Genomic DNA, 56542 nt, shown 5'->3' with positions numbered 1-56542 from the left:
TGCCGCGCGGATCGAATTTCGCGCGCAGCCCAGCGGTCAAAGCGGCGATGGCGGCGGGTTCGGGCGGGAACACTGGCACCCGCTCCATCCCCGGCAGCGCCCGTACCAAGCTGGCCTGACCCGTGGCCCCTACCGCGGCGCGCACATCGGATTGGCCTGACGGATCAAGCAGCCAGATCAAACCGCCGCCCCAGTCGCAGATCGCCTCTAGCCCCAGACGGTCAATCAGCCCGGCGGCTTCGGTTGGTTTGATGGAAAGCTTCCACACCGCACCGGGCTTGTCCGCAAAGGCTGTCACATCGCGGATCGCCGCCCAATCTGCCGCGCCAGCTTCAAACCCCAGCAAATCTTGCAGGCGTTCGGCGCGATAGGCGACTGAGCCTGCCATGCCCTCCAGCCGGATCATCACACGGCCCGCCATCCAAGCTGCACCTGATATGTCATAGGGCGAGCCCAAAGCCGCCCGCAAATCCGCCAACCCCTGCGGCAAGTCGCGCGCGGCGGTTAGAGTCACGCAGGCTTCTGGCACCGCTTGCACTTTGAAAGATACTTCGCTTAACACCCCCAAGGTGCCCTGCGATCCGGCCAGCAGCTTGACCAGATCGTAGCCGGTGACGTTCTTCATCACCCGGCCGCCGTTCTTGATCACATCGCCGCGGCCATCGACAAACCGCACCCCAAGGAGCGCATCGCGGCAGGCCCCCAGCTGCACCCGGCGCGGGCCCGAGGCATTTGCCGCCACCACGCCGCCGATGGTTGAAGCGCCCTTGCGGCCTAAAAGCCCGCGCATATCTGGCACCTCAAACGCCAAACGCTGCCGTTCCGTGGCCAGCAAGGCCTCAATCTCGGCCAGCGACGTGCCCGCAAGCGCCACCAAAGTCAGAGCGCCGGGCTCGTAAAGCTGAACACCGCTTAGCCCTGATGTATCCAAGATCTCGCCTACCGCATGCCCAATCCTGCGCGTGCCACCGCCTTGGACACGCAAAGCCTGAGCGCCCTTTATCATTTCGCTCAACTCGGCTTCCGTTCTGGGCCGCATGGTCATCCTTTCTGCTCACATATCCTTGGGCGCGTCGAAGTTTGCCAAGAAATAGCGAAGATACTTCGTAGCGGGGGGTGAGGCCCCAGCAGATCAGCCCGCACGCCGCCCCGCAGTCACATCCAGTGGAAATACTTTCGCCGGGTTCAACAGCCAGCCCGGATCAAACACATCCTTGACGCGCAGTTGCGCTTCAAGATCCACCGGATTGAATTGCACCGACATCAGATCGCGCTTTTCGATGCCCACACCATGTTCGCCGGTGAGGCAGCCGCCAACCTCGACACAGAGCTTAAGAATGTCAGCGCCGAAAGCTTCGCAGAGTTCAAGATCACCGGGTTTGTTGGCATCAAACAGGATCAGCGGGTGCATGTTGCCGTCGCCCGCGTGAAAGACATTGCCAACATCAAGGCCGTATGCCGTGCTCATCTCGCCAATCCGGCGCAGCACATAGGGCAGCGATGACACCGGGATTGTGCCATCCAGACACATGTAATCATTGATCTGGCCCATCGCGCCAAAGGCAGATTTGCGGCCAAGCCAGATCCGCTTGGCTTGGTCCTCATCTGCCGCTTCGCGGAATTCGACCGGGTTGTGGGTCATCGCAATGGCTTTGATGCGGGCGAGTTGTTCGGCGATTTCAGACTCTGCGCCTTCGACCTCGATGATCAGCAAAGCCTCGCAATCAGGGTAGCCAGCTTTGGCGAAAGCTTCGGTGGCACGGATGCAGGGGCGGTCCATGAATTCGATGGCGACGGGCAGGATGCCTGCCTTGATGATGTCGGACACGCAGGTTCCGGCGACTTCGTTGCTGTCAAAGCCAACCAGCACGGGCCGCGCGCCCTCGGGTTTTGGCAGGATGCGCAGGGTGGCTTCGGTGACAACGCCAAGCTGGCCCTCGGCACCACAAATGACGCCCAAAAGGTCGATGCCGGCCGCATCCAGCCACGGGCCGCCGATCTCGACCACGGTGCCGTCCATCTGCACCAAGGTCACGCCGAGCAGATTGTTGGTGGTGACGCCATATTTCAGGCAATGCGCGCCGCCGGAATTCATGGCAATATTGCCCGCGATGGCGCAGGCGAGCTGGCTGGACGGGTCGGGCGCATAGAACCAGCCATCGGATTCAATCGCCCCCGTCACCGACAGGTTGGTGCGGCCCGATTGTACCCGGATAAAGCGATTGTCATAATCGGTTTCCAGCACGGCATTCATTCGCGCCACGCCAATGATCACACAATCGGCGGTGGGCAAAGCGCCGCCCGCAAGGCTGGTGCCAGAGCCGCGTGGCACCACAGGCACTTGTTCTTCATGGCAAATCTTCAGCACAGCGGCGACTTCAGCGGTGGTGCGTGGCAGCACGGCGACAAGGGGCGCGCAGCGGTAAGCGGTCAGAGCATCACATTCATAAGCGCGGGTTTCCGCCGGATCAGAGATCACCGCATCGGCGGGCAAGACGCTGCGCAGGCGGCTGACGAGCTTTGATTTGCGCGCGATCACCGCGGCATTGGGAACGGGCATATCCATGGGTGCCTCCTGGTGTGGTTAGAAAATATAACCAATTTTCCGAAATGGCAAGCTGCTGTTGGGCCTTTCCAGAATTGGGCCAAGCGCCTAAGTTCAAAGCATGGAAACTATGATCAACATTGGCCCGCTTGGCACCATTGATGCGCTGTGCGTGGCACTGACCTTGTTTGCTTGGGCTGGGATCGGTTGGTTGATCGAGCATCCTCCGGCAGGGCGGCCATCTGTCAGTATTCTGATGAAAGAATATCGGCGCGAGTGGATGCGGCAGTTTCTGACAAGACAGCCAAGGATTTTTGACGCGTCGATCATCGACAGTCTGCGGCAGGGCACGGCGTTTTTCGCCAGCGCATCGCTGATTGCGATTGGCGGTGGTATTGCCCTGATCGGCAATCCGACGGCGGTGGTCGGCTTGGCCAAAGACCTGACCTTGCCCGCGGATGCCACTGGATTGCAACTGCGTGTGCTGCTGGTGATCATGTTTCTGGCCAATGCGGTGCTGAAATTCATCTGGTCGAACCGCTTGTTTGGCTATTGCGCGGTGATGATGGCGGCGGTGCCGAATGACCCCGCCGACCCGATGGCCCCGCATCGTGCAGCACAGGCCGGAGAGTTGAACATCACGGCAGCGAAAAGCTTTAACCGGGGGCTGCACTCGATTTACTTCGCTTTGGGCAGTCTGGGCTGGCTGCTGGGGCCTTATGTGTTGGTCGCGACCACGCTATTGACCTCGGCCGTGCTGCTCCGGCGCGAGTTTGCATCGGAATCGCGCAAGGTCATGCTGCACGGCGTTTGAAGCGGCCTTCGATCAGCCAAGCCGCCACCGCCAGACCTGCCGCCACCAACAGCATCAGCCAACCTGGAACCAGCGGGGTGATGCGCAAATCTTCGGTCACAAACGCACCGCGCGGCGTCACGCCGATCCAACCGCGCCCTGCGGCGGGGCGGCCTTCACGCACCACGCGGATGCTGGGCAAGCCCGCTTCAATCGGCACAATGCCCCCCTGCAGGGTGGCAACGATAGGTGCCAAGCCATCACCCGAAGCAAGGGTTTCGACAAACTCTTTCGGGGCCGAGGGGCCAACTGCCACCACGCGCACCAGATCCCCTTGCTGCAGGCGATAAAGCCCAAGGCTAGGGGCCTTCCAATCGGCGCTGTATTTGCCCGGACCAGCCGCCGGAAGTGCCAGCGTCTGCACGGCCCCATCCGGCCCGGTGATGGTCAGGTCGCCGGGCGGGGTTTCCGACACTGTGCGGCGGGTGATCGTCAGGACATCGGCCTTGTTGGTGGCCGTCAGAGTTTCTTCCTCAAGCTCGGGTTCTTTCAGCATCCAATGCGCAAGGCGGCGCAGCAGTTCCAACTGTGGACCGCCGCCTTCATAGCCACGCCCCCACAGCCATGCCTGATCCGAGGCCAGCACCGCGATGCGGCCATCGCCGACCCGGTCCAGCACCAGCAGGGGCTTGTCTTGCGGGCCAGACATCAGCACCTGCCCGCGCAACAGGTTCACGTCGATCAGACGGAACCAGCGGCCCCAGCCTTTCGGGAACAGTGCTTCTAGGCCTTCGGTCACCGGATGGCGGCGGCCAAGGTCGGTCAGTTTGGGTTTATAGCCTTCTTCGATGACTTGTGAGGTCGGCTCTACTGGCAGGATTTCCGCCAAGGGCGAGCGCCACAGGCTATCGACCGCGCCAAATTCCGGGCCAGCGGCGACCAGCACCGTGCCACCATTTTTGACATATTGCACAACGTTATCAATATATTCCATCGGCAGGATGCCCCGCATCCGGTAGCGATCAAAGATGATCAGGTCGAAATCCTTGATTTTTTCCACAAACAATTCGCGGGTGGGGAAGGCGATCAGCGACAGTTCTTCCACTGGCACGCCGTCTTGCTTCTCCGGCGGGCGCAGGATGGTGAAATGCACCAGATCCACCGATGGATCGGATTTCAGAAGGTTGCGCCAGACCCGTTCTCCGGTGTGTGGCTCTCCGGACACCAGGAGCACCCGCAGACGGTCCCGCACGCCGTTGACTTGTACCACAGCGGCGTTGTTGCGGTCGGTCAGTTCGCCATCCACCGGGGCGACCGAGAATTGCAGCACGTTCATGCCTGCATGTGGCAGGCGGACGGGCAGTTCCATATCCTCGTTTACCGGGATTTCAAACGTAAGTGGCGCGTCGGAGTCAACGCCGATGGTCAAAGCCACGGTCAGCCCAGCCGAGGATGGCACCGCCCCTTTGTCGTCAATGCGCAGCGTCAGCTTGAATTCTTCGCCCAAGATCGCAAAAGCGGGGGCGTCTTTGATAATCAGGCGGCGGTCCCAATCCTGCTGTTTTCCGGTCAGCAGCACATGCAGCGGCGCGGGCAAGGCGGGGGCAAGGCCAAGATCGTGGACCTGACCATCGCTTACCAAAATGGCTCCGGCAATGCGGGCGCGGGGTTCTTCGGCCATGGCCTGCGCAAGCGCCGTCATCGCCAAGGTTCCGGCATCTTCGGGGCCATCGCCAAAGCGGATCAGGCGCAGTTCGGTGTTGGGCAGGGCCGCGACTTCGGCTGATACTTTGGCAATCGCGGCTTCGGATTGGGCTTTGCGGTCTGACAGGGATTGGCTGGAGCTTTCGTCGATCAGCAATAAGATGATGTCAGACAAGGGCTTGCGGTTTTCTTCCTGCAAGGACGGGTTGGCCAAGGCCACGCCCAAGGCGATGAACGCCAAGCCGCGCAGCAGCCAGCCGCGCAGGCCTTTCCATAAGGCGAAGGCCACCAGCAGCGCGGCAAGGATCGCCAGCGCCCAGATCACCGGGGCCGCGATAAGCGGGTCGAACACCACAGTCCGGCTCATTCGCCCAACCTTTCCAGCAGGGCAGGTACATGGACCTGATCCGATTTATAATTTCCGGTCAGCACATGCATGATGACGTTGATGCCGAAACGATAGGAAATCTCGCGCTGATCTTCGCCCGCGTAGCCGCGCCCCACCGGGAACATCGGCACGCCATCAGGGTCAATCGCCCAAGCCGAGGCCCAATCGGCGCTGCCGATAATCACCGGGGTGACGCCATCGTTCAGGTTACGAAACGGCATGCCTTCGGTCTGTTCGGCGGCGGGGTCTGATGCCTCGACCCAGACAGCGCCGCCCGCGTAACGGCCGGGGAAATCCTGCAACAGATAAAAGCTGCGGGTCAGCACATGGTCTTGCGGCATCGGTTCCAGCGGTGGGATGTCGAGACCCGAGGCGAGCAGTTGCAGCATCTGGCCTTCGGGTGTGGAATCACCAGAAAAGCCAGCAATATCGCCGTCACGGGTGTCAAACATGATCATGCCACCCGTGCGCAAAAAGCGGTTCAGCTTGGCATAGGCCGCGGTTGACGGGATCGGTTGGTTCGGGGTGATCGGCCAGTACAGAAAGGCGTAAAACGCCAGATCGTCCTGTTCGAGGTCAATGCCCATCGGGGCTTCGGGCTCGACCGAGGTGCGCAGCCACAACTGATCGCTAAGCCCGCGCATCCCGGCTTCAGAGACCGCGTCAACCCCCGCATCGCCGGTTTGTACGTAGCCCAGCACCACGCCGCGCGTCGCCTCGATGGCTTTGACATCGTCGGGGATTTGGGCGCGGGCGTCATAGGGGGCCATCAGGGCAAGCAGCACGGCAGCGCTGCGGGCAAGGCCACCGATGCGGCCCGAAACCCACAGCGCCGCCAGCACATCCAGCGCCAGCATAAGCATCGCAGCGGTCAGCAGGATGCCCTTCAGCGCCTGTGCTTTCACGGTTTCTATACCCTCGATCACAGTGCCCGCAGGCCAGGTTGCGGCTGTGATCTGAGTTTTGGCCGAGATCACATTCAGCGCCACTTTGCGATCCGTGCTGGCGTAAAGCCCAGCGGGCAAGGTGGGATTGGGGCCAGCAGAGATCGCCTTCCCCAAATCTTCGCCCGCAACCCCGGCGATTTCGCCCGCGTCACGTTCAACCCCGTAGCCATCCATGATCTTTTGCGGCACCCACGTCAGCCCCGCCAGATCCTGTGCATCGGGTTGCGCGGGCTTGGTTGAGACTGCCAAACGCTCCAACATCTGCACGAACAGGCCCGACAAGGGCAGGCTCGACCATTCGGCATTGGCGGTGACATGCACCAGCACCACTTGGCCAGCGCCGATGACTTTGCGCGTCACCAAAGGCGTGCCATCGGTCAGGGCTGCGATGGTGCGCTCGGCCAGATCGGGGTCGGGTTGGGCAAGGACTTGCTCGGTCACGGTCACATCGTCAGGGACGGTCAGCCCGTGAAAGGGCGAATTCTCGGGGAAGGGGGCGAGGGTTTTCGGCTCGCCCCAACTCATCGCGCCGCCAACCGACCGCCCCCCTTCGCGCAGGCGCACCGGCATCAGCGGGTCTTCGTCGACGCGGGAAACTTCGGATGCAGCAAGGCGGGGGCCAGCAAAGCGCAACAGCAGCCCGCCCTTGTTGACCCATTCCAGCAGGCTATCGCTTTCCTGTGGGGTCAGCTTGGCGATATCGGCAAGGATGATCACATCAGGGTTGGCGGGGATCACATCCGACAGACCACCTTCCAGCAGATCGGCAACCGGGGTCAGGGCTTGGCGCAGGTAGTAGGTCGGTTGCAGCAAGGGTAGACCTTCGCGGTCGGGCGTGCCACCGATCACCGCGATCTTGCGGCGCTTGAGGCTGTCATCGGTCAGACTGACCGCGCCCGCGCTGCGTTGGCCCAGAATTTCAAAACGGTTGACTCGGTTGCGGAGTTCTGGCGGCAAATCCAGCGTGACTTTCGCATCGGGCGCATTGGCGTCGAAGTGCAGCGGGCTGCGGGCAAGTTCGCGGTCGATGCCCGAAGGATCAGGCCCACGCGCAATCACGTCAAGATCGGCGGCATCGCCGGGCAGGCGTGCTGCGGTGAGGCTGATCTTGCCATCTTCAAACACGGCGGGGCGCAGCGCGAACACCGGGCGCGGCGACAGCAAAGCGGTCAGGTTCCCTTTGGCTTGCAGAGCGGTCAGCAGCGCATCGCGGCCCGAATGATCCAGCCCATCCGACAGCCAATAGCTGTCGAACCTATCCGAGGGCAGGATTTTTACCCAATTTTCATACCCTTGCGGCGAGAAAGGCTGCGGCTCCATCGCGGCAAGGCGGCCTGCCCAAGCTTCGGCATCTTGAAAGCTGACGGCTTGCGGCAGGTCGGTCAAACGGATCACCGCCACGGTGCGGCCTGCACGGCCAGCTTCGGCCAGCAGGGTATTCGCCTTGTCCAACCGCCCCGGCCAATCGCGAGCATCGGCCCAGCCGCCGTCCAGCACGATCAGCAATGGTCCTGTGCCTGCGGCGCGGTTCTCTGGGTTCAGGATCGGTCCCGCAAAACCGATGATCGCTGCGGCCACCGCCAAGGCGCGCAGCAACAACAGCCACCACGGGGTTTTGTCGGCTTGGCGGTCTTCATCGGTCAGGCCCAGCAGCAGGGCCACGGCGGGAAAGCGGCGGCGGATCGGTGCGGGCGGGATGGCGCGCAAAAGCAGCCACAAGATCGGGATGGCGATCAGGCCCCAAAGCAGCCACGGCGTCGTGAAGGCAAGCATGCTCATCGCCCCCCCTCCAGCGCATTATAGGCCCAGAGCAGCGCCGTTTGCGCCGATTGCCCGGTGTGGTGGCAGTGATAATGCCAGCCCATCGCGCGGGCGAGAGTGGTCAGCCGGGCCTTGCGCTCGGCCAGACGATCCAGATAGCGGCTGCGCAAGTCGCCTGCGGATTGAGTTTCGTGTTTGAGGCTGCCTTGCATGGATTCAAAAATGGTGCGGCCTTGAAATGGAAAGGTTTCCTCTGACGTATCAAGCACTTGCAGCAGAACACCCCGCACACCACGATCTGCGGCAAGGGTCAGGGCGGTCTCCAAAGGTTCAAGCTGCCCGAGGAAATCTGACAGGAACACTGCGCGGCCGTGGCTGACCATGCCGGAAATTTCGGGCGTGCCGTAATCGTCTGCCCTGTCCGAGGCCAGACCTTCAAGCATACTCATGATCTGCGCGCGACCCGGCTTTGGCGTGGTGCCAGACAGACCAACCCGCTCGCCCCCGCGCAGCAACAAGACTGATAGGGCCAGCGCCAGCAGACGGGCGCGGTCCAGTTTCGACGCGCGGTCCTTGTCACCCGAAAACGCCATAGACCGCGCCGCATCGACCCAAAGCGTCACCGATTGCGCCGCCTGCCATTCGCGTTCGCGGATGAAATGCGCGTCGGATCGTGCCGATCTGCGCCAGTCAATCGAACGCGCTGCATCGCCCTGATGGGCGGGGCGGTATTGCCAGAACTCATCACCTTGTCCCGCGCGGCGGCGACCATGTTCGCCCAGCATCAGGGTTGCTGCCAGATGCTCAGCCTCGGCCAGCAGGGCTGGCAGCGATTGGCCCAGCGTTTCGGCGCGGCCCCGAAGATCGGCGGATAGGCTCACGCAGCGGCCTCAAGTTTCAGGCTGCGGGAGATGGTGCGATCAATCAGGCCCGACAAGGTTTCCCCGCGCGCACGGGCGGCGAAAGACAAGGCCATGCGGTGTTCCAGCACAGGTTTTGCCATTGCGGCGACATCGGCAATCGTTGGCACAAGGCGGCCATCCAGCAGTGCGCGGGCGCGCACGGTCAGCATCAGGGCTTGGGCGGCACGCGGACCGGGGCCCCAAGACAGGCTGCCGGCCAGATCGCGGCCCTCTGCCTCGCCGGGGCGGCAGGCGCGGACCAGATCAAGAATAGCCTCGACCACCTGATCGCCCACCGGCATCCGGCGCAGCACGGTTTGCGCAGCCAGCAATTCTTCGGCGCTGAACACCTGATGTGCTGCGGTTTCGGTGGCGCCGGTGGTGGCCAGCAGAATGTCACGCTCGTGCGCGCGGGTGGGGTATTCGACGTTCACTTGCAAAAGGAAACGATCCAACTGAGCCTCGGGCAGCGGATAGGTGCCTTCCTGTTCAATCGGGTTTTGCGTGGCCAGCACATGGAACGGGCGACCCAAAGCGCGATGTTGGCCCGCGATGGTGACCTCTTTTTCCTGCATGGCCTGCAGCAGGGCTGACTGAGTGCGCGGGCTGGCACGGTTGATTTCATCCGCCATCAGCAACTGGCAGAACACCGGGCCTTCGATAAAGCGAAACGCGCGGCTGCCATCGGCGGCGGTTTCCAACACCTCGGACCCCAGAATATCGGCTGGCATCAGATCGGGGGTGAACTGGATGCGGTTGCCTTTCAGCCCCATCACGGTGGACAGCGTATCGACCAGCAGCGTCTTGCCCAAGCCCGGCAGACCGACCAGCAAAGCGTGGCCGCCACACAGCATCGCGGCCAAAACCTGATCGACTACCTTGTCCTGCCCGATAAAGCGCTGATTGATGGAGGCCTTCGCCTGCGCCAACCGCGCGCCTAAGCTTTCAATCTCGGCGACAAGCTGGGTGGGATCGGCCATGACAATTCTCCGGAACAGGTTATATGCTGCCATATGATCCAATCTAGGTGCCGGGTACAAATGGCAAAAAGCGAAGACGCACAAATGATCGTGAAACCGCTGGCTGAAGGGCTGGCTGCGGTGCAGGCTGCCGCGAAAAAGGGCCCTCCGCCGGTGCATCTTTGGCATCCGCCGTTTTGCGGCGACATTGATATGCGGATCGCAAAGGATGGAAACTGGTTCCACGAAGGCTCTCCGATCGGGCGAATGGGGCTGGTGAAGTTGTTTTCCTCGATTCTGCGGCGCGAGGGGGATGAGTATTTTCTGGTCACTCCGGTGGAAAAGGTGCGGATCAAAGTCGATGACGCGCCGATGCTGGCGGTTGATTTTGAGGCCGAGGGTACGGGGGAACAGCAGGTTTTGCGCTTTTTCACCAAGACCGAGGATGAGGTCGTGGCCAGCACCGCCGATCCGATCCGGGTGGTGATCGGGGCGGACGGCGAGCCCGCGCCCTATGTCCACATCCGCGCCGGGCTTGAGGCGTTGATTGACCGGAAATCGTTCTACCGCTTGATTGATCTTGGCGTGCATCACGATCATCGCGGGGAAAGCTGGTTCGGGCTTTGGTCAGATGGGTGTTTCTTTCCGGTCATTCCTTCGCTAGACCTGCGCTGATGCCGAATTTTGCCGCCAACCTGACCATGCTCTTCACCGAGGTTTCCGCCCTCGACCGCCCCGGCTTGGCCGCGCAGGCGGGGTTTGATGGTGCGGAAATCCTGTTCCCCTACGATTACTCGGCCAAAGAATGGGAGACGGCCTTGGCTGGCCTGCCCTTGGTGATGATCAACACGCCGCCCGGGGATTGGGCGGCAGGGGACCGTGGCTTTGCGGCGGTGCCGGGAGAAGAGCAGCGGTTTCGCGATGGCTTCCTGCGCGCGGCAGAATTGGCGGCGCGGCTGGCGGTGCCTCGTGTTCATGTGATGGCCGGCGTGGCGAAGGGGCCGCAAGCTGAGCAGGTGTATGTCGAAAATTTGGCTTGGGCCGCGGCGCAGTCCCCCGATCTGGGCATCGCTTTAGAGCCATTGAACCCGGATGACATGCCGGGTTACTTCCTGAACGACTTCGATCAGGCGGGCCGGATCGTGGATGATCTGGGGTTGGCGCAGGTCGGGATTCAGTTCGATCTCTGGCATGCCGCCCGGATTCATGGCGATGCGGCGGGCGTTTGGGCCAAGCATGGGCCTCGGGTCAATCATGTTCAGATCGCGGGCTTTCCCAGCCGGAATGAGCCCGGGGGTGGTGGCTTTGATCTTGCGGGGCTTTGTGCCAGTCTGGACGAAACCGGCTATCAGGGCTGGGTGTCGGCGGAATATCGGCCCTCAAGGGCAACCGTGCATGGGCTGGCCTGGCTGGCGGCTTTGAAGGCGCGGTCGCGGTTGATTGGGGCCTGAGGCCGCAACCTGTCCACGCGTGGACAGAGCGACCACTCTATAAATATCAATAGGTTATGCAGGGTCTGTTAACGGCTTGTTAAGGCTTGGCCTTGCGTGGCGGGATCGAACCCTAATCTTACGCCTTGTATTTCACCTGTTCTTAAATATCCCCGCCGGAGGCATCCGACATCAACTGCGGGAGCCTCCGGCGGGGATATCTTAGCCAGTAGGAAACCATTTCTGGCGGCCAAGACCCGCAGGGGCGAGGCCGCTGGGGCGGGACGCAAATTTTTATCTTGTTTGAATAAATGCTCGGCTGAGAGCGTGGGTGCTGCACTGAGAAAAAAACTGGGCAAAACAAAACGCGCGCAGGTTCCTGCGCGCGTTTTGTTTTGGTGTAAAGCTGCGGCCTAGTGTTCTGGCAGCAGGATCTCGCGCTTGCCGACGTGGTTGGCGGCGGTGATGACGGAGTGTTCTTCCATCTGTTCCACCAGTTTCGCGGCCTTGTTATAGCCGATGCCGAGTTTGCGCTGGATATAAGAGGTCGAGCATTTGCGGTCTTTGGCGACGATGGCGACGGCTTGATCATAAAGGCTATCGTCAAGACCGTCGGAACCGAGGCCGAGAAGGCTGTCGATCTCGGCGGCGTTTTCATCCTCGGGGCCTTCGATCACGCCCGACATATAGACCGGCGGGCCGTAGGATTTGAGGTGGTTGACGATTTCTTCGACTTCCTCATCACTCACGAACGGGCCGTGGATACGGCTGACGCGGCCACCGCCTGCCATGTAGAGCATGTCGCCCATGCCCAAGAGTTGTTCGGCACCTTGTTCGCCAAGGATGGTGCGTGAGTCGATTTTGGAAGTGACTTGGAAGGAAATCCGCGTCGGGAAGTTGGCTTTGATGGTGCCGGTGATCACGTCCACGCTTGGGCGCTGGGTGGCCATGATCAGGTGGATACCAGAGGCGCGGGCCATCTGGGCAAGGCGTTGGATGCAGGCTTCGATTTCCTTGCCAGCGACCATCATCAGATCGGCCATCTCATCGACCACCACCACGATATAGGGGATGGTGACAGGCTGGAATTCATCGGTTTCAAACATCGGCTCGCCGGTATCTTCATCAAATCCGGTCTGGATGGTGCGCTTGAACATCTCGTTCTTCGACAGCGCTTCACGCACGCGGCCATTGTAGCCTTCAATGTTGCGCACGCCCATCTTCGACATTTTGCGGTAGCGCTCCTCCATTTCCGACACCACCCATTTCAGGGCGACGACTGCCTTTTTGGGGTCGGTGACGACGGGGGAAAGCAGGTGCGGGATGCCGTCATAAACGGAAAGTTCCAGCATCTTGGGGTCGATCATGATCAGGCGACATTCTTCCGGGCTGAGTTTATACAGCAGGGACAGGATCATGGTGTTGATGGCCACGGATTTACCGGACCCGGTGGTGCCTGCGATCAAAAGGTGGGGCATTTTGGCGAGGTTGGCGACGATAGGATCACCGCCGATGTCTTTGCCAAGCGCCAGCGGCAGGCGCATGTTGCTGTCGCCAAAGTCGCGGGCGGCGATGATTTCGCGCAAGACCACTTTTTCGCGGGTGGCGTTGGGCAGCTCAATCCCGATCACGGTGCGGCCCGGAACGGTCGAGACGCGGGCCGACAGGGCCGACATAGACCGCGCGATGTCGTCGGCAAGGCCGATCACCCGGCTGGCCTTCAGACCCGGCGCGGGTTCAAGTTCGTACATGGTGACGACCGGGCCGGGGCGGACCGAGACGATTTCGCCTTTGACGCCGTAATCATCAAGCACCGATTCCAACATGCGGGCGTTTTCTTCCAAGGCTTCATCGGAAAGCGCGTGGCGTTGCACCGAGGATGCCGGGGTCAGCAGCGACATTGGCGGAAGTTCATAGGCCGGGGTGGCGTCGTCAAAGCGCAGGCGGGGCTGGGCTTCGGCGCTTGCGCGGGCCGAAGGGGCGATGGGCTTTTTCACAACATGCTGGACGACCGGGCGACGCTCGGGGGCTGCCAGCGGCGGTATGGCGCGCGGGGCTGCGACGGGTGTGTGTGCGGCGGGGGTATATTCTGCGGGGGTGTAGTCGGGTTCGTAGGTGTCAGTGATATAGTCTTCGTCGGCATAGTCTCGGTCAGCGTAGGCTTGATCATCGCTTAGGGTGAAATGGTTATCTTCTGCGATACCAAAGGCTTCGTCATCCTCGGCGTCAACAAAGGCGTTCTGCACTGCAGGAGTTTGGGCGTGCAGCGGGGCCACCACGGGCGGCTCGATCCGCGGCATCGGGCGGGTGTCAGCGATCAAAGGGGCCGGGCCGCGCGGGCGTTGCACGGGCGGTTCGCGGCGCTGGATGGCGGCGGCGAGCGGGGAAAGCTGCGCCTCGGGTGGCCGGGTGCGCGAGCGGATCGCGTCGGAAATCCGCGATTTGATGCGATCATCCGACGGCATGTCGAGCTGGTCGGCGGCATCCGAGAGGATCGGCTCGATCAATTCGGGCTCGGGATCGACGGCGCGGCGCATCAGGGCGGGCATCCGGGCCAGCAGGCCCATTTTCTCACGCGGGGGGGCGTATTGCGCGGCCTCGGCCAAGGGTTCGGGGTAGCGCGGATTGGCGCGCGGGGGTTCCGCATAGCGGGCATCGGCGCGCAGGGTATTGGGGCGACCGAAGGCGGTGGCCTCAACCGCCGGTTCGGCGCGGTGGATCGGGGTTTGCGCACGGTCTTCGCGCCAATCCGCAGGGGCGCGCAGGGTGGCGTCGGCGGCTGCGGCAGCCTCGGCTGCGGCACGTTTGCGGCGGGCCTGGATCGCGGCGGCGGCGCGGGTGGTGCCTTCGGCGCCTTTGCCGGCGGCCCCCAGCAGGATGGCATAGGTCGTGATCAGGCTGGTGATCAGAAAGCGGAAGGCGGCTTGAATCTCGGGCAGGTTAAAGCCGGTGACGAACAGCATCAGCGCGATCATCCCTGCCCCAGAGGCCAGCGAGATCAGTTTCAACCCGATCGCCGAGGTGCCGGGGATGATGTTCATCAACGCGCCGACCACGGTATCGCCGAACAAACCGCCCATGCCAAAGCTGTGCACCCACATCGCTGAGGGCAGCAGGGTGGCGGCATAAACCGAAGCAGTGGCGATGGCGATGACGGCGAACACCATGCGCGAGACTGCGCGTTCAGCACCACGGTGCAGCACAAAGCGCAGGCCCCAAGCGCCAAGGATCAGCGGGATCGTCCACGCGCCTTTGCCGCCAATGATCATCAGGGTTGAGGCGAGTGCTGCGCCAAAGCGGCCCAGCGTGTTGGCGGCGGGTTCATCCGTGGCGACCATCCAACCGGGGTCTTCGGGCGAATAGCTGCCCAGCATCAGGATGAAGGCGAAAGCGCCCAGGATCAGCGCGATGCCCAGCAGTTCACGCCCCCGGCGCTCCAACATCGCTGTGGTGCCTTGGTCGAGAAGCGGATCGCGTTGCCGTGCTTGATAAGATGCCATGATACCCTGTCCTCAACCGTAGAGGCAGTCACGAAGCTGGATCAGCCCGCGCTGCATTTCTTCTTTGGGGGCCACGAGGGCAACCCGGATGTAATTTTTGCCGGGGTTTTCCCCGTTGGCATCGCGCGACAGATAGGCACCGGGCAGAACCCGGACGCCCGTTTCGCGCCATGCTTTCAGCGCCGCTTGCTCGCCATCCTCGACCGGCAGCCATAGGAAAAAGCCGCCTTCCGGGGTTTTGATGCCTTGGTGGCCCGCGAAAACCGCGTCGGCTGCGTCGAATTTCGCGTGATACAGCGCGAGCGAGGCGGCGACGTGGGTGTCATCCTCCCAAGCGGCTTGCGAGACTTTCTGGATCGGCAGCGGCAACGGCGCGCCTGCGAAGGACCGCAGTTTGCGGATCTGCGCGATGCCATTTGCACCGCCCGCTACGAAGCCAGAGCGCAGGCCGGGGAGGTTGGAGCGTTTGGACAGCGAATGGAAGCTGAACACACGTTCGGGATCGGCCCCGGTGGCGTGTGCGACGTCTAGGATGCCGGTAGGGGCGGTGTTGCGCCAGATTTCGGAATAACACTCATCGGCGAAAATGGTGAAATCGTGCTTTTCGGCCAATGCCAGCAGGATTTTCCAGTAGCCGGCGCTTGCCACGGCCCCCTGCGGATTGGCGGGCGAGCAAATATAGGCGATGGTGACGCGGTCAAGCACCTCGGGCGGAAGGCTCGCGTAATCCGGCAGAAACCCTGTGGCTGCGGTGGCCGGAACGTAGAGTGGTTCGGCCCCGACCGTAACGGCAGCGACGGCATAGACTTGGTAAAACGGGTTTGGCATCAGCACGATGGGCTGTTTGCCGTGCTTTGTTTCGGGGCACAGGGCGATGCAGGCGTTGTAGAGCCCCTCGCGGGTGCCGTTCAGCACCATCAATTGATCTTGCGCCAGCGTCACGCCGAAGCGGCGGTTGATCCAACCCGAGATCGCGCCCAGCAGTTCGGGCGTGCCGTCATTGGCCGGATAGATCGCGAAATCCTGAATACTGGCGGCCATGATCGGGGCGACAAAATCGGGGATCGGATGCCGAGGCTCTCCGATGGTCATGGAAATGGTCTCACCGCCGGGCGGATATGCGTCCAGAAGTTTCCGCAAACGCGGAAACGCATAATCCGGCAGGTTCGAAAACCGCTTGGGAAACGCCATTACTGCCTCATCTCAGGGTCATATCGCCCCGTTCATGGACAGGATAACCAGATCGTGAGGGCGCGTCCAGAAAAACCCATATGGGATATGGGCTTGGTGGGCGGGTTTGTGGCTTTTAGGGCGTGTTGCGTTAAATTGCGTTCACCCCGCAACCCGAACGCGTTTGCAAGAGCAACCGCTGCCTCGGTTCGCGAAGTGAACATCCGAGGCGGATTGAACGCAACGCCCTCTAGGCCAGCGCCCGCTCGGCTGCGGTGCCAAGGCGCAGCAAGCGTTCCTCTTGGCCGGGGCCAGCCATGAAAGAGACGCCGCAAGAGGGCTGCGCCGTGGGCAGCGTCAGTGCGCAAAGCCCCATCAGATTGCCGATGCGGGTGTTGCGCAGGGCCAGCAGGTTTTCGGCCACATAATAGGCGTCGTCGGTCATCAAGCGGTGGGCATTGGGAGGCAAAATCGGCGAGGTCGGCAGCAGCACGGCGTCATAGCCCGCGGTTTTCTCGGCCCAGATTTTGCGAATCTCGTGCAGGCGACGCCAAGCGGCAACGTAATCGCCCGCCTTGATCGCGGCCCCGGTGCGGAAACGGTCAAGGATGCGCGGGAACATCTTTTCAGGTGCGGCCTCGATGGTTTTGCCCCAGATGCCATAGGCTTCTGCGGTGAACAGGGTGCCCGCCAGCGCCATCGCCTCGGCCACTTCGGGGATGTCGATTTGATGGATCTGCGCGCCTGCCCGCGAAAGCCGGGTCAGCGCATCTTCAAAGCCAAGCGCGGGCCGGGGGCGCAGATCGTCCAGCGCCACGCTGTTCAGCACCAGAAATTGCGCATTGCCAAGGCTTGCCCCGGTCAAGTCGGCAGGCTTGCGGGACTCGAGTGCCGCCAGAAGCAGCGCACAATCCTCGACCGAGCGGGCAAGCGGGCCCACAGTGTCAAACATTTCGCAGAGCGGCACCGCGCCCGCCAAAGACAGGCGGCCATGCGTGGTTTTCAGGCCGACAAGATCGTTCCACGCCGCAGGAATACGCACCGAGCCGCCGGTATCCGAGCCAATCGCAGCGGGGGCCAGACCGAAGGCAACTGACGCCGCACCGCCCGAAGTCGAGCCGCCTGCCACCGCCTGATCATCATTGACACAGGGCGGGGTGGCGGTGATCGGGTTCAGGCCAAGCCCGGAAAATGCGAGTTCGGACATATGAGTTTTGCCAAGACAAACAAGACCTTCGCGGGTTGCCGTTTGCAAAACCTTGGCATCATGCAGTGGGATGCGGTTCTTCAGCAGGGCAGAGCCCGCTTCGGTGGCAATGCCAGCGGTATCGAACAGGTCTTTCCAGCTGATCGGCACGCCATCCAGCAGCCCCCGGCGTAGCCCAGATTTGGCACGGGCGGCGGCCCCCATCGCCTCGCCGCGGGCGCGGGTCGGGGTGGGGCGCGCATAGATCCGGGTGGAATGGCTGTGGATGGCGATTTTCTCTAAGAAAAACTCGGTCAGCTCTACCGGGTTGATGCGGCCAAGGCCGATTTCGCGGCCCAGATCGGCGGCCGTCATGTTGGACCAGGTGTTGCTCATGTGCGTCTCCGTTTTGCCAAGACTAGCGGCAAGTCGGCGCATGGACAATCGGGCGCGATGCACCATATTTGGCGCATGGAAAAACATGCTGACATTGTGATCGTGGGCGGGGGTTTGAATGGCCCGGCTTTGGGGCTGGCCTTGGCGCGCGGCGGATTGCGGGTGGCGGTGGTCGATGCGCGGCCCGCTTTGGCGCGGGCAGAGGCCGGGTTTGACGGGCGGGCTTATGCGCTGGCGGTGGCGTCAAAGCGTTTGCTGTCGGTGATCGGGGTCTGGCACGGGCTGGCGGATAAGGTGCAGCCGATCTTGCAGATCAAGGCCAGCGATGGCGTGGCCGGGCAGCGGCCTGCGCCGTTTTTCCTGACCTTTGACCATGCCGAGATGGAAGAAGGCCCGATGGGGTTCATGGCCGAAGATCGCTATTTGTATGCGGCATTTCTGGCGGCGATGCAGGCGGCAGGTGTCGAGCTGATCTCGGGCGAAACCGTGGTTTCTCAGGCGGTTGAGGCGAATGGGGTCACGGTCGAGCTGGCCTCGGGGCGCCGGATCGGGGCTTCGGTTTTGGTTGGCTGCGATGGGCGTGCCTCGGGCGTGGCTGCGCGCGCGGGGATCGGGCGGACAGGCTGGGGCTATGGGCAAACCGCGCTGGTGACGGCGATTGCGCACGAGAAACACCATCAGGGCGTGGCGCAGCAGTTCTTTATGCCATCCGGGCCGCTGGCGATTTTGCCGCTGGCGGGCGGGCATTTAAGCTCGATCGTCTGGAGCGAGGCGGAAGCGCAGGCGCAGGCCATTCAGGCGCTGGGAGATGCGGATTATCTGGACGCTTTGCGGCCCCGGTTTGGCGATTTTCTGGGCGAGATTGCGCTGGCAGGCGATCGGTTCACCTATCCCTTGAGCCTGACGTTGGCGAATAGTTTCGTGGCCCCCCGTGTGGCTTTGGTCGGCGATGCGGCGCATGGGGTGCATCCGGTGGCGGGGCAGGGGTTGAACCTTGGCTTTCGGGATGTGGGGGCCTTGGCGCAGGTGCTGGTTGAAGCGGCGCGGCGGGGTGAGGATATAGGGGCCGCCGATGTGCTGGAGCGGTATCAGCGCTGGCGGCGGTTTGACAATACGGTGATGGCCTTGGGGATGGATGGGGTGAACCGTTTGTTCTCGAACGACAATCCGGTGTTGCGGCTGGGGCGCGATCTGGGGTTGGGGCTGGTCAACGCCATGCCCGGCCTGCGGCGCGGCTTTATGCGGCAGGCGGCGGGGTTGACGGGGGATGTGCCCAAGTTGTTGCAGGGGTTAGAGGTTTAGGGCATTTCGCCCAAAACTTCAGCCTGATGTTCGCCCAGCTTTGGCGCGGGCCGATCCAATGACAGATCAGCGCCCGAGAAAGTCATCGGCGATCGCACGCCGGGCAGGCCTTCGGGGGCGATTTGCAGCTGTCGGGCCAGCACTTGCGGGTCGGCGAAAACCTCGTCCAAAGAGTTGATCGGGCCTGCGGGGACGCCTTCGGCTTCGCAAGCCGCCAGCAGATCGGCCTTGCTCCAGCGTTTGGTGGCGGCGGTGATGCGGGCGGTCATCTCGGCGCGGTTGGCGATGCGGTCAGCGTTGGTGGCGAAATCGGCGGCCTCGGCCATATCGGCAAGATCGAGTATCGCGCACAGGCGGCGGTATTGACCATCGTTGCCCGTCGCCAGAATGATCCAGCCGTCGGCGCAATCGAACACCGCATAAGGCGCAAGGTTGGGGTGAGCGTTGCCCATCATCCCCGGCGGGGTGCCGGACACCAGATAGTTCATTGATTGGTTGGCCATGATCGAGGTCGCCACATCCAGCAGTGACATGTCGATATGCTGACCAACCCCGGTGCGGCCACGTTGCAGCAGGGCAGCGAGGATGGCTGTCGCGGAATAGACTCCGGTGAAGATATCAGTGACAGCGACGCCCACCTTTTGCGGCTGACCGCCCGGCTCGCCCGTGACTGACATCAGCCCCGCCATGCCTTGAATGATGAAATCATAGCCCGCGCGATGGGCGTAGGGGCCGGTTTGACCAAACCCCGTCACAGAGCAATAGACCAGTTTCGGATTGATCTTGGCCAGCGACGCATAGTCGAGACCGTATTTGGCAAGTCCGCCGACCTTAAAATTCTCGATCAGCACATCGGCATCAGCAATCAGACGGCGGACGGTCTCTTGCCCCTCAGCGGTGCGGAAATCGCAGGTGATACTGCGCTTGCCGCGATTTGTGGCGTAGAAATAAGCGGCAGTTTTGTCGCCATCGCGTTCAATGAACGGAGGCCCCCAGCGGCGGGTGTCATCGCCTTCGGGGGCTTCGACCTTGATCACGTCGGCCCCCAGATCGGCCAAGGTCTGACCAGCCCAAGGGCCAGCCAGAATCCGAGCCAGTTCAATGACTTTGACGCCCGCCAGTGGGGTATTCATTTACTTCGCCAGTTCCGCATCCAGCACGGCTTTCAGATCGTCATAAGCCATGTTGGAATGTTTGGTGCCGTTGATGATGAATGTGGGCGTGCCCTCGATCTTGTCAGCAGCCATGTTGGTTTCAAAATGCTTGACCAAAGCATCCGCCATCGCTGCATCTTTCATGCAGATATCCAGCTGCGCATCATCCATCCCAGCGGTGCGGCCGATTTTCTTCAGGTTCTCGACCACAACATTCGGATCATCCGAGCCAGCCCAGTCTTGCTGGGTGTCCAAGACGATATCGGTGATGCCCATATAGCGCATCTCACCGCCGCAACGGGCCATCATCGCAGCCCACAACCCGTAGCGGTCGAAGTAAACCTCGTGATATTCCAAGCGCACTTTGCCGGTGTCGATGTAATCAGCCTTCAACTGCGGATACACTTCGGAGTGGAACGCCGCGCAATGCGGGCAGGTGAACGACAAATATTCGACGATCTTCACCTTGGCATCCATCTGGCCGATGCCGTAGTCGGGAATGGTCGCAGGGTCGATCGCCGCTGGCGCCGCCGGGGTTTCGGTGGTGGCGGGGGCAGTGGTGGTTTCTGCCGTGGTGGTTTGCGCGAACGCGAATGATGACAGGCCAAGGCCCGCGATCAGGGCCAAAGCGGCGGTGGTTGCGAGGGGTTTAGCCATGGGTCAGCCTTCCTTAGGTTTTCGGCGATTTAGGATATTTTGCGCCATACGTTCAAGAGCTTGGCGCAGTTCGTCATTCTGGATCGGCGCTGCGGTGCGCGCAGCTTCGGCCAGCAGTTCGGGATTGGGTGCAGGTGGCGCTTGCGGTCTGGCGATGAATTCGGCCTGACCTTCGGCAAAACCTGTGGCGGCGGTCTGCGTGATCAGGATGCGCGAAATCGCGGCATAGCCATAGACGGCGTTCACCTTTTCGCGGAGCTTTTCCTTCTGCATCTCAACCATTGGCGCGTTGGAGCCGGTGGTCAGCAGCGTCAGGGACGCACCCATGCCCTCGCGGCCATAACCGACTTTGACAGGGCGCGTGATGCGGGCCATATCCGCGCCCGCGATCTCGGGCCAATGGGTCAGCAGGCGCGCGACGGCAAAGCCACGGGATTCGCCAACCTTGCGGATCTGATCCTTCAGCAGCCCCGATGTGGCTTCAAAGCCGCGAACACGGCGACGGGCAGAGGGAAGCGGTGCGGGTGTGCGGGCCATCTGGTCCTATCCGTGGTTCAGTCTATTGTATCGGTCTGCGAAGGGGTCGCCAAGGGCCGCTTGGGGTAAGGGGATAAAGATTGCGTGACGCGCAAAGCCAGCAATTGCCAGCCGTGAAATTGCTGGAGTGGTATGACCGATCAGCGCGGCTGATGCCGTGGCGGGTGTCGCCTGCCGACAAGGCGCGGGGTGTGCGGCCCGATCCCTACCGGGTCTGGATGTCGGAAGTGATGTTGCAGCAGACTACGGTGGCGGCGGTAACTGCATATTTCCAACGCTTTACCGCGCGATGGCCGACGGTGGCCGATCTCGCGGCGGCTGAGGATGCCGATGTGATGGCCGAATGGGCGGGGCTTGGCTATTACGCGCGGGCGCGCAATTTGCTGGCCTGCGCGCGGGCGGTGGTACGCGACTATGGCGGGGTTTTCCCGGATTCGGCTGCGGGGATGCGGGCTTTGCCGGGGGTGGGGCCCTATACTGCGGCGGCGGTGGCCGCGATTTGCTATGACGAGCCTGCGGTGGTGGTCGATGGCAATGTCGAGCGCGTGATGGCGCGGCTGTTCGCGGTGCAGGATCCGCTGCCGGGGGCCAAGCCGGAATTGGTGCGGCTGGCGGGGCTGTTGACGCCCGCCCTGCGACCCGGCGACTATGCGCAAGCGGTGATGGATCTGGGGGCGACGATCTGCTCCCCGCGCAATCCGGCTTGCGGGATTTGCCCTTTGCTGGGGCTGTGTGCCGCGCAACAGATTGGCATTGCAGCGGAATTGCCCCGTAAAATTGCCAAACCCGAAAAGCCTGTTCGGCAGGGCGTGGCTTGGGTGGCGACCCGCGGCGGTATGGTTCTGCTGGAGCGGCGGGCCGAGCGCGGGCTGCTGGGCGGCATGCTGGGCTTTCCGTCGGATGGTTGGGATGGCTCGGCTCTGGGGGCGCCATTTGCGGCGGAGTGGCGCGATCTGGGCGCGGTTAAGCACACGTTCACGCATTTCCATCTCGTGTTGCAGGTGATGCAGAGTGATTCTGATGCCAACCCGCAGCGAGGCGAATTTATGCTGGTAAATCCCGATGATCTGCCAACCTTGATGCGCAAGGCCTATGACCTTGCGTTTCCAGACAAAAAGCCGCGTTGAGTGGGATTTGTTTTCCGCTAGACTGGCTAAAAAGGGGGGCGTCATGGCCACTATTCCAAGCGCCGAAGTGCAACGGCTGCAAAACGCTCTGCCGTTTTGGTTGTCATTGGGGATGATCCCGGTGGCGATTGCCTGCGCGCTGGTGGGGGGCTGGTCTGTGCTGGCGCTGCCGCTTTACGCTTGGGGGATGTTTTCGCTGCTGGATCTGGTGACGGGGGAAAACCCTGATAATGCTGATCTGGATACGCCGGAAACCGGGCTGAAATATTACCGGCTGGTGACGCTGATCTGGTTTCCGGCGCAGTTTACCCTTCTGTGCTGGCTGCTGTGGTATGCGCCGCAGGCAGAGCATCTGAGCCTTGCCGCCAAGATCGGATTGTTTTTCGGCATGGGTGTGGTGTCGGGCACCATCGGCATCAACTATGCACATGAGCTGATGCACCAAAAACCAGCGTGGGAGCGGGCCTTGGGCGATCTGCTGCTGGCCTCGGTGCTTTACAGCCATTTCCGGTCTGAACATCTGCGGGTGCATCATCTTTATGTCGGCACCCCGCGCGATCCGGTGACGGCACGCTATAATGAAGGATTTCACCGGTTTTTGCCGCGTGTGCTGATCGAGTGTCGGAAATCAGCCTGGAAAGCCGAAGCCGCGATGCTGGCGCGCAAAGGTTTGAAACCGCTGGATAAATCTAGCCCATACTGGCGCTATTGGGGCTTGCAGGCGGCGATGCTGCTGCTGGCGCTCGCTTTGGGGGGATGGGTTGGGCTTGCGCTGTTCATCTGGCAGGCTGTTGTTGCGATCTGGCAGCTGGAGCTGGTAAATTACATCGAGCATTACGGCCTGACCCGCCGCTATCTGGGCGAGGGGCGCTATGAACATGTGCTGCCGCGCCACAGCTGGAACGCCTCGCATCGGGCGTCAAACTGGCTGCTGATCAATCTGCAACGCCATTCTGATCACCACTACAAACCCGATCGCCGCTTTCCCTTGCTGCAAACCTACGCTGCCGAAGATGCGCCGCAGTTGCCTTACGGCTATCCGGTGATGACGATGGCTGCGATGATCCCGCCGCTGTGGAAGCGGCTGATGAACCGGCGCGTGAAGGCATGGCGGGTGCAATATTACCCCGATATCACCGATTGGCATGGCTATAACAAAGGGCTTCACCCTGATCCCAAGGGCGCGCCAGCTGTGTGACGCGTGCTTTATGCGGGCCGTGGCAGCCTCCGGCGGGGATATTTTTACCAGTATGAATGACTAAGGTGCGCTAATCCCCATGGCCCCAGCGGCGCAGTGCAAGGTGAAGCGGGGCGAGAAAGCCATCTTCGGCATAGCCGCCTTTTGGCTGTGCGGGCAAAGCGCACCCGACATGGCGGGCGGTTCTTAGAATCGTTGCCAGCGATTTTGGCGGACGGATCATATAGAGAAAACCCTCTACCCGGGCGCAGCCAAGCGTTTCAAAGCGGGTGGTGAACTCCATATAGGGCGCGATCAGCAAAGTGCCGGGTCGGGCTTGGCCGATCAGCCGCGCCTCCATCTGCTCCAAGCCTGCGCCGTACATCGGCTTGTAGGCGTAAAGCACGTCATAAGCGCCGTAGGCTGCGAAACTCAGCGCGTCGGCGTGAAAGATCGTGGTGGCGCGCGCGCCGATCCGCTGCATCATCGCCTGCGCGATGGCGGCATGGCCAGCCTCGTATTCAAGCCCATCGGTGCGGGCGAACAATTCCGAGGCCAAAACCAGCTTTGATCCGATGCCGCAGCCAACATCCAGAAAAGCTGGCTGGTGTTTGCCCATCGCAAGACAAATGCGCCGCGCGGCCATCGCATAGCGCAGAAAATCGCTGGCGGGATAGGGCAGATCGCCATGATGGCCGGGGGCGTCATGATAGAGGTTGGGTGTGTGCGGGCTGAGATGGCTGTGCATGCGATCCCAAGTCCGGCTGTGCAGCGCAAGCGCCTGCGCCTCGGGTCCGTAGGGCGCTGGCGGCGGCGGAAACAGCGGCAGCCGTTGGCGCAGTGCTGCAGTCAGGCGGTCAATCGCGGCGGGGTAAAGCCGCAGATGCCGCAGAACGGCGTTGAAATACTGCCGCTCCGGTGCGTGGATCGGCAGGGCGCGGAAGGCAGGGCTGTGCAGATGAAAACTGTGGGCGCGCTGCAGGGCAAGGCGGTGCGGCAGGGCATCATTCAGCAACCCAGCAATTTGGGCGCGGATTTTCGTATTATAGGGCGGCACAAAAGCCAACGCGACTGCCGCGAAAATCGCCTTGAGGGCGGCTTCCTCGGATTGGCAGATGCGCGTCAGGCTGGGCAGATCGGGCTGCATTGCGGCTCGGATACATCGCTTCGATGTGGTGATGCTAGTGCAGGGCGCGTTGTGCGCCTAATGGAAAAAACCTCAGCACGACAAGCATGCTGAGGCAGTGGCGTCACGGGCGGACCATGACGCAGGCGTTCGGAAATCTTTGTAAAAGGAAGCGCTTAGTGCGGGCGGCCCAGATCGGCCTCCATCTCGGCGCGGATTTGCTGGCGCAGAATGTCAATCGGGATCATCTTGCCATCGCGCTTGAAGTGCCAATAGGTCCAGCCGTTGCAGGACGGCGCACCTTCATAAGCCGCACCAACCTGATGGATCGAGCCTTTGACTTCATGGCCCACCAGCGTGCCATCGGCGCGGACTTTGGCGCTGTAGCGCGAGCCCACAGAGTAAAGTTCTTCGCCGGGGCGCAGCATGCCGCGTTCCACCACTTGCCCGAAAGGTACGCGGGGCTCTGCGCGCTTGGAACCGGTGATTTCCAAGGCCGAGGCGTCAAAGCGGCGCACGCGGCTGATGCGTTCCTCGGCGACTTTGCGGTAGGCTTCTTCGCGTTCAATCCCAATGAAATCGCGGCCCAGCATCTTGGCGACGGCGCCGGTGGTGCCAGTGCCAAAGAACGGATCCAACACGACATCGCCGGGGTTGGTCGTGGCGATCAGCACGCGGTGCAGCAGCGATTCGGGCTTTTGCGTTGGATGCGCCTTGTCGCCGTTTTCATCTTTCAGCCGCTCATGCCCGGTGCAGATCGGCAGCACCCAGTCGGAACGCATCTGCACACCGTCGTTCAGTTCCTTCAGCGCTTCGTAGTTGAAGGTGTACTTGCTGTCTTCATCGCGTGAGGCCCAGATCAGGGTTTCATGCGCGTTGGTCAGGCGTTTGCCACGGAAGTTCGGCATCGGATTGGATTTGCGCCAGACCACATCGTTCAGCATCCAATAGCCTTGGTCTTGCAGGGCCGATCCGACGCGGAAAATGTTGTGATACGACCCAATCACCCAGATCGCGCCATTTGGTTTCAGCAGGCGTTTCGCCGCCGCCAACCATTCGCGGGTGAATTTGTCATAGGCGGCAAAGCTGGAAAACTGGTCCCAATGATCATCCACCGCATCGACCTTGGAGTTGTCGGGCCGGTGCAGATCGCCCTTCAGCTGCAGATTGTAGGGGGGGTCTGCGAAGATCAGGTCAACCGAGCCTGCCGGAAGCGCATTCATCCGCTCGATACAGTCGCCATCAAGGATTTGGTTCAGCGGAAGGTTATGCACCACCGCCGGTTTGCTTTTCGTCGCCATGTTCTGCCTCTGCCCTCGGTGTTATTCACCGTTTGTTGATGCAGAGAATGAGTCATTGTGGATAACTCGTCAAATTCTTTATTGAATCAAGGGGTTACAGATTTATCTTGATACAACATATTGTGGATAGGTTTGAACGAACGTCTATGCGCAGGCGTGACCCCAAGATTTAGGAGCGCCAACTGATGCAACTTTGTCGGGTATCCGGCGTTCTGCTCCCAGCCATAACCGGGGTATTGTTGCGCCAAATCCACCATGATGCGATCGCGCGCCACTTTGGCGATGATTGAGGCGGCTGCGATCGAAAGTGATTTGGCGTCGCCTTTGACGATGGCCTGCGCGCGCCCCTTCAGATTCGCTGGAATCAGGTTGCCGTCGATCAGGATATGGTCGGGTTGAAAGGCAAGACCGGCCACGGCGCGCTCCATCGCCAGATGGCTGGCGCGCAGGATATTGAGGCTGTCGATTTCTTCGACGCTGGCATGGGCGATACAGCAATGAGCGGAGGCAAGGATCGCATCATAAAGCGCATCGCGGCGGGCGGCGGTCAGGGCTTTGGAATCGGCCAGACCGGGTGGGATTCGCTCCGGGTCAAGGATGACGGCGGCGGCGGTGACCGGGCCTGCAAGCGGGCCACGGCCCACTTCGTCCACACCCGCGATATGGGCGTGACCAAGGGCATGGGCTGCGATTTCAAAGGCGAAACTGGCGGTGAATTTTTCCATGCCGTTCGCGTAGCGTGAAATGGGCGATGAAAAAAGGGGGGCGGCGCTGCTCTGGCCACCGCCCCCAAGGATCGGGCCGCTAAGGGTTCGGGTTCGGGTTCGGGTGCGGCCCGGATGGGAAACTAGCGGCCGATGCGAAAACCTGCGTCGCGCAGACATTGTGCGGAATAGACGCGGTCGCGCTGGCCATAGATGCGGATTTCGCGGGCGCAATTGGGCAGGCGGTAGTCAAACCCCTCGCGGCGCATGCATTTTTCCGAATACATCGACACCGCCCTGCCAGAATTGCTGTCGATGTCTATTGCGCAGACCGACGGCACGCGCGGATCATGGGCTGGCTGGGGCTTGTGGGCCTTGCGATCACGCTCACGCTCGCGGTCTTTCTTGTCGTCAATGCTTTTCGCGATCAGGCCGATCACCAAAGCCCCCGCGATGATCTTGGCGACATCATTGCCGCGCTTGTCGGCATGCGACGGCATCGCAGTGGCGGCCAGCATGGAGACCGCAATCAACAGCACCACAAAGAAATTCGCCTGCCGCTTCAGCGCGAACATCGGCGTGTGGCGGCTGTCACGCAGGGCGTGGAAGGTTTCGGCAAGGGTTTCGGATTGATATGGAGTGGACATGGTGACCTCCTTCTTCTGGGTGGGATTATTGGGTGGGCTTGTTGTATGAAGCCGATACCTGAGCTTGGTCGTTCTACGTCCGGCCAAGCAATATCCGTCGACTGCTATGCGATAACATCGGGGTAAACGCCGTTGGATATTGAATAGCTCCAAGGATTTGCCCAAAGTGTTGGTAACGATTTAGGGAGTGCAGAAGATGCGCCTGTTGCTTGCGGCACTATTGGGTCTAACCCTTACGCTGGGTATCGCTCTGCCTGCGAGCGCGGAATGTTATGCCGATTACAAGGCCAAGCAGGATGATCCGTTGCGGCTGCACTATGGAGTTGCGCAGATTTCGGATGGGGCTTGCGGCAGCAACGGTGCGGCGAAAGGCGAACTTAAGCCAAGGCTGGCCGCCGGTGGCTGGACTTTGCTGAACGTATTGTCCACGTTCGGCCCCGACGGTTTGGGAGAAAGGAAAGCCAGTGCAGGAGAGTACTTCCTCCGCTACTGATGTGCTGAAGGCGGGCAATCGGGTGGTTGCGGGCGGCATTGCTGCGATTGTGCTGATCTTGCTGGGCGCTGCGGTGTTTTTGTTCATCAACCTGCCCGATGCCAATGCGTTCAACGCACGGGTGGAGCGGTTGTTTGTCGAGAACAACAACCTGAACACCGGGGCCGAGATCAAGCTGCTGGAGATTCTGGCGCAATCGGGGACCAGTTTTTCCGAGGTGCTGAACAGCTATCGGTCGGTGATCTTTGTGCTGTTGGTGTTTGCCACCGCGCTGATGGTGGCGGCGCTGGTGTTTCTGGTGACGATCATTGCGCTGAACCGGCGGATTTCGGCGATTCAGCGGAGTGGTATTCAGGTCAGCACTTTGGTGATCAGCCGCGAGGCGCGGGCGGTTTACATCAATGATATGGAATTTGCGCTGACTGAAGCTGCGATTGAAACGCTGTCTGTGTTGGCCGAGGCGCGGATGGATGACGATGTGCTGACCGGCGCGCAGATCGAGGGCGTGATTTCGGGCCGCAATGCTGCCGATTGTGACGAGGCGGCGGGGGCCACCCGGGTCAAGCGGTTGCGCGATGCGTTGGGTAATCAGCTGGTGTCGGAATTGCTGGTCAAGACGATTGCACGGCGCGGCTATATGCTGGCGGTCGGCAAGGATACGATCAAGATGATCTGATCCGGGGTGGTGCGTGCAAGCACACACCCTCGCTATATACATCCTGCGCGATTCGCTGTATGCGGCGTCCTTCGGCCCGAGGATTCCGGGGCAGGCGGCAGGGAGGCTGGCTTGCGATGGGGAATGAGGTGCCGTTTTTTGGGACTTCACGGGCATGGCAAAAGCCATCCCCCATCAGGAAAAGACATGATTGATCAAATGATTGCCGCGCCTTTGGCTGCGGCTTTGACGGCTAAGGGCTATGAAAATCTGACCGCTGTGCAGACAGCGATGCTGCAACCGGATGCGCAGGGGCGCGATGTGCTGGTGTCGGCGCAGACCGGCTCGGGCAAGACCGTGGCTTTCGGGATTGCGATTGCCGACCAGATTCTGGGCGGCATGGACAAGCTTTTGTATGCCGATAATCCGCTGGCCTTGGTGATCGCACCGACCCGCGAATTGGCGCTGCAAGTGGCGCGCGAGTTGGAATGGCTTTATGCCAGCGCTGGCGCTGTGATTGCGACCTGTGTGGGTGGCATGGATTACCGCACTGAAAAGCGTGTGCTGGACCGTGGCGCGCATATCGTTGTCGGCACGCCGGGCCGTCTGCGCGACCATATCGACCGCAAATCGCTGAACCTGTCGGGCCTGCGCGCCGCTGTGCTGGACGAAGCCGATGAGATGCTGGATCTGGGGTTCCGCGAAGATCTGGAATATATCCTCGCCGCCGCGCCGGAAGACCGCCGCACGCTGATGTTCTCGGCCACCGTGCCGAAAGAGATCGCCAAGCTGGCAGAAGATTTCCAAGTCAATGCGTTGCGCGTGGCAGCGCAAGGTGAAGCCAAGCAGCACGTCGACATCGAATACCGGGCTTTGTCGGTGGCGGTGCGGGATCGTGAACATGCGATCTTCAACATGCTGCGCTTCTACGAGGCGAAGACCGCCATCGTGTTCTGCAAAACCCGCGTCAACGTCAATCATCTGATGGCGCGGATGGGCAATCGCGGCTTTAAGGTCGTGGCTTTGTCGGGCGAGTTGAGCCAGCAGGAACGCACCAACGCGCTGACCGCTTTGCGCAATGGCCGCGCGAATGTCTGTATCGCGACCGATGTGGCCGCGCGCGGTATCGACTTGCCGGGTCTGGAATTGGTGATCCATGCCGATCTGCCGTCAAACTCGGAAACGCTGTTGCACCGCTCGGGTCGGACTGGGCGCGCAGGCTCCAAGGGCGTGTCGGCGCTGATCGTCGCCCCGTCGGAATTCAAGAAAGCCCAGCGTCTGTTGCAGGGTGCCAAGGTTGTGGCGGAATGGGGCGCTGCGCCGTCGGCGGACGACGTGCAGGCCAAAGACGATATGCGCATCTTTGAAAATCCGGTGTTTGGTCAGAATCTGACCGACGAGATGGATATGGCGATGAAGCTGATCGAGCGCTTTGGCGCAGAGCAGATTGCTGCGGCCTATGTTCAATCGTGGCGCTCGGGGCGTTCAGCACCGGAAGTTCTGTCGGATCAGACCGGCCCGGTGCGGGAAGCCCGCGAAGCCGCCCCGCCGCGTGAGCGCAGCGAATTTGGTGCCTCGGTCTGGTATACGTTGTCGGTTGGCCGCTCGGGCCGTGCCGAAGCGCGTTGGCTGTTGCCGAAAATCTGTGACGCAGGCTCGATCACCAAGGACGGCATTGGTGCGATCCGGGTGCAGGAAGACATCACTTATGTGCAAATCGCCGAAGCTTTGGCCAGCCGGTTTGGTCTGACGCTGGAGCTTGAAAACGGCGTTGTGATGGAGCGGATGGAAGGCGAGCCTTCGATGGATCGCCCGGAACGCGCCCCGCGTGCGCCGTCGCGGGATCGTGCAGATCGCCCCGCCCGCGCGCCGCGCGCTGATGCAGCCGAGCGTTCGGATAAGCCCGCTTATGAAAAGCGCGAAAAAGCACCCTATGTGCCGAAGCCTTCGCGTCTGGTCGAAGAAGCTGCGGCGGATGGTTATGATCCGATCAAGGGCTCTGAAGCGGCACCTGCCGAGGCTCCGCGTCCGCGCGCGCCCAAGCCCTATGCCAAGCGCGATGATGATGCGGCCAAGCCCTATGCAGCGGCCAAACCTTATGCGCCGCGTGGCGACAAGCCTGCCTATGCGCCGCGTGCGGATGGCGAGCGTAAACCTTATGCGCCGCGCGCCGAGGGTGCCAAGCCTTACGCCAAGCGTGAAGACGGTGATCGCAAGCCCTACGCGCCGCGCGCTGAAGGGGCAAAACCCTACGCGCCGCGTGGCGACAAGCCCGCTTATGCGCCGCGTGCGGATGGCGAGCGTAAACCCTATGCGCCGCGTGCTGAAGGGGCCAAGCCCTATGCCAAGCGCGAAGACGGTGACCGCAAGCCTTACGCGCCGCGTGCTGAAGGGGCGAAACCTTATGCGCCGCGTGGCGACAAGCCGGCTTATGCGGGCAAATCGGCTGGGTTCAAATCGCATGGTGGTGGTGCAGAGGGCAAGCCGGGCAAGGCGTTCGGCTCCAAATCCCACGGCGCAGAGGGCAAGTCGTTCGGCAAGCCTGCCTTTGCCAAGCCCGCTGGGCCTAAGGTCGATGCCAAGGATACGTCCAAGCGCTTTGTGCCGCCGAAGAAAAAGTAATCTGGCGTCGATTCACAGCCGGTCCATAGCTTTGAATAAAGCCGCCTTCGGGCGGCTTTATTATTGCAGCAGGCTGATCAGATCGTCGTGCAGCAGCGGGGCGCAAGCGAAAGTGCCCGCCGATTGCGCTGCGGGGGCGTTGAAATCCAGTGCCAACCCGTCGCGGTCGGTGACTTTGGCGCCTGCGCGCGCCGCGATCAGGCTGCCTGCGGCGATGTCCCATTCCCAGGCATCCATGAAGGTGATCATGCCGTCAAAGCTGCCATCTGCCACCAGACACAAGCGGTAGGCCAGCGAGGCGCGGAAGCTGCGCTGAAACTGCGGCACGCCGTTGGGCCAGTTCTGCGGATCAAGCGCGGTCTTTGATGTCAGGATATTGGGCTGATCTGCAAGCGACTTCCGGCTGCAGGTGATCGGCTGGCCATCGCGCAGGGCGGGGCCGAATTCGGTCGCGGTATACAGCTTGTCCAGCGCGGGCAGATAGACCACGGCGGCGGTGATCTTGCCGTTATGCGCGACGGCGAGGGAATGCGAGAAGTGTTTCTCGCCCGCGATGAAGGCACGGGTGCCGTCAATCGGATCAACGATGAACTGATGCTCTGTGCGAAGCCGGGTGGTGTCGTCGGGCGTTTCCTCGGACAGCCAGCCATAATCGGGGCGGGCACGGCGCAGGATGCCCATGATCAGGTCATTGCAGGCCAGATCAGCCTCGGTCACCGGGCTGCTATCGGCTTTGTCCCAAGCTTTGGGCGCGTTTTTCCAGTAGCGCATGGCAACTTCGCCTGCGGCACGGGCGGCTTCGGTCAGCAAAGCAAGATCACGTTCGGCCACAGTCACGCCCCGGCTAGGATCATGCCCTCGACCAGCAGGCTGGGGACGCGGGTGGACAGATGCGCGCGGGCATCGTTGGCAGGGATGATGCGCTTGAGCATGTCGCGCAGATTGCCTGCGATGGTACATTCGTTGACCGGATACAGGATTTCGCCGTTTTCGACCCAGAACCCCGACGCGCCGCGCGAATAATCCCCGGTGGTGGGATTGATGGTCGATCCGATCATCGAAGTGATCAGCAGCCCCGTGCCCATGTCGCGGATCAGGTCGGCGCGGCTGGCGGAACCTTGGGTCAGGTCAAGGTTTGAGCTTGCGGGCGTCGGCGGCGCGGAGGTGCCGCGCGCGGCGTTGCCGGTGCTTGACAGCCCCAGTTGGCGGGCGGTGGCAAGATCCAGCGTCCAGCCCATCAGCACACCGTTTTCAATAACCATGCGGCGCTGCGACGGCAGACCTTCGCCATCAAACGGACGCGAGCCGCCGATGCGGGGGCGCAACGGGTCTTCAACCAGAGACAGATGCGCGGGCAGAACTTGGGTGCCAAGTCCATTCAGCAGCCATGACGATCCGCGCGCGATGGCCGCGCCGTTGATCGCCCCCACCAGATGGCCGATCAGGGATTGGGCGACGCGTTCATCAAACAGCACCGGATAGGTGCCGGTTTTAGGTTTGGTCGCCCCGGCGCGGGCCAGAGTGCGCTCGGCGGCCAGCGCGCCAATGTCGGTGGCGGAGGGCATGTCGGCGGCAAAGATGCGGCCTTCGCCTGCGTAGTCGCGCTCCATCGCGGTGCCTGATCCGGTGAAGGCGACGGCGGAGACCGAATGGGAGGACCGCTCATACCCGCCTGCGAAGCCGTTGGACGCTGCCAGATGCACGGCGCGGCGGCCGTAACCTGCGGAGGCCTCAACCTGAGTGATGCCGGGGGCGGCCATTGCGGCGGATTCAGCGGCGCGGGCAAGCGATTCGAGATGCGCGGCGGATGGCTCGGGCGCGTCTTCGACCAGTTGCAGCGCGGCCAAATCCCAGTGTTTGGCGATTTGGTCGGGGGCGGCGAGGCCTGCGTAGGGATCATTCGGGGCCTCGCGCGCCATGGCGACGGCGCGTTCGGCCAGCCGTGACAGGGTGGCGGGCGAGGTGTCAGAGGCTGATACGCAGGCTTGCCGCCCGCCGATCAGCACGCGCAGACCGATCTCGGTTGCCTCGGACCGTTCGGCTTGCTCCAAAGCGCCTGCGCGGATGTCGATAGATTGCGAAGTGCCGGAAAGGGCCATCGCATCGGCGGCTTCTGCTCCTGCCTGCTTGGCGGCGTGGAGAAGGGCTTCGGTCAGCGCGGCAAGACGGGACATGCAGTATCCTTAAGGGATTTGACTTCGTTGCGGCTCAAAGTCATGCTTTCCGGGCGGACTTCAAGATGTAAGGGCATATTTAAAGCGTGTCAGGTTTGAATTGAATCGAAAATCGCAGCCTCGGCCATGCGCTGGAACGCGTTTTTCGAGGAAGCTATTTCGGTGAAAACCTGACAAGCTCTTGCCCATCAAGTTTTTTCATAAAGGGATTTTGCCATGCCGTGGACGGTGGTGGTGGATGATCGCGGCCAGCGCTGGGGGGTGAACCAAGAGGGGGTTTATCTGATGCTGCGGGCGGCGTTGCGGGCGGAAAAGATCAGGGCGCGGTCGCAGATCACTTCGGTTGAAAATGGGTTGTTGCTGCCAACGACCTATCTGTTTGAAACCGATTGGGCGGGATTGCGCGCCGATGTGGATCAGGAAACCAACACTTTCTATCTGGATGCGGCGGCGCGGCTGGCCCGTGATCCGGCCTCGATGCGGGCAAACCTTTTGGGGATGATCGGGCGCGGGCGCACCGATTTCAACGCGGTAGAGGCGATGCGGCGGCGTGCCACCCGGCAATCTTCAGCCAGCATTTCCAGCAATGTTGAAGGCTGGGAGACGGCGCTTTCGGTGGCGCAGTTCGTGCGCGACACTTCGGCCACGATTCTGGTGGTGGGGGCGGGCTTGCTGTCTGGCGGCGCGGCTTTCGGCGTATTGGGGGCGGGATCGGTGTTGCGCGGCACGGCAACCTATCAGGACACCGGCAATGTGGGCGCTGCTGTGATCAACGGATCGGGCACATTCATTGTCGGCATGGTCGGCATTGCGGGGGGCAACCCGGCGCTGGCCCGCAGCGAACAGATTCAGGTGATGTTTGTGGGCTCGGGCCTGCAAGGCGGGGTGCAGGGCATGCAGTCTTTGGTCGAGGGCAAGACGCCGAAGCAGGCGTTGCAGCAGGCGGCGGTCTCGGCCGGGTTCAACCTGCTGGGATCTGCGGTTGGTGGCCGGATCGAGAATATGAGCTTTAGCACGCGGTTGGTGGTGGGCGGGGTGATTGACACCACTGGCAATGCGCTGACGGCGGCGACAGTGCCGACGCCCGCGCCGCAAGCGATTGCGCGGCCTGCGGTGACGGGCAATCTCGATTTCGCGGGCATCCCATTTGATCCGGCGGCGGATGAACTTTATCTGGCGCAGAACTGTTTGCGGCGGCTGTAACGAGCGATCTTGCGGCCTTAGCCGGGGATGCTGCTGCGGCTTCGGGTTTTGTCCCAGCTGGGACAAATTTCTGTAGGTGGTGGAATCGGGAATTTCCCCCACATCATCTTGAATTATTGGCGGATAAAGCCCGGGAAACATTCACCGAAAATTAAGAAATGCGCCCAAGCGGGGCGCATTTCAGATCTTGCATAAGGCTTGCGCCAAGCGTGGCGGGCGGTGTTATTGCAGCTTTTGGCCGTTGGCGTAGAAGCCCTTGTCCTTGAATTCCAAGGTCGAGGTCATCTCGTCTTTGTCAGCCGCCGAATTGGCAAACATCGACACCATCATCTTGAAGCCCATCGCCTGATCTTGCGGCAGCAAGCCCATCGCCACCAGCTTATCCAACAAAGTGTTGCCGCCGGTCAGTTTCAGATCCAGCTTGCCGGTGGGCAAAGGCATGCCCGGGAAGGTGGTTTTGTCGGTGTTGTCGAAGGTAAACGCCCCGGCACCGGTCAGTTCAGCCCCGGCGACCGAAGCTTTCAGCTCGGTCACATCCAGCGCGTTCAGCTCACCCGGAGGGGCTTCGCCCAAGGCTGCCATCGCGGCCTCGTCGAACAGATCGGTGGTCAGGGTGACTTTGCCCTTGGTGTCGATAATCACCGTGGCCGGATCATGCGGCAGGTTGCCCGCCGGATCGACCATACCCCAGACTTCGTCGGAAACGGTGAAGCCGACCAGCTTGGTCAGCAGCGCGAAATCGGCGGGCGCGTCGGTTTTGCCAACCGGGATCGCCATGTTGAAGGCGGCTTCCTGATAGCCGACTTTCAGCTCGGGGAAGGGGATGTCGGCGCTGGCGATGGTCACGGCCAAGGCCTTGCCAGTGCCGCCGTATTGCAGATGCGTGGCGTCCATCGCAAAGGAGATATCGCCTGCCTCAGAGGTGCCTGCGATCTTGGTGGGCTTGGTATCCTCCATCACGTCCAGCGCGAAAGTCATCGCGCCATGGCTGAAGCTGCCGTTCACCGCGAAGCCATCTTTCAGCGCCTTGCCCAGATCGGCCATTTCGGCAGCACCCAGGAAGGTGCCGTTCGAGCTGCCTGCAAGATCGGCGATGGTTGCCGAGAAATTCACATCGGTTTTGGTGGAGGTGTCTTTGCCAACGCCGGTCAACGCCACTTTTGCGGCGGTGAAATCCGAAGTGATGGTCTTGGCGGCAGCTTCGCCTTCGACCAGATAGCTGCCCGACAGCTGGGTCACATCTGCGGTAAAGCTGCCATCGGCTTCGCCGCCTGCGGTGGCAGGCTCTACCTTGAGGCTGAGCGTGGGCGCTTCAAATTCATAGCTCAGCGCATCCACGGTGCCGCTGGCGGTCACAACCATTTCGGGCTGGGTCAGGGTGATCTTCAGATCGGTGGGCTTGCCGCCGTCGACGCCTTCAACCGCGGGGGCCTTCAGTGTCATCGTCGTGGCATCCGAGGTGGTCACATCGACCGTGCCATCGCCGTTGTCGGTGAAATCAATCTGCTCGATATTCGAGGTGAAGGCAGTGCCATCTTTTTCATAGGTGATCGCAACACCCGATACGACCAGAGTATCGCCATCACGCTCGGCGCTGACCGAGGTGACGGTCTGACCGGCAGAGGTGCTCATGTCTTGCCAATTTTGCCATACTTCTTCAGGGGTTACGTCGGCAAATGCGCCGGTGCCTGCCAAAATCGCAATCGCGGCAGTGCTGCTTGCAAGTTTCCAGTGTTTCATAATGACGCCTTTTCGATGGAAATATTGCCGACAAGCATCTGTCCAAGCGCAGGCAGGGTCAAGGCTTTCCGTTCGCGGCGGCTTTCGGTAAACGGAATTGTCATGTGGGCGTGAAGGAGATTGCGATGCAAGCGGCGGATCTGCAGGGAAAAGTGGTGGCGATCACCGGGGCCAGCCGGGGCATCGGTGCTGCAACCGCACGGGCGTTCGCGGCGGCGGGGGCAAAGGTTGCACTGCTGGCGCGATCAGGGGCCGAGATTGAGGCGCTGGCGGCGGAAATTGGCACAACGGCGCTGGGCGGCACCGCTTGGGCGCGGGTTTGCGATGTGGCGGACGGTGCCGATGTGCAGGCAGCCTTGACTGAAGTGCAAGCGCGGTTTGGCCGTCTGGATGTGCTGATCAACAATGCTGGCGTGATCGAGCCGATTGCCAAGCTGGCCGAGGCCGGGGTGGAGGCGTTTTCAACCGCCATCGACATCAATCTGAAAGGTGTGTTCCACGGCATGCGCGCGGCTTTGCCGATCATGCGGGCGCAAGGCGCGGGCACGATCATCACGGTGTCGTCGGGTGCTGCGGTCAATCCGATGGAAGGCTGGGGCGGCTATTGTGCCAGCAAAGCCGGGGCGTTGATGCTGACCCGCGTGGCGCATCTGGAAGAGGCCGCGCAGGGCATCCGGGTGCTGGGGATGTCGCCGGGCACGGTGGCAACGGATATGCAGGTGAAGATCAAGGCCAGCGGCGTCAATCCGGTCAGCCAGCTGGATTTTGCGGTGCATATTCCGGCAGATTGGCCCGCGAAATGCTTGTTGTGGATGTGCGGCGCTGCGGCGGATGACTATTTGGGCCGCGATGTGTCGTTGCGCGACGAGACCGTGCGCCGGGCGGTCGGGCTGATCGCCTGAGGGCGAAATTCGCGTGAATTTCGGGCACGATTTCTGCGCAGAAATCGGCGTGCTGGCAGCGGATCGCCTGCGCATCGGCTGCGGGGCGGCTTGTTTTCATTGGTGGCGTTTGACATTGGGTATGCGGTAGGGGTGTGTGATGGAACAGCAATCGGAATTCGTGACCAAGCTGATGAGCTGGCTCAATCAAGCCCGCGACATTGCCGAAGGCTGGCTGCTGTCGCCTGCCGCTTGGTCGCAATTTGCCTTGCTGGCGCTGGCGGTGTTTGGCGCGCGCTATGCCACCCGCCGCATCACGCCGCTGGCCGCCAAATTGCTGGATCCCGGCGAGAAAGACAGCTTTCTTGCCACCGCGCGCCGCTTTGCGGCCCGGTTCCTGCCCTTGATGATGCCGTTGCTGGCCTATGGCTTTACGGCGGCGGGCGAGGAAGTGACGCGCTCGCTGTTCGGCTCGGGCGATGTGATTGCCTTGGGCAAACGGGTGTTCTTCTTCCTTGCCGCGCGGCTGTTCGTGCAACAGGTGCTGCGCGATCCGTTCCTGAAGCTGCTGGGCAAATATGTGCTGGTGCCGGTGGCCGCGCTTTATGCGGTGGGGCTGCTGGATGATATCTCGCTGCGGCTGGAAGAAACCATCATCGCGTTGGGCAATATCCGGTTTTCGGTGATGGCGCTGATCCGCGGGGTGATTGCGGGCGGGCTGTTGTTCTGGCTGGGATCGTGGTCGAACCGGCAATCGGCAGACTATATCAAGAAACAGGAAGAGCTGCGCCCGGCCACCCGCGAATTGGCGGTCAAGGCGACCGAAGTGGCGATCTTTGGCGCGGCGTTCCTGCTGCTGATGAGCATCATGGGCATTGATCTGACCGCCGTGGCCTTGCTGGGCGGTGCTTTGGGTGTGGGGATCGGGCTTGGCCTGCAACAGATCGCGGCGAATTTTGTCAGCGGCATCATCCTGTTGATCGAGGGTCAGACCACGGTGGGCGATTATGTCGAACTCGATGGCGGCGAAAAAGGCACCATCGTCAAGATGACGGCGCGGGCCTGCGTGCTGGAAACTTTTGATGGCAAATGGATCGTGGTGCCGAATGAACATTTCGTCACCACGCGGGTGGTCAATTACTCGGATCAAGGCAGCGCCAACCGCTATGAGGCCTTGTTCTCGGTCGGCTACGATACCGACATCAACCGCGTGCCAGAGGTGATCGAACGCGCGGTGCGCGCGCTTGATTTCGTGCTGGTGGCCCCGGATGGCCCCGATTGCGAATTGCGCGGCTTTGGCGAAAGCAGTGTCGATTTTGCGGTGGAATACTGGGTCAACGGCATCGACGACGGCAAGAATAAATACGGCTCTGTGGTGCTGTTCGCGATCTGGAACGCGCTGAAAGCCGAAGGAATTGCGATGCCTTACCCGCACCGCGTTGTGGAACTCAAGGGCGCTATGCCCAAAGGAAATGTCTGATGGATGCTTTGGTGATTGGCGCTGGCCCTGCGGGTCTGATGGCGGCAGAGGAACTTGCGCGGGCCGGGCGCAGCGTGGTGGTATGCGAGGCCAAACCCAGCCCCGCGCGCAAGTTTCTGATGGCAGGCAAGTCGGGGTTGAACATCACCAAGGACGAAGATCGCAGCAGCTTTATTGCAGAATATCGCAATGACTGGCTGCGCCCGATGCTGGCCGAATTTGGCCCGCGCGAGATGATCATCTGGGCGCGGTCTTTGGGCGAAGAGGTGTTCACCGGATCAACGGGGCGGGTGTTTCCCCGCTCGATGAAAGGCTCTCCGGTGCTGCGGGCATGGCTGAAACGGCTGGAAGGCGCGGGGGTAGAGTTGCGGTCGCGCTGGCGCTGGGCGGGGTTCGATGGCGACGGGTTGGCATTTGAAACGCCGCAGGGCCGCGAGGTTCTGCGCCCGAAGGTGACGGTGCTGGCCTTGGGTGGTGCGTCTTGGGCGCGGCTGGGGTCGGATGGTCATTGGGTGCCGTGGCTGGCGGAAAAGGGTGTCGAGATTGCGCCGTGGCAGCCCGCCAATATGGGCTTTGCGGTGGCTTGGACCCCGCATATGGCCAAGCATTTCGGCACGGCGATCAAAGGTGCTGCCCTGCTGGTCGGTGATCAGCGCGAGCGTGGCGAGTTTGTGATCTCGGCCCGTGGCATTGAGGGCGGCGGCGTTTATGCGGTCAGCCGGGCGTTGCGCGAGGGGGCTGCACTCAAGCTCGATCTGATGGCAGATGTGGCAGGTGCCGAGGTTGCGGCGAAACTTGACCGGATGAAACCCGGAGAGACCCTCGCCAACCGCCTGCGCAAACTGGGGCTGTCGGCGGCGGCGGTGGCTTTGGTGATGGAATTTGGCCGGGGCCTTGAGACGGTGGCGGCGGTGAAAGCCCTGCCGATGAAACTGGCAGGCCCGCGCCCGCTGGACGAGGCGATCTCGGTCGCAGGCGGTGTGACGCAGGCGGCGGTGACGGATGGGCTGGAGCTGAAAGCCCTCCCCGGCATGTTCGTCTGCGGCGAGATGCTGGATTGGGAGGCTCCGACCGGCGGGTATCTGCTGACGGGTGTGGCCGCAACCGGGCGCTGGGCGGGACGCGCCGCCGCTTTAACAAGTCCCTAATTTCATCCGTTCTTAAATATCCCGGGGGTGCGGGGGCTGGCCCCCGCCCGGTGGTCGGAAGGCTGCGAAGCATGGCCTTTATCGCTATGTCGTGCTAGATCAGGCGCATGAACACCTTGCCCACAAAAGACCAGATCCGCCAATGGATCACCGAGAACCCCGGCCTGACCGGAAAGCGCGACCTTGCCAAAGCCTTTGGCATCAAAGGCGACGCGCGGATTGACCTGAAGCGGATGCTGAAGGAACTTGAGGCCGAGGGCGGTCTTGAGAAGAAAGCCCGCAGCTACCGCGAACCCGGCGCTTTGCCGCCGGTGTCGGTGCTGCTGGTGCTGCCGCCTGACAGCAACGGCGATCTGTTCGCGCAACCGCTTGAGGCTGATGCAGGCGACTCGCCGCCGCGGATTCTGATCATGCCGCAAAAGGGCGATGTGGCTTTGGCGGGGGGGATGAAGATCCTCGCGCGGCTGACCCCGGTGGGTGGGCAGGATTATGGCTATCAGGCGCGGCTGATCCGGGCGTTGGGCTCGAACCCGCTGAAACTGCTGGGGGTTTTCCGCAGCAGTGCCGAGGGTGGCCGGATCATTCCGGTCGACAAGGGCGTTGACAAGGAATGGAAAGTCGCGCGCGACCATACCTTTGATGCCCGTGATGGCGAGTTGGTCGAGGCGGAACAGGTCGGCCCGAAACGGCTTGGCCTGCCGCAAGCCCGCATCACCGCGCGGCTGGGCGATCCGAATGGCCCGCGCGCGGTTTCCCTGATTGCCATTCACCAACATGGTATCCCCGATCAATTCCCCGATGCGGTGATTGCCGAGGCGGATGCCGCGCAACCCGCACCCTTGGGCAAGCGCGAAGACCTGCGCCACCTGCCCCTGCTGACCATAGACCCGATTGATGCCCGCGACCGCGATGATGCGGTTTATGCCGAGGCTGACCCCGATCCGAAAAACCCCGGTGGTTTTCTGATCTGGGTCGCCATCGCCGATGTCGCTTATTACGTCCGCCCGAATTCCGCGCTGGACCGCGAGGCGCGCAAGCGCGGCAACTCGACCTATTTCCCCGACCGGGTGGTGCCGATGCTGCCGGATGTGCTGTCGGGCGATTTGTGTTCGCTGCACGAGCATGTCGACCGCGCCTGTATGGCAGTGCAGATGCGGATCGACGCACATGGCCAAAAGCTGGGCCATCGCTTCACCCGTGGCCTGATGCGCTCGCAAGGCTCTCTGCATTACGCGCAGGTGCAGGATGCCATCGACGGCAATCCCGATGCCGTGACTGCACCGCTGCTGCCGATCCTGACCACGCTTTATGCCGCCTATGACGCGCTGAAAAGGGCCCGCGCCTTGCGGCAACCGCTGGATTTAGAGCTGCCCGAGCGCAAGATTGTGCTGTCGGATGAAGGCAAGGTCACCTCGGTTGCCTTCAAGGCCCGGTTTGACGCGCATAAGCTGATCGAGGAATGTATGATCCTCGCCAATGTCGCCGCAGCCGAGGAATTGGTGGGCTTGAAACGCCCGCTGCTGTTCCGGGTGCATGAAGAGCCGTCGCAAGACAAGCTGGAGTCGCTGCGCGAAGTGGCAGAGGCGTCTGGCTTTACTTTGGCCAAGGGGCAGGTGCTGAAAACCGCACATCTGAACCGACTGCTGGCGCAAGCGCAGGGCACCGAATTTGACGAGTTGATGAACATCTCGACCCTGCGGTCGATGACGCAAGCCTATTACAACGCGCAGAATTTCGGACATTTCGGGCTGGCTTTGCGCAACTACGCGCATTTCACCTCGCCGATCCGGCGCTATTCCGATCTGATCGTGCACCGGGCTTTGATCGCGGGGCATGGCTGGGGCGATGATGGGCTGTCGGCTTGGGATGTGGAAAATCTCGACGAGACCGCCAAGCTGATTTCCGACACCGAGCGGCGCTCGATGGTGGCAGAGCGTGATACCAACGACCGCTACCTTGCGGCGTTTTTGTCCGAGCGTGTTGGCAATGAATTTGCGGGCCGGATTTCGGGCGTGCAGCGGTTTGGGCTGTTCGTGAAGCTGGACGAGACTGGCGCGGATGGGCTGGTGCCGATCCGCTCGGTTGGCCGCGAGTATTTCCATTATGATCAGGACAGGCAAGTGTTGATCGGCTCTGACACCGGCATTGAAATTGGCATTGGCCTGCGGGTGAATGTGAGGCTGGCCGAGGCCACTCCGATGACGGGGGGGATCACGCTGGATCTTTTGAACATCGAGGGCGCGACGCTGCCGACAGGCCGCGCCAAGCCGGGGCGTTATCAGCCGCGCAAACCCGGCAAGTTCGCCGCCAAGGACGCGGCCACCAAGCGCAAGGTTGTGCGCAAACGGCGATGATGGGGCGCTGGTGGGTCGTGGCGCTGGCGCTGTGCGTGGCGCCCGCCCATGCGCAAGAGCTGGATGAGGTCGAGTTGAACGCGGGGGCAAGCGACGTGATCGAGGATGGCAGCGAGGCCGGGTTGCAGGCGTGGATCACGGATTTTCGCGGGCGGGCACTGGCTGCGGGGATATCCTCGGCCAGTTTTGAGGCGGGCATGGCGGGCGTGCATTTCCTGCCATCGGTCATAGAGCGCGACCGCAAGCAGGATGAATTCACCAAGACAATCTGGGATTACCTTGACAAGGCGGTGTCAGAGGATCGCATTGCGGCGGGGCAAAAGGCGCTGAAGGCGCATGGCCCGCTGCTGGATCAGATCGAGGCGCGCTACGGCGTCGACAAGCATGTGGTTCTGGCGATCTGGGGGCTGGAAAGCGCCTATGGTCTGGTGCGTGGCGACATCGACACCCGCAGCGCATTGGCGACGCTGGCCTATGACACGCGGCGCGGGGCGTTCTTTGAGGCCGAGTTGATTGCCGCGCTGCAGATCCTGCAATCGGGGGCGGTGCAGCCCGCCGATATGGTCGGCAGCTGGGCCGGGGCGATGGGGCACACCCAGTTCATGCCCTCATCTTATCTCAAGCTCGCTGTGGCGTTCGATGGCACGGGCAAGCCAGATATCTGGCGCGATGATCCGAGCGATGCCCTCGCCTCGGCCGCCGCATATCTTGCCAATGCGGGCTGGAAAAAGGCCGAGCGTTGGGGCGATGAAGTGCGGCTGCCTGCAGGGTTTGACTATGGTTTGGCCGGGGATCGCACCGCAAAACCGATGTCGGTCTGGGGGCAGATGGGGGTAAGCCTGCCAGATGGCTCGGCGCTGCCCGAAGGCGGCTGGGCCGCGCTGCTGCTGCCCGAAGGCGGCTGGGCCGCGCTGCTGCTGCCCGCAGGCGCGCGCGGGCCGGCGTTTCTGGTCTATGACAATTTCGCCGCGATCGAGGCGTATAACAAAGCCGACAGCTATGTGATCGCCGTGGGCCACCTTGCCGACCGCATCGCAGGCGGTCCTGCATTTCAAGCCAGCTGGCCCCACGATCTGCGGGCTTTGACGCTGGAGGAACGCCGCGAGATGCAAAGCCTGCTGCTGGCCCGTGGGGTCTATGCGGGGACAGCAGATGGCAAGATCGGCCCGCTGACCGTGGCGGCGGTAAAGGCGTTTCAACGCAGAAATGCCATGGTGCCGGATGGCTACCCAAGTCTTGAGATACTGCAAGCCCTGCGCTGATCTGAACCGGGGTGCCGCCTCGGGGCCCATCGAGGGCCCGCTTGGCGGCGCTGCCGGGGGATGACATGGCGGCCGGGTGCTGTTTGGGCTGTTGCAGGTGAGTATTTGGAAAAGAGCAATGCAAAGATCGCACCCCGGCCCGATGGCACAGGTCCAGTCCTTAGGAAGCTATGCGGCAGGCCGGGGCGACTTGCTCTTTGCGGTCATCGGGACTCCTCCCTGTACCGCCGATTTACTCTTGCGGAATGAGGTTAATACTTTGCTAACGGGATTTGCTCTTTTGAAAATACTCAAATTCAAACCTGTTCTTCACGCGCATCGCTGGCAGATCATCCCCGAAGGCGGCCAGCTGGTGCTGGGGTTCACCTGTTCGTGATCCAAGGCAATCGCAAGGGTTGTTTGGATTTCACAGCCGCTGTCCCATAGTGGTGCGCAGTGAACCAACTGGGAGCCATAACATGAATCTAGCCACCAAGACTTTGACTGCTGCCTTGTTTGTTGTCGCGGGCGCTGCTTTTGCCGAAACCGAAGCCACCGATCCGATCGTGATTGGCCATCAGGATTTGATGAAATCCATTGCCGGGGCGTCGAAGGTTTTGGGTGGCATGGCCTCGGGCTCGACCGCTTATGATGCGGCGGCGGCAGAGGCGGCCAAGGCGCTTTTGATCAAGGACGCCGCGGACATTGCCGTCAAATTCAAAGAGCCGGGCAGTGATCCGGCTTCGGGTGCCAAGCCCGAGATCTGGACGAATTGGGAGGATTTTGTGGTCAAGGCCAATGCTTTGGGCACGGCTGCCACGGCGCTGGATGTGGCTTCCGCTGACAGCATCAAGGCGGGGATGGGGGCTGTGGGCGGGGCCTGCAAGGATTGCCATACGACCTATCGCCTGTCGACAAACTAAACCTGCGTTTGGCCGCCGGAGCATCTCTGGCGGCCAAGACTGTTTGGGCCAAGGCCCGTCAGATCAGCCGCAATTCACGCGGGTGATCACTTCGGCTGCGTCTATGTTGATATTCAGCCGCTCGGCCGCGTAATCCATCGTCACTGCCATGCCGGGGCGGATGATCCGCACTGTCTGGCCAAAGCGCATGGTTTCCAGCACTTTGGCGCTTTGGCCGACAAGGGTTTGCAGCTGGTCTGCGCCGCAGGCGGCTTCGGCGGACGGGGTCGCGGGCTCTTCCGGCATACAGGCCATCAGCGCCAGCGGCAGCACCAACAGAAAACGCGAGACGGGTTTCAACACGGGTATAAACGATATGGGCATCATGGCACCTTTTGCTGCAATTCAGCCGCAGGATAGCCGAAGGATCAGTTGATCGTGAGTGACTTCTGCGTTCAGGCGGTCTGGCACCACTTCATCGGTGATTTCCTGCCCAGGCCACAGCACGCGCAGCGGGCCTGCCAGTTTGTAATCGGCCAGTTGGGTGAAGGGCTGGCCCACCACATCAATCAGCGCTGCGGCGCCGCAGAGATCTGGCTGTGGTTTCAGCATCTTGGACACCGGGCCCATCCGCACTTGGCCCATCATCGCACAAGCGGAAAGCCCGGCCACAGCCATAAGGGCCATCGCAGTCCGGCGCATCACAACAGCAAACGGGGCACATACCAGCGCGCGGATTTTCATACAGCTCATGCTGCGATTCTTAGCCCGGCGCCGCGCCCCGCTGCAACTGGCAATGCGCCAACATGCCGAAACAGGTCGTTTCCAGCGTTGCAATTTTCGCCCCGATGGCCCAGCTTGGCGCGAAATTCGTTGGCCTGACAATCTTGGTCAAACCCATTTGGAGGATCCCCATGCGCACCCGTGCCGCCGTCGCCATTGCCCCCGGCAAACCGCTTGAAATCATGGAGGTGAACCTCGCCGACCCGAAAGAGGGTGAGGTTCTGGTGGAAATCAAGGCCACCGGCATTTGCCACACCGATGAATTCACGCTGTCGGGGGCCGACCCGGAAGGCTTGTTTCCGGCGATTCTGGGCCATGAGGGCGCAGGCGTGGTCATTGCCGTCGGCCCCGGTGTGAAATCGCTGAAGGTCGGCGATCACGTCATCCCGCTTTACACGCCGGAATGTCGTGAGTGCCCCAGCTGTCTCAGCCAAAAGACCAACCTTTGCACCGCGATCCGTTCCACCCAAGGGCAGGGGCTGATGCCCGATGGCACCTCGCGCTTCAGCATGCTGGATGGCACGCCGATCTATCACTACATGGGCTGCTCGACCTTCGCCAACCACACGGTTGTGCCGGAAATCGCGCTGGCCAAGGTGCGCGACGATGCGCCGTTTGAGAAAATTTGCTACATCGGCTGCGGTGTCACCACCGGCATTGGCGCGGTGCTGAACACCGCAAAGGTCGAGCATGACGCGACCGCCGTGGTGTTCGGTTTGGGCGGCATTGGTCTGAACGTCATTCAGGGTCTGAAAATGGCCGGCGCGCGGATGATCATTGGCGTTGATCTGAACAACGACAAGAAGGCATGGGGCGAGAAATTCGGGATGACCCATTTCATCAACCCGAAGGAATTGCCCGAGGGCACGTCGGTCGTCCAAGCCATTGTTGATCTGACCAAGACCCCGTTTGATAAGATCGGCGGCGCGGATTACTCGTTTGATTGTACTGGCAACGTCAAAGTGATGCGCGATGCGCTGGAGTGCACCCACCGCGGCTGGGGTCAGTCGATCATCATTGGCGTCGCACCTGCGGGGGCTGTGATTGAGACGCGGCCCTTCCAGTTGGTGACGGGTCGGGTCTGGAAAGGCACCGCCTTTGGTGGTGCGCGCGGCCGCACAGATGTGCCGAAAATCGTTGATTGGTATATGGATGGCCGGATCGAGATCGACAGCCTGATCACCCATATCCTGCCGCTGGAAGACATCAACAAGGGCTTCGATCTGATGCACTCGGGCGAAAGCATCCGGGCGGTTGTGGTCTATTGATCCAATGGGCAAGGCGTTGCGATGCGTCTTTGCCCTGACTGCGTTTCTGCTAATTTCCCTTCCCGCAAGGGCGGGTGGGGAAGAATTCGTGCGGTTAGAGTTTGACGGGCGCAGCCTGAACTTGCCGCCCGAGGCGATTGCGCAGGTTGGCGTGATCAAGGATTTCAACAATCAAGACACGTTGGATGTTACCATCGCGCGCGAGTGGATTGCGGCTTTGGCCGATCTGACCCAAGACCCGCAGGGCCGGTTGATTTCGATATTCATTTGCGGTGCGCTGGTCGCGGAACCTGCGCTGCAGGGGCAGATTTCCAAGGGGCGGTTCTATGTGGTGGGTGATCCGCAGGTGATCCACAAGGCGGCGGTGTTTCTGCAAGCGAAGTCCTGTCGCGCGGCGGCGAATTCATAGCCGACGCCGCGCCTTGCTGTCGCTGCAGGGGAAGAACCCGCCCGGAACAAAGGCTCTTGCGCTGATGCTGTGGTGTTGCACATTATCGTGCCTGAATCCCCGGCCTTTGCAGGGCAACTTTGCGCGAGAGTGTTAATAATCTGTGAATTTTATTTCCCAACCATCTGTAATCGCATAGATAAATTTGGTCCCGAGTTGGGACCACGCATCCAGAAGGCAAAAAGATGGCCGCGACTCAAGGGCTGAAATTTCTTGAAAGCAAGGGCATCCCCGTCACCCTGCATCCCTATGATTACGACCCCAATGCCGAAGCGGTCGGGCTGGCTGCGGCGGCTGCTTTGGGGATCGACCCTGCATTGATGCTGAAAACCCTGATGGTCGAGGTGGATGGCAAGCCGGTTTGTTGTGTGATCCCCTCGGACAGGCAGCTGTCGATGAAAAAGGTTGCAGAAGCGTTTGGCGGCAAATCGGCGGCGATGATGGCGGTGGCTGCGGCGGAAAAGCTGACCGGATACAAGGTGGGCGGCATCAGCCCATTCGGGCCAAAACGCGCGGTTCCGGTGGCGATCGAAGTCTCGGCATGCAGCGCGGAAAGGGTCTGGATCAACGCGGGCCAGCGCGGGTTGTTGCTGGGGATCGCCCCTGCGCAGGCAAAGGCTGCGCTGGCGGCCCAAGCGGTGGCTTTGATCGCTTGAACCCGGCCCGTCTGCCGGGCAAACTGGCCGCAATATAGGGAGATTGCGATGAATGGTGCCGAAAGTCTGGTCAAGACGCTGCTCGACTCTGGGGTAGAGGTTTGCTTTGCCAATCCGGGCACATCTGAGATGCATTTTGTCGCGGCCTTGGATCGTCACCCAGAGATGCGCTGTATTCTGTGCCTGTTTGAAGGCGGGGTGTCGGGGGCTGCGGATGGCTACTACCGCATGTCGGGCCGGGTGGCGGCAACGCTGCTGCATCTGGCTCCGGGCTTTGGCAATGCGTTCGCCAATTTGCACAATGCCCGCAAGGCGCAATCTGGCATCGTCAATGTGATGGGCGATCATGCCAGCTATCATCTGAAGCATGAAAGCCCGCTGAAGGGCGATACGGTGGGGATTTCTCAGACAATCTCGCATTGGACGCGGGTGTCGGGGGATGCGACTTTGGTGGCCAGTGATGGTGCGGCTGCGGTGCAGGCGGCGCGCTCGAACAATGGCCAGATCGCCACGCTGATCCTGCCCGCGAATACCGCTTGGGAGGATGCTGCGGCAGCGGTGGTGGCAGTGACCCCCCCGCCATTGCGCAGGCCAAGGCTTGCAGATGTGCAGGCGGCGGCGCGGGCATTGCGGCAGCCGGGGGCGGCGCTGATGGTGGATGGCGCTGCGCTTTACAGTGATCTGGGGCAGGTGGCGGCGCGGATTGCGCGGGCCTCGGGCTGCACGTTGATGGCGCCGTTTTTCAGTGCCCGTTCGCGGCGTGGGGCGGGGTCGCTGCGGATGCAACGTCTGGCCTATGAGGTCGATACCAACGTCGGCATCCTTGCCGATAAATCTGTGCTGGTGCTGTGCGGCACCCAGCGACCCACCGCGTTTTTCGCCTATCCGGGCAAGCCGAGCCTGCCGGAATCCCCCGATTGCCGGGTGATCGAGCTGTGTTCGATTGACATGGACTATGCCTGGACCTTGGCCGAAATCGCGCGGGAATTGGCGGCGGAAGGTGATCTGCCCGAGACGGCGTTTCAGCCGCTCGATCTGCCCGCGCTGCCGTCGGGGGCGATGAGCCTAGAGAAAGTCGGCCAAGCGATTGCGCATCTGATGCCGGAAGATACGGTCGTGGTGAATGAGGCGATCACCTCAGGCCAGCCCGTTGGCCTGCCGATGGTGGGCGCGCGTGGCCATGATGTGCTGGTGACGATGGGCGGCGCGATTGGTCAATGCTTGCCCGCGGCGGTCGGGGCGGCCGTGGCCTGCCCGGATCGCAAGGTGCTGGCGTTGTCGGGCGATGGGTCGGCGATGTATACGCTGCAATCCCTGTGGACGATGGCGCGCGAGGGCTTGGATGTCTGCATCGTGATATTTGCCAACCGCACCTACAAGATCCTGCATGGCGAGTTGGTGAATGTCGGTGTCGCAAACGTCGGCCGCAACGTGAACCGGATGTTTGACATGGTGGAGCCGACGCTCGACTGGGTGGCATTGGCGCAAGGCCACGGCGTCGCTGCGGTGCGGGCGGTGACGGCGGATGAGTTTGTGACCGCTTTTGCTGGTGCTATGGCGCGGCGGGGGCCGTATCTGATTGAGGTGGTCTGTTAGCCTTGCCGTTTCAGACTGGCTTAAATGTCCCCGCCGGAGGCTCCTGCCATCCACCACGGAAGCCTCCGGCGGGGATATTTGAACCCGTCTGAAAGCGCTTGCGTCCCGAGGCGGCGGTTGCTGGATTGCCTCTATCCGGCGGGGCGGATTTCGGGCATCACCAAGGGAAAAGCGAGGGTGCGATGTCAGCCAATATGACGACGATTGCCGGGCGGACGCCACGGCTTGCGGTGTTGATCGACGCCGATAATGTGCCTGCGCGCCATGCGGTGGCGATTTTGGATGAAATCGCCAGCTTTGGTGATCCGTCGTTGCGCCGGGTGTATGGCGATTGGTCGTCGCAGGCGCTGACGCAGTGGAAGGAAGCCGCGCGCGATCTGGGGTTGGTGATGCATCAGCAATCGGCCAATACCAAGGGCAAGAATGCCAGCGATATTGGTCTTGTGATTGACGCGATGGATATTCTGCACGCAGGAAAAGTTGACGGCTTTGTGCTGGTGTCATCCGACAGCGATTTCACCCGGTTGGCGAGCCGCATCCGCGAGGATGGTTTGCAGGTGATCGGCATTGGCGAGTCTAAGACGCCGGACAGTCTGCGCAAGGTTTGCAATCGCTTTGTGTTCATTGAAAACATCGTCAGCGGGGCCGAGGTGCTGGAGGCCAAGCCCGGCAAGCCGGATGCGGTGCGCCCCGAGCCTGCGGGCAAGCAATCGGCGGCGCAGGCTATTCCGTTGATCAGCGATGCAATGAAAAAGATCGACCCGGATCAGGATGATTACTCGCTTGGGCAGTTGGGGCAGGTGATCACCCAGTTGCACCCTGACTTTGACCCGCGCAGCTATGGCTCGGCCAAGCTGTCGGATTTGTTGCGCAAGACCGGGCGGTTTGAGGTGTTTCAGGGTTTGAACAACGCGATGAAGGTGCGCGACAAGGCTTGAACGCCGCAGAAATCGCGGAATTTGGCGCGTGGTCGGCGGATAAGCCCGCTTGTCACAGCGGCGGCATAGATTTGACGTGACCGCCGGTTTTTGCTCTGTAACAAGGGCGAAATGACGCGCGGTATGAGTGATTTAGATATGATTTGCGAATATGCGATCGCCTTTCTGCTGAATGGGCGGGGTGGCGCGAAGCAGCTTGCGGTTGATCTGGCCCAGCAAGAGCCACAGCGCCCGGCGCTGGAATTGGTGTTCGTGCTGTCGATTGCCGCCAGCAGCATCGAAGAGGTGTTTGCCAGCCCGCAGCCCGCCGGAGTTGCGGCCGATGCCTGGCGGATTGCAGCACTGATCGGGGTGGAGTTGCATATGATGCAAAGCCAAGGGCTGCCCTATGACAGTTGTGCGGCGCTGCTGAACTATTGGCGGACGGTGGACGGGTATTTTCTGAGTTAGTCGGCGATTTCCACGGTGGCCCATGTCTCAAAGCAGACGCCATTCGCCAATGCCATCACGCCGATGGTGGCACGTCCGCCCAAGCCGATGTCGCGGCCAAACACCTCGACCAACAGATCGGACATGCCGGAAGATACTTTGTGGACGTCTTCATATTCGGGGGTGCAGACGACGAAATTCAGGCAGCGGACAATGGATTTCACCCGGTCGAGTGAACCCACCGCCTGCCGGATGCCGCCCAGCACGTTCAGCCCGGTCTGGCGGGCAGCGGCATAGCCTTGCTCGGTGGTCAGGTTTTGGCCCAAGCGGCCTTTGTGGGTGATTTGCGTGCCGATCTGAGCGACATGGCCGGACAGGAACAGCAGCGAGCCTATGCGGTGATAGGGTTTCATCGTGCCGTAGTCAGCGCCGTAATAGCCGATTTTGTCGAAATCTGGCAGATCAAGGCCCATGTGCAGGGCCATTGCTTCGGGTTGCATATCAATCTCCAATCCATTGGCGCGGGCTGTGGGGCCGGGTTCTGGGCGGTGCAAACCGCGACTGCGACGCTGGAGGCGACCCCGGTTTGCTGGACTATCGCCACCGGGTTGGGGTTTGGCAAGCGGGTGGTTTGGCAGGCGGGGGTTTTGGCAAAGGCGGCGGCTTAGGCGGGGTCGATCTGCAACCAGACGCCGCCTTCGGGGCGCAGGGTCAGGATCATCACCGGTTTCGGATCACGTCCGGGGATGCGGCTGAATTTGAAGCGGGCGAGCAGGGTGGCAAGGATGATCACCGCCTCTTGCAGCGCGAAACTTGCGCCGATGCAGATGCGCGGGCCGTCGCCGAACGGCAGATAGGCAAAGCGGTCGATGCTGCGGGGGTCGGCAAAGCGGGCGGGGTTGAAGGCATCGGGATCATCCCACAACGCATGGTGGCGGTGCAGGGCATAGATCGGCAGGATCACGGTATCGCCGGGGCGGACCTCGCGGCCCAGCAGGCTATCGGGGGCTTGGGCCGTGCGCGACAGGAAGGCAGCGGGCGGATAAAGCCGCAGTGCTTCGTCCACGATGCGGCGGGTCAGCGGCAGGTTTGGCAGATCGGCGACGGTGGCAGCGCGGTCGCCCAAAACCGATTGCGCCTCTGTTCGCGCTTCGGCTTGGATGTCGGGCGCGAAGGCGCAGAGGTAAAGCGCCCATGACAGGGTCAGGGCGGTGGTCTCGTGGCCCGCGACGATGAAGGTCAGCAGGTTGTCACGCAACTCGGCGGTGGACATCTGGCGCTGGCTGGTGGGGTCTTGCGCCTTCAGCAGCAGATCCAGCAGATCGGGAGTGGGCTTTGCGCCATTGGCGCGGCGTTGCTCGATTGCGGTATCGGCCACGCGTTTCATCTCGCGGATGCCTTGGGTGGCGAACATCCGGCCCGGACGCGGCACCCAAGCGGGCGCACCAAGGATATCCAGCAAGGACACTTTGGCGGTCTGGCCGATATAGGTTTCAATCGCCCCATGCACTGCGGCGCGGTCAAAGCCCGCCCCGCCTGCGCTTGCGTCTTCGGAAAAGGTCACGTCGGAAATCACTTCAAATGTCGCGGTCACCATTTCGGCGAACATATCCGCGCCACGGCCCAGACTGGCGGCAATGCGCGCAGAGGAGCGTTCTGCCGCCAGCGTCATCACCGGAGCAAGGCTTGCGACGTTGCGATGGGTGAACACCGGAGCCGCCGCGCGGCGCTGCCACATCCAATGCTCGCCTTCCGCCACGAACAGGCTTTCGCCAATGGCAGGGCCAAGGATCAGCTTTGTCACCATGGATTTCGGGTAATCATTGACCCGGTCGCGCAGGATATGCCGCAACGCCTCGGGGTCCATCACCATATGCCAGCGCTTGCCCGTAACACCGGACAGGATCGGCGCATGGGTGGCAGCATCCGGGATCAGCAGCAGCACATTCTGCCGCGCCGCCTTCAGAGAGCCCAAGATGCCAAGCGGTGTGCTGTGCAGCGGAACGCGGGCGGGGTGAGGCATGGCGGTCTCCTTTCCGTGGAAGATAGGGCGGGAGTTGGGGCTGGCAAAGGGGACATTCCGGCGCAGGCGCTTTGGCAGCAAGCGCTTCCAAGCTGCCAAGCCAAGATGATCAGCGCGCTGGCTGCTAACGGCGTGAGCGGCGGTCAGCTTTCGGCTGTGCAGTTGTCCATCTTCAGGAAGGCGGCAAGGTCTTGGCCGGGCTCGGGCACGAAACGCGCGTCGGTCACGGTCAGCTGTGTGATGCGGTCCAGCCGGAAGGTGCGAAAGGTCTCGCGCAGCTCGCACCACGCGGTGACCATCGCGCCATCAGCAAGCGTCCAGATCGCAAGCGGACGCAGGCGGCGCTGCGTGATCTTGCCGTTGGCGTCGCTATAGCAGGCTGCCACGACGCGTTGGGTCCGGATGGCGTCACGCAGGGCGTCGGTCTGGGCGCTGATCGGTGCGCGGGCCAAGTCTGTGGTGGCCAGACTGTCGGGCCGGGGGCGTCGGGGCACTGCGAAATAGGGCGCGTCGGCCAGCTTGCGGGCCTCGGGTTGTGGCATGCTGGCTTGCAGTTTGGCCCTGACCTCACGCGCGGCAAGGGCAAGCTGCGGATCCTCAAGGTTCTCGGCAAAAGCCAACCCGATCGCCAGTGCGTCAAGCTGCGCATGGGTGAAGGTGACGCTGGGCAGATCAAAGCCGGGGCGCAGCAGATAACCCACCCCCGCCGCGCCTTCTATCGGTAGGCCAGACGCCTGAAGATGCGCAATGTCGCGGTAGATGGTGCGGGTGCTGACCTCCAGATGGTTGGCAAGATCATCGGCCCGGCTGATGCTGCGGGTGCGCATCTCATCCACCAGTCTGAACAGCCGTTCGGCGCGACGCATCTGATTTCCTGCACATTCGGGCGCGGGTATCCTGCAAGCTTGCGGCAGATCGCGCAAGCTTGCAGGCGGGTTGAAGCTGCCAGATGGCCGGAGCGGGGGGACAATAAGTGCGTGGCCGGAACTGGATGGCCCGAACTGGATGGCGGGAACGGGGAGGCGGGATCAATCGGCGGCGCTGGCCTCGATTTCCACCATAAGCGTCGGGATCGCCAAGCGCGTCACCCCCAGCAGGGTCATTGGTGTTGCCGCATTGGCCACGCCAAACCGCGCGCCCAGCACATCAAAATGCTGCAATGCCGCGTCAACATCGGTGGTGTAGATGGTCAGCCGGGTGATCTGCCCCAGCCCCATGCCCGCGCCGTGCAGAACCGTTTCAAGATTGTCGAGCGTCAGGGCAATCTGGCGGCGCATATCGCCGGGGTGCTGTGGCGTGCCGTTGGCATCGACGGCGGTTTGGCCCGCACAGATCAGATGCCGGGTGGCGGCGGTGATCAGCTCGGCTTGATTGTAACCCAGTTGCAGCGACCAGGGCCATGGGTTGATCGGGGTTCTTTGCATGGGAGGCGACCTTTCCTTCGTGGTGTTGAAGGCCGCTTGAAGCACAGCGCTGCTGACAGCGTGCTGTCAGCACTGATGAGGCAGGTATTCCCGGCGGTGATGCTGCGCCGCACAAATCGGAATTTGCCAGCGCTGGGCGGCTCTGTCAGCGTGCTGGAGCAATGGAGGACGCGATGCAGATAGAACGGATAGCAGCCTTTGCGCTGAAGGATCAGGGCGGTAACCCGGCGGGGGTGGTGATTGGCGACAGTCTGCCCGCGCGCGCTGAGATGCAGCGCATCGCGCGCGAGGTCGGCTATTCGGAAACCGCCTTTGCCGCGCGTGAGGGCGACGGCTGGCAGGTGCGCTACTTTGCCCCCGACGCCGAGATGCCGTTCTGCGGCCATGCCACTATTGCGCTGGGCTGCGCCTTGGGGCAGCGCTTTGGCGCGGGGCGCTATGACTTGCAGCTGTCAGCGGCGCGGATCAGCGTCGAGTCGGTGCTGGGCGATGCCGGTTGGCAGGCCACGCTGACCTCGCCCGCGACGTGGTCAAAGCCGATCCCCGATGCGCTGCTGGCCGAGCTGTTGACGATTTTCGGGCTGGTTGCGGGCGATCTGGACCCCAGCCTGCCGCCGCATCTGGTGCATGCCGGGGCCAATCATGCGGTGTTGACGCTGCGCAGCCGGGAAAAGCTGGCGGCGATGGCCTATGATTTTGACGCCCTGCGCGGATTGATGCTGCGCGAGGGGTTGAATGCCACGATCAGCCTGCTGTTCCGCGAAGATGCCGACACCTTCATCGCGCGCAATGCCTTTGCGGTCGGCGGCGTGATCGAAGACCCTGCCACTGGGGCTGCGGCGGCCGCTTTGGGCGGGTTGCTGGTCGATCTGGGGCGCGGCGCGGGCAGCTTTAGCATCAGGCAGGGCGAGGATATGGGCGCGCCATCTTTATTGCACGTCAGTGTGACTGGGCAAAAAGGCGCTGGTGTGCGGGTCAGCGGTGCTGCGCGGATGCTCTAGGTTGCTTTGCGGGCCAAGCCCAGCTATCCCGAAAAGCAATGCCATCTGCCCCAAAGGGAATCGTTCATGCGTGTGCTTCGTTTGCTTGCTATGGGGTTGGGCCTGACGGCTTTGGCTGCCTGCCAGACCAATGATCTGAAAGAGCCACCGGTGCCTTTGGGCGATTTCCGGCTGGGTCTGAATATCGCTGTGGCGGATAATATGCAGAAGGTGCCGATCTCACGCGAGGCCAGCAAAGAAGATTGGGAAGCAGCGGTGAAGAAAGCCGTGGCTGACCGTTTTGGCCGCTATGAGGGCGATAAGCTTTACAATATCGGCATCTCGATTGACGGCTATGCTTTGGCCCCGCCCGGCGTGCCTTTGGTGCTGAACCCCAAATCGGTTCTGGTCGTCACCGCCAACATCTGGGACGATGCTGCGGGCAAAAAGCTGAACCCCGAGGGCAAGCAGCTGACGATTTTCGAGCATATGTCGGCCGAGACGATGATCGGCTCTGGCATGACGCAGAACAAGAAAAAGCAGATGGAGACTTTGTCGTATAATGCGGCGAAATCGGTCGAGAAATGGCTGCTGACGCATCCTGAATGGTTCGGCATGCCGCCATTGCCGAAAACGCCTGCGTCAAGTGTGCCTGCTGCAACCAACGTCAGCACGCCGACGGCTGCCCCAGCGCCGGTTGCGGTCGCGCCGGTGCCAGCGGTCGCTGTTCCCGTGGTGGTCACGCCAGTCCCTGCAGCGCCCGTTCCAGCAACGCCTGTTCCGGTCAAGCCTGCCTCAATCAAGCCTGTCCCCGCCAAGCCAGTTGCACCTCTGCCAACCCCCACCATCATCGTTCCTAAAACCGGGACTCCGTAATCATGCGTCTTTGTGTTGCGGTGTTCTCGGTTCTGTTGGTGCTTGGCTGCGCGCCGCGTTTGCTGGACGATCAGGCGGCGGCCAATCTGGTGGTGCGCAAAGTCATCGTTGATACTTCGGCCATTTCGGGGGTGGCGGGGCGCAAGATGGCGTTTGATACCTCGCCTGCGCAAATCAATGCCGATCTGACTGCAGCGTTGAGCCAAACCCTGCGGGCGACGCCCAGCGGCAACGGCGATGTGCTGGTGCAGGTCACATCGGTGCGGCTGATGTCGCGGACGCAAGAGATGATGCTGGGCGGCGCAAGCTATGTGCAGGGGGTGATCACCGTCACCGATGCGGCCACCGGGCGGCAGATCGTGCCGCCGACCAAGGCCATGTCCACCTCTAAGCGCTTTCGTCTGGGTGGGCCGATTGGTGCAGCGGTAGCCCCCGGTGCCTCAGAGGATTATCGCCAGACCATCGACAGCTTTGCCACCAGCGTCTTGGTGCGCCTGTCACCGCGCCGCGATACATTGGTGTCCCCCGACAGCCCGGCGGTGAAGGCGGGGCGCGTTCAGTTGGCACCGCAGGGCTGATCCCTGCTGCATGCGCCCGCACTCGCGCGGATGCGCACGGATTTGCCGCTTGCTGATTTGCCGCAGATCGCGCTGCAAGTCCGCTCGGCCCTTGATTTCCCCGTGCCAGAGGGTTATCTGCCCGCCCGTGTAGACAGGGCTCGATTCCGGGTCCGCGAAAGATAGGGTGCCCCGACCATGGCAAAGGCAAAGTTTGAACGGAACAAACCGCACGTCAACATCGGCACGATTGGCCAC

At 61.9% G+C, this 56542-nt stretch carries 51 protein-coding genes (1 of these 51 cut by a window edge); 26 read left to right on the top strand and 25 right to left on the bottom strand.

The genetic code is table 11. From position 1 onward, the window contains the following. Together QQJ98_RS18775 and QQJ98_RS18770 are read right to left on the bottom strand one after the other, a co-directional pair. Positions 1 to 1039, bottom strand: the 5' portion of a protein-coding gene (locus QQJ98_RS18775) for an FAD-binding protein (RefSeq protein WP_284326821.1). It extends 26 nt beyond the left edge of the window; 1039 of the gene's 1065 nt are visible here — the first part of the coding sequence; the start codon lies at positions 1037 to 1039; the stop codon falls past the left edge of the window. Between the two features lie 93 nt (positions 1040 to 1132). Then, positions 1133 to 2566: an FAD-linked oxidase C-terminal domain-containing protein gene (locus QQJ98_RS18770; protein ID WP_284326820.1), complete on the bottom strand. Its 1434-nt coding sequence runs from the start codon at positions 2564 to 2566 to the stop codon at positions 1133 to 1135. A gap of 109 nt (positions 2567 to 2675) precedes the next feature. Between QQJ98_RS18770 and QQJ98_RS18765 the strand changes: the two genes are divergently transcribed. After that, positions 2676 to 3359 (top strand): DUF599 domain-containing protein, encoded by a 684-nt coding sequence (locus tag QQJ98_RS18765; protein WP_284326846.1) that lies wholly within the window; start codon positions 2676 to 2678, stop codon positions 3357 to 3359. Here the strand turns inward: QQJ98_RS18765 and QQJ98_RS18760 are convergent. From QQJ98_RS18760 to QQJ98_RS18745, 4 genes are read right to left on the bottom strand one after another with little or no spacing between them, the layout of a single operon-like run. After that, on the bottom strand, positions 3340 to 5409 hold the full coding sequence (locus QQJ98_RS18760; RefSeq protein WP_284326819.1) for a hypothetical protein: 2070 nt from the start codon (positions 5407 to 5409) through the stop codon (positions 3340 to 3342). The genes QQJ98_RS18765 and QQJ98_RS18760 overlap by 20 nt on opposite strands. Beyond that, on the bottom strand, positions 5406 to 8156 hold the full coding sequence (locus QQJ98_RS18755; RefSeq protein WP_284326818.1) for a DUF4159 domain-containing protein: 2751 nt from the start codon (positions 8154 to 8156) through the stop codon (positions 5406 to 5408). Before QQJ98_RS18755 ends, QQJ98_RS18760 begins: the two co-directional genes overlap by 4 nt. Further along, complete coding sequence (locus tag QQJ98_RS18750; protein ID WP_284326817.1) at positions 8153 to 9019, bottom strand: DUF58 domain-containing protein; 867 nt, start codon at positions 9017 to 9019, stop codon at positions 8153 to 8155. Before QQJ98_RS18750 ends, QQJ98_RS18755 begins: the two co-directional genes overlap by 4 nt. Continuing rightward, complete coding sequence (locus QQJ98_RS18745; protein ID WP_284326816.1) at positions 9016 to 10020, bottom strand: AAA family ATPase; 1005 nt, start codon at positions 10018 to 10020, stop codon at positions 9016 to 9018. Before QQJ98_RS18745 ends, QQJ98_RS18750 begins: the two co-directional genes overlap by 4 nt. Before the next feature lie 84 nt (positions 10021 to 10104). Between QQJ98_RS18745 and QQJ98_RS18740 the strand changes: the two genes are divergently transcribed. Further along, the gene (locus QQJ98_RS18740; protein ID WP_284326815.1) at positions 10105 to 10674 is read left to right on the top strand and encodes a DUF1285 domain-containing protein; all 570 of its coding nucleotides are present in this window, start codon (positions 10105 to 10107) and stop codon (positions 10672 to 10674) included. Continuing rightward, positions 10674 to 11450, top strand: coding sequence for a hydroxypyruvate isomerase family protein (locus tag QQJ98_RS18735; protein ID WP_284326814.1), 777 nt, complete (start codon positions 10674 to 10676; stop codon positions 11448 to 11450). Before QQJ98_RS18740 ends, QQJ98_RS18735 begins: the two co-directional genes overlap by 1 nt. 392 nt (positions 11451 to 11842) lie before the next feature. On the opposite strand, the gene QQJ98_RS18730 is transcribed toward QQJ98_RS18735, so the two are convergent. From QQJ98_RS18730 to QQJ98_RS18720, 3 genes are all read right to left on the bottom strand, one after another. Further along, on the bottom strand, positions 11843 to 14929 hold the full coding sequence (locus tag QQJ98_RS18730) for a DNA translocase FtsK (RefSeq protein WP_284326813.1): 3087 nt from the start codon (positions 14927 to 14929) through the stop codon (positions 11843 to 11845). Between the two features lie 12 nt (positions 14930 to 14941). Further along, complete coding sequence (locus QQJ98_RS18725; RefSeq protein ID WP_284326812.1) at positions 14942 to 16120, bottom strand: aminotransferase class I/II-fold pyridoxal phosphate-dependent enzyme; 1179 nt, start codon at positions 16118 to 16120, stop codon at positions 14942 to 14944. Between the two features lie 229 nt (positions 16121 to 16349). Beyond that, positions 16350 to 17681: an amidase gene (locus QQJ98_RS18720; protein ID WP_284326811.1), complete on the bottom strand. Its 1332-nt coding sequence runs from the start codon at positions 17679 to 17681 to the stop codon at positions 16350 to 16352. A gap of 75 nt (positions 17682 to 17756) precedes the next feature. On the opposite strand from QQJ98_RS18720, the gene QQJ98_RS18715 reads away from it, so the two are divergent. Further along, positions 17757 to 18983: an FAD-dependent monooxygenase gene (locus QQJ98_RS18715; RefSeq protein ID WP_284326810.1), complete on the top strand. Its 1227-nt coding sequence runs from the start codon at positions 17757 to 17759 to the stop codon at positions 18981 to 18983. Here QQJ98_RS18715 and QQJ98_RS18710 read toward each other — a convergent pair. Genes QQJ98_RS18710 through QQJ98_RS18700 form a run of 3 tightly spaced genes read right to left on the bottom strand, consistent with a single transcriptional unit; the run spans position 18980 to position 21331 of the window. Then, positions 18980 to 20116 (bottom strand): CaiB/BaiF CoA transferase family protein, encoded by a 1137-nt coding sequence (locus QQJ98_RS18710; RefSeq protein ID WP_284326809.1) that lies wholly within the window; start codon positions 20114 to 20116, stop codon positions 18980 to 18982. The genes QQJ98_RS18715 and QQJ98_RS18710 overlap by 4 nt on opposite strands. Continuing rightward, positions 20117 to 20794 (bottom strand): DsbA family protein, encoded by a 678-nt coding sequence (locus tag QQJ98_RS18705; RefSeq protein WP_284326808.1) that lies wholly within the window; start codon positions 20792 to 20794, stop codon positions 20117 to 20119. A gap of 3 nt (positions 20795 to 20797) precedes the next feature. Next, positions 20798 to 21331 carry a DUF721 domain-containing protein gene (locus QQJ98_RS18700; RefSeq protein ID WP_284326807.1) on the bottom strand — a complete coding sequence of 178 codons (534 nt, stop codon included), beginning with the start codon at positions 21329 to 21331 and terminating at the stop codon, positions 20798 to 20800. An 80-nt stretch (positions 21332 to 21411) separates the two neighbouring features. Here QQJ98_RS18700 and QQJ98_RS18695 point away from each other — a divergent pair, with 80 nt between their 5' ends. Together QQJ98_RS18695 and QQJ98_RS18690 are read left to right on the top strand one after the other, a co-directional pair. Next, a complete protein-coding gene (locus tag QQJ98_RS18695) occupies positions 21412 to 22458 on the top strand; it encodes an A/G-specific adenine glycosylase (protein ID WP_431307838.1) in 1047 nt (348 codons plus the stop codon). A gap of 43 nt (positions 22459 to 22501) precedes the next feature. Further along, positions 22502 to 23656: an alkane 1-monooxygenase gene (locus tag QQJ98_RS18690; protein WP_284326806.1), complete on the top strand. Its 1155-nt coding sequence runs from the start codon at positions 22502 to 22504 to the stop codon at positions 23654 to 23656. A gap of 70 nt (positions 23657 to 23726) precedes the next feature. Here QQJ98_RS18690 and QQJ98_RS18685 read toward each other — a convergent pair whose 3' ends face one another. From QQJ98_RS18685 to QQJ98_RS18670, 4 genes are all read right to left on the bottom strand, one after another. Beyond that, positions 23727 to 24782, bottom strand: a complete 1056-nt coding sequence (locus QQJ98_RS18685; RefSeq protein ID WP_284326805.1) for a class I SAM-dependent methyltransferase — start codon at positions 24780 to 24782, stop codon at positions 23727 to 23729. A gap of 155 nt (positions 24783 to 24937) precedes the next feature. Next, the gene (locus tag QQJ98_RS18680) at positions 24938 to 26062 is read right to left on the bottom strand and encodes a site-specific DNA-methyltransferase (RefSeq protein WP_284326804.1); all 1125 of its coding nucleotides are present in this window, start codon (positions 26060 to 26062) and stop codon (positions 24938 to 24940) included. A gap of 86 nt (positions 26063 to 26148) precedes the next feature. Further along, positions 26149 to 26946, bottom strand: coding sequence for a ribonuclease HII (gene rnhB, locus QQJ98_RS18675; RefSeq protein ID WP_284326803.1), 798 nt, complete (start codon positions 26944 to 26946; stop codon positions 26149 to 26151). After that, positions 26910 to 27413 carry a hypothetical protein gene (locus QQJ98_RS18670; RefSeq protein ID WP_284326802.1) on the bottom strand — a complete coding sequence of 168 codons (504 nt, stop codon included), beginning with the start codon at positions 27411 to 27413 and terminating at the stop codon, positions 26910 to 26912. Before QQJ98_RS18670 ends, rnhB begins: the two co-directional genes overlap by 37 nt. Positions 27414 to 27609: 196 nt before the next feature. Between QQJ98_RS18670 and QQJ98_RS18665 the strand changes: the two genes are divergently transcribed. From QQJ98_RS18665 to QQJ98_RS18655, 3 genes are all read left to right on the top strand, one after another. Continuing rightward, complete coding sequence (locus tag QQJ98_RS18665) at positions 27610 to 27906, top strand: hypothetical protein (RefSeq protein ID WP_284326801.1); 297 nt, start codon at positions 27610 to 27612, stop codon at positions 27904 to 27906. Continuing rightward, a complete protein-coding gene (locus QQJ98_RS18660) occupies positions 27878 to 28582 on the top strand; it encodes a winged helix-turn-helix domain-containing protein (protein WP_284326800.1) in 705 nt (234 codons plus the stop codon). Before QQJ98_RS18665 ends, QQJ98_RS18660 begins: the two co-directional genes overlap by 29 nt. A 186-nt stretch (positions 28583 to 28768) precedes the next feature. Further along, positions 28769 to 31183, top strand: a complete 2415-nt coding sequence (locus tag QQJ98_RS18655) for a DEAD/DEAH box helicase (RefSeq protein WP_284326799.1) — start codon at positions 28769 to 28771, stop codon at positions 31181 to 31183. Positions 31184 to 31243: 60 nt separating this feature from the next. Here QQJ98_RS18655 and QQJ98_RS18650 read toward each other — a convergent pair whose 3' ends face one another. Then, a complete protein-coding gene (locus tag QQJ98_RS18650) occupies positions 31244 to 32014 on the bottom strand; it encodes a 3'(2'),5'-bisphosphate nucleotidase CysQ (RefSeq protein ID WP_284326798.1) in 771 nt (256 codons plus the stop codon). Between the two features lie 2 nt (positions 32015 to 32016). After that, positions 32017 to 33357: a TldD/PmbA family protein gene (locus QQJ98_RS18645; protein ID WP_284326797.1), complete on the bottom strand. Its 1341-nt coding sequence runs from the start codon at positions 33355 to 33357 to the stop codon at positions 32017 to 32019. Positions 33358 to 33573: 216 nt separating this feature from the next. Between QQJ98_RS18645 and QQJ98_RS18640 the strand changes: the two genes are divergently transcribed. Continuing rightward, positions 33574 to 34560, top strand: a complete 987-nt coding sequence (locus QQJ98_RS18640) for a hypothetical protein (protein WP_284326796.1) — start codon at positions 33574 to 33576, stop codon at positions 34558 to 34560. A 222-nt stretch (positions 34561 to 34782) separates the two neighbouring features. On the opposite strand, the gene QQJ98_RS18635 is transcribed toward QQJ98_RS18640, so the two are convergent. Beyond that, positions 34783 to 36300: a DUF2125 domain-containing protein gene (locus tag QQJ98_RS18635; protein WP_284326795.1), complete on the bottom strand. Its 1518-nt coding sequence runs from the start codon at positions 36298 to 36300 to the stop codon at positions 34783 to 34785. Between the two features lie 125 nt (positions 36301 to 36425). On the opposite strand from QQJ98_RS18635, the gene QQJ98_RS18630 reads away from it, so the two are divergent. The 6 genes from QQJ98_RS18630 to QQJ98_RS18605 all read left to right on the top strand — a co-directional run bounded on the left by QQJ98_RS18630 (position 36426) and on the right by QQJ98_RS18605 (position 44327). Next, a complete protein-coding gene (locus QQJ98_RS18630) occupies positions 36426 to 37202 on the top strand; it encodes an SDR family oxidoreductase (protein WP_284326794.1) in 777 nt (258 codons plus the stop codon). A gap of 139 nt (positions 37203 to 37341) precedes the next feature. After that, a complete protein-coding gene (locus QQJ98_RS18625) occupies positions 37342 to 38661 on the top strand; it encodes a mechanosensitive ion channel family protein (RefSeq protein ID WP_284326793.1) in 1320 nt (439 codons plus the stop codon). Continuing rightward, positions 38661 to 39809: a TIGR03862 family flavoprotein gene (locus QQJ98_RS18620; RefSeq protein ID WP_284326792.1), complete on the top strand. Its 1149-nt coding sequence runs from the start codon at positions 38661 to 38663 to the stop codon at positions 39807 to 39809. Before QQJ98_RS18625 ends, QQJ98_RS18620 begins: the two co-directional genes overlap by 1 nt. Before the next feature lie 107 nt (positions 39810 to 39916). After that, positions 39917 to 42163 (top strand): ribonuclease R, encoded by a 2247-nt coding sequence (rnr, locus tag QQJ98_RS18615; RefSeq protein WP_284326791.1) that lies wholly within the window; start codon positions 39917 to 39919, stop codon positions 42161 to 42163. Beyond that, positions 42160 to 43425, top strand: coding sequence for a lytic murein transglycosylase (locus QQJ98_RS18610; protein ID WP_284326790.1), 1266 nt, complete (start codon positions 42160 to 42162; stop codon positions 43423 to 43425). Before rnr ends, QQJ98_RS18610 begins: the two co-directional genes overlap by 4 nt. 458 nt (positions 43426 to 43883) lie before the next feature. After that, a complete protein-coding gene (locus QQJ98_RS18605) occupies positions 43884 to 44327 on the top strand; it encodes a c-type cytochrome (protein ID WP_284326789.1) in 444 nt (147 codons plus the stop codon). Between the two features lie 63 nt (positions 44328 to 44390). Here the strand turns inward: QQJ98_RS18605 and QQJ98_RS18600 are convergent, their stop codons facing one another. Next, positions 44391 to 44690, bottom strand: a complete 300-nt coding sequence (locus QQJ98_RS18600) for an I78 family peptidase inhibitor (protein ID WP_284326788.1) — start codon at positions 44688 to 44690, stop codon at positions 44391 to 44393. A gap of 21 nt (positions 44691 to 44711) precedes the next feature. Beyond that, the gene (locus tag QQJ98_RS18595; RefSeq protein WP_284326787.1) at positions 44712 to 45059 is read right to left on the bottom strand and encodes an I78 family peptidase inhibitor; all 348 of its coding nucleotides are present in this window, start codon (positions 45057 to 45059) and stop codon (positions 44712 to 44714) included. Positions 45060 to 45220: 161 nt separating this feature from the next. On the opposite strand from QQJ98_RS18595, the gene QQJ98_RS18590 reads away from it, so the two are divergent. From QQJ98_RS18590 to QQJ98_RS18565, 6 genes are all read left to right on the top strand, one after another. Next, positions 45221 to 46357, top strand: a complete 1137-nt coding sequence (locus QQJ98_RS18590; RefSeq protein WP_284326786.1) for an S-(hydroxymethyl)glutathione dehydrogenase/class III alcohol dehydrogenase — start codon at positions 45221 to 45223, stop codon at positions 46355 to 46357. An 88-nt stretch (positions 46358 to 46445) separates the two neighbouring features. Further along, positions 46446 to 46766, top strand: coding sequence for a hypothetical protein (locus QQJ98_RS18585; RefSeq protein WP_284326785.1), 321 nt, complete (start codon positions 46446 to 46448; stop codon positions 46764 to 46766). 224 nt (positions 46767 to 46990) lie between these two features. After that, positions 46991 to 47461 carry a YbaK/EbsC family protein gene (locus tag QQJ98_RS18580; protein WP_284326784.1) on the top strand — a complete coding sequence of 157 codons (471 nt, stop codon included), beginning with the start codon at positions 46991 to 46993 and terminating at the stop codon, positions 47459 to 47461. 48 nt (positions 47462 to 47509) lie between these two features. Continuing rightward, on the top strand, positions 47510 to 49057 hold the full coding sequence (locus QQJ98_RS18575) for an acetolactate synthase large subunit (protein WP_284326783.1): 1548 nt from the start codon (positions 47510 to 47512) through the stop codon (positions 49055 to 49057). 182 nt (positions 49058 to 49239) lie between these two features. After that, on the top strand, positions 49240 to 49995 hold the full coding sequence (locus QQJ98_RS18570) for an NYN domain-containing protein (protein WP_284326782.1): 756 nt from the start codon (positions 49240 to 49242) through the stop codon (positions 49993 to 49995). 123 nt (positions 49996 to 50118) lie between these two features. Next, entirely contained in the window at positions 50119 to 50445 is a 327-nt protein-coding gene (locus tag QQJ98_RS18565; protein WP_284326781.1) for a hypothetical protein, read from the top strand. Here QQJ98_RS18565 and QQJ98_RS18560 read toward each other — a convergent pair. Continuing rightward, positions 50442 to 50924 (bottom strand): RidA family protein, encoded by a 483-nt coding sequence (locus QQJ98_RS18560; RefSeq protein ID WP_284326780.1) that lies wholly within the window; start codon positions 50922 to 50924, stop codon positions 50442 to 50444. The two genes, QQJ98_RS18565 and QQJ98_RS18560, sit on opposite strands and share 4 nt — an antisense overlap. Here QQJ98_RS18560 and QQJ98_RS18555 point away from each other — a divergent pair. Beyond that, positions 50919 to 51092 (top strand): hypothetical protein, encoded by a 174-nt coding sequence (locus QQJ98_RS18555; RefSeq protein ID WP_284326779.1) that lies wholly within the window; start codon positions 50919 to 50921, stop codon positions 51090 to 51092. The genes QQJ98_RS18560 and QQJ98_RS18555 overlap by 6 nt on opposite strands. On the opposite strand, the gene QQJ98_RS18550 is transcribed toward QQJ98_RS18555, so the two are convergent. The 3 genes from QQJ98_RS18550 to QQJ98_RS18540 all read right to left on the bottom strand — a co-directional run bounded on the left by QQJ98_RS18550 (position 51089) and on the right by QQJ98_RS18540 (position 53871). Further along, positions 51089 to 52447, bottom strand: coding sequence for a cytochrome P450 (locus tag QQJ98_RS18550; RefSeq protein WP_284326778.1), 1359 nt, complete (start codon positions 52445 to 52447; stop codon positions 51089 to 51091). The two genes, QQJ98_RS18555 and QQJ98_RS18550, sit on opposite strands and share 4 nt — an antisense overlap. Positions 52448 to 52590: 143 nt before the next feature. Beyond that, a complete protein-coding gene (locus tag QQJ98_RS18545) occupies positions 52591 to 53313 on the bottom strand; it encodes a helix-turn-helix transcriptional regulator (protein WP_284326777.1) in 723 nt (240 codons plus the stop codon). 162 nt (positions 53314 to 53475) lie between these two features. Then, the gene (locus tag QQJ98_RS18540) at positions 53476 to 53871 is read right to left on the bottom strand and encodes a RidA family protein (RefSeq protein ID WP_284326776.1); all 396 of its coding nucleotides are present in this window, start codon (positions 53869 to 53871) and stop codon (positions 53476 to 53478) included. Positions 53872 to 54044: 173 nt separating this feature from the next. On the opposite strand from QQJ98_RS18540, the gene QQJ98_RS18535 reads away from it, so the two are divergent. The 3 genes from QQJ98_RS18535 to QQJ98_RS18525 all read left to right on the top strand — a co-directional run bounded on the left by QQJ98_RS18535 (position 54045) and on the right by QQJ98_RS18525 (position 56305). Beyond that, the gene (locus tag QQJ98_RS18535) at positions 54045 to 54872 is read left to right on the top strand and encodes a PhzF family phenazine biosynthesis protein (RefSeq protein WP_284326775.1); all 828 of its coding nucleotides are present in this window, start codon (positions 54045 to 54047) and stop codon (positions 54870 to 54872) included. Positions 54873 to 54938: 66 nt separating this feature from the next. Next, the gene (locus QQJ98_RS18530) at positions 54939 to 55727 is read left to right on the top strand and encodes a hypothetical protein (protein ID WP_284326774.1); all 789 of its coding nucleotides are present in this window, start codon (positions 54939 to 54941) and stop codon (positions 55725 to 55727) included. Between the two features lie 2 nt (positions 55728 to 55729). After that, the gene (locus QQJ98_RS18525) at positions 55730 to 56305 is read left to right on the top strand and encodes a hypothetical protein (protein ID WP_284326773.1); all 576 of its coding nucleotides are present in this window, start codon (positions 55730 to 55732) and stop codon (positions 56303 to 56305) included. Positions 56306 to 56542: the final 237 nt, after the last annotated feature.

This window comes from Cypionkella aquatica (assembly GCF_030161095.1).
GTDB classification, from domain to species: domain Bacteria; phylum Pseudomonadota; class Alphaproteobacteria; order Rhodobacterales; family Rhodobacteraceae; genus Cypionkella; species Cypionkella aquatica.
This window is presented reverse-complemented; position numbering and strand designations above follow the sequence as displayed.

Bases quoted from the DNA above. Each gene is read 5' to 3' on its own strand.
- QQJ98_RS18640 (WP_284326796.1), top strand. From the start codon at position 33,574: ATGCCGTGGACGGTGGTGGTGGATGATCGCGGCCAGCGCTGGGGGGTG.
- QQJ98_RS18655 (WP_284326799.1), top strand. From the start codon at position 28,769: ATGATTGATCAAATGATTGCCGCGCCTTTGGCTGCGGCTTTGACGGCT.
- QQJ98_RS18535 (WP_284326775.1), top strand. From the start codon at position 54,045: ATGCAGATAGAACGGATAGCAGCCTTTGCGCTGAAGGATCAGGGCGGT.
- rnhB (WP_284326803.1), bottom strand. From the start codon at position 26,946: ATGTCTGCGCGACGCAGGTTTTCGCATCGGCCGCTAGTTTCCCATCCG.
- QQJ98_RS18710 (WP_284326809.1), bottom strand. From the start codon at position 20,116: ATGAATACCCCACTGGCGGGCGTCAAAGTCATTGAACTGGCTCGGATT.
- QQJ98_RS18770 (WP_284326820.1), bottom strand. From the start codon at position 2,566: ATGGATATGCCCGTTCCCAATGCCGCGGTGATCGCGCGCAAATCAAAG.
- QQJ98_RS18625 (WP_284326793.1), top strand. From the start codon at position 37,342: ATGGAACAGCAATCGGAATTCGTGACCAAGCTGATGAGCTGGCTCAAT.
- QQJ98_RS18715 (WP_284326810.1), top strand. From the start codon at position 17,757: ATGGAAAAACATGCTGACATTGTGATCGTGGGCGGGGGTTTGAATGGC.
- QQJ98_RS18550 (WP_284326778.1), bottom strand. From the start codon at position 52,447: ATGCCTCACCCCGCCCGCGTTCCGCTGCACAGCACACCGCTTGGCATC.
- QQJ98_RS18560 (WP_284326780.1), bottom strand. From the start codon at position 50,924: ATGCAACCCGAAGCAATGGCCCTGCACATGGGCCTTGATCTGCCAGAT.
- rnr (WP_284326791.1), top strand. From the start codon at position 39,917: ATGAACACCTTGCCCACAAAAGACCAGATCCGCCAATGGATCACCGAG.
- QQJ98_RS18670 (WP_284326802.1), bottom strand. From the start codon at position 27,413: ATGTCCACTCCATATCAATCCGAAACCCTTGCCGAAACCTTCCACGCC.
- QQJ98_RS18600 (WP_284326788.1), bottom strand. From the start codon at position 44,690: ATGCCCATATCGTTTATACCCGTGTTGAAACCCGTCTCGCGTTTTCTG.
- QQJ98_RS18610 (WP_284326790.1), top strand. From the start codon at position 42,160: ATGATGGGGCGCTGGTGGGTCGTGGCGCTGGCGCTGTGCGTGGCGCCC.
- QQJ98_RS18690 (WP_284326806.1), top strand. From the start codon at position 22,502: ATGGCCACTATTCCAAGCGCCGAAGTGCAACGGCTGCAAAACGCTCTG.
- QQJ98_RS18665 (WP_284326801.1), top strand. From the start codon at position 27,610: ATGCGCCTGTTGCTTGCGGCACTATTGGGTCTAACCCTTACGCTGGGT.
- QQJ98_RS18530 (WP_284326774.1), top strand. From the start codon at position 54,939: ATGCGTGTGCTTCGTTTGCTTGCTATGGGGTTGGGCCTGACGGCTTTG.
- QQJ98_RS18705 (WP_284326808.1), bottom strand. From the start codon at position 20,794: ATGGCTAAACCCCTCGCAACCACCGCCGCTTTGGCCCTGATCGCGGGC.
- QQJ98_RS18740 (WP_284326815.1), top strand. From the start codon at position 10,105: ATGATCGTGAAACCGCTGGCTGAAGGGCTGGCTGCGGTGCAGGCTGCC.
- QQJ98_RS18565 (WP_284326781.1), top strand. From the start codon at position 50,119: ATGAGTGATTTAGATATGATTTGCGAATATGCGATCGCCTTTCTGCTG.
- QQJ98_RS18680 (WP_284326804.1), bottom strand. From the start codon at position 26,062: ATGGCGACGAAAAGCAAACCGGCGGTGGTGCATAACCTTCCGCTGAAC.
- QQJ98_RS18685 (WP_284326805.1), bottom strand. From the start codon at position 24,782: ATGCAGCCCGATCTGCCCAGCCTGACGCGCATCTGCCAATCCGAGGAA.
- QQJ98_RS18605 (WP_284326789.1), top strand. From the start codon at position 43,884: ATGAATCTAGCCACCAAGACTTTGACTGCTGCCTTGTTTGTTGTCGCG.
- QQJ98_RS18730 (WP_284326813.1), bottom strand. From the start codon at position 14,929: ATGGCATCTTATCAAGCACGGCAACGCGATCCGCTTCTCGACCAAGGC.
- QQJ98_RS18720 (WP_284326811.1), bottom strand. From the start codon at position 17,681: ATGAGCAACACCTGGTCCAACATGACGGCCGCCGATCTGGGCCGCGAA.
- QQJ98_RS18635 (WP_284326795.1), bottom strand. From the start codon at position 36,300: ATGAAACACTGGAAACTTGCAAGCAGCACTGCCGCGATTGCGATTTTG.
- QQJ98_RS18755 (WP_284326818.1), bottom strand. From the start codon at position 8,156: ATGAGCATGCTTGCCTTCACGACGCCGTGGCTGCTTTGGGGCCTGATC.
- QQJ98_RS18540 (WP_284326776.1), bottom strand. From the start codon at position 53,871: ATGCAAAGAACCCCGATCAACCCATGGCCCTGGTCGCTGCAACTGGGT.
- QQJ98_RS18745 (WP_284326816.1), bottom strand. From the start codon at position 10,020: ATGGCCGATCCCACCCAGCTTGTCGCCGAGATTGAAAGCTTAGGCGCG.
- QQJ98_RS18590 (WP_284326786.1), top strand. From the start codon at position 45,221: ATGCGCACCCGTGCCGCCGTCGCCATTGCCCCCGGCAAACCGCTTGAA.
- QQJ98_RS18570 (WP_284326782.1), top strand. From the start codon at position 49,240: ATGTCAGCCAATATGACGACGATTGCCGGGCGGACGCCACGGCTTGCG.
- QQJ98_RS18630 (WP_284326794.1), top strand. From the start codon at position 36,426: ATGCAAGCGGCGGATCTGCAGGGAAAAGTGGTGGCGATCACCGGGGCC.
- QQJ98_RS18645 (WP_284326797.1), bottom strand. From the start codon at position 33,357: ATGTCCCGTCTTGCCGCGCTGACCGAAGCCCTTCTCCACGCCGCCAAG.
- QQJ98_RS18700 (WP_284326807.1), bottom strand. From the start codon at position 21,331: ATGGCCCGCACACCCGCACCGCTTCCCTCTGCCCGTCGCCGTGTTCGC.
- QQJ98_RS18725 (WP_284326812.1), bottom strand. From the start codon at position 16,120: ATGGCGTTTCCCAAGCGGTTTTCGAACCTGCCGGATTATGCGTTTCCG.
- QQJ98_RS18545 (WP_284326777.1), bottom strand. From the start codon at position 53,313: ATGCGTCGCGCCGAACGGCTGTTCAGACTGGTGGATGAGATGCGCACC.
- QQJ98_RS18735 (WP_284326814.1), top strand. From the start codon at position 10,674: ATGCCGAATTTTGCCGCCAACCTGACCATGCTCTTCACCGAGGTTTCC.
- QQJ98_RS18595 (WP_284326787.1), bottom strand. From the start codon at position 45,059: ATGAGCTGTATGAAAATCCGCGCGCTGGTATGTGCCCCGTTTGCTGTT.
- QQJ98_RS18525 (WP_284326773.1), top strand. From the start codon at position 55,730: ATGCGTCTTTGTGTTGCGGTGTTCTCGGTTCTGTTGGTGCTTGGCTGC.
- QQJ98_RS18765 (WP_284326846.1), top strand. From the start codon at position 2,676: ATGATCAACATTGGCCCGCTTGGCACCATTGATGCGCTGTGCGTGGCA.
- QQJ98_RS18620 (WP_284326792.1), top strand. From the start codon at position 38,661: ATGGATGCTTTGGTGATTGGCGCTGGCCCTGCGGGTCTGATGGCGGCA.
- QQJ98_RS18580 (WP_284326784.1), top strand. From the start codon at position 46,991: ATGGCCGCGACTCAAGGGCTGAAATTTCTTGAAAGCAAGGGCATCCCC.
- QQJ98_RS18575 (WP_284326783.1), top strand. From the start codon at position 47,510: ATGAATGGTGCCGAAAGTCTGGTCAAGACGCTGCTCGACTCTGGGGTA.
- QQJ98_RS18760 (WP_284326819.1), bottom strand. From the start codon at position 5,409: ATGAGCCGGACTGTGGTGTTCGACCCGCTTATCGCGGCCCCGGTGATC.